We start from the raw sequence: 57671 nt of genomic DNA on the forward strand, positions 1-57671 counted from the left end.
ATGAAGCCAACAAGATCCCGCCAACGGGATTTTTCTTAGCCGGGGATCGGGGACGAACTGGCGTTTTCGTCCGGTTTTTTCATCGGAAATATTGCAAAATTCATGAATAAATTCCTTCGCCCAAACGTCCATATATATGAAAAATCGTTGAGATGGCCGCGCCATGTTGTGGTAAGATACCGGAACCAAAAGGAACGCATATCAAAACGCGAAAATGGAGGTAGTGCAATGAAAACGTGGACGTTGGCCTTGACCGTGGCAGGCGTCGCGATTGTGTTTGTTTCGTTGACCGGCTGCCAAACGCGGGCGCAGGAAGGCGCATTGCTGGGCGGTGCGCTGGGCGCCGGCACGGGCGCGATTATTGGCAGTACGACCGGCCACGCGGCCGGCGGAGCGCTGATCGGCGGCGCCGTTGGCGCATTTTCGGGCGCCATCATCGGCGATCAACTGGATCAGGCCAACAAGCGGCCTGCCGCGCCGCCTCCGTCGAATACCACCCGCGGCCATTACGAGAATCGCATTGTCCGAACCCCATCCGGAGAAACCTACGAAGAACGGGTCTGGGTGCCCGACCGCTAATCCCGCTTCGGGATTGATCACGCAGCGCCGCTGGCGGACCGTGTGCGCATGCACAACGGCGGCGGCGATGTTGATGGCGTGGTGGGGGCCCCATACCGTGGACTGGATACGAAATCCCATCGCCTTTTTCGGCTATTGGGTTCTTTTCGTGTTGCTGTTGGCAATCACTTTTTTCACAGTCGCTCTGGACATTCGTTACATCCGGTTGCAGTATCGGCTGGGACAGCGTGAATTGCTGCGCCAGACGCTGGAAGACGAGGAATTTCGGCGCGCGTTGCTGGATGCCCGGAAAGCGGGGGGAAACGGCCGCCAACGAGATTGAACGGGCAGGCAAGGAAGGGTGTTCCGTGCAATTTCCAAAAATTTCCGCAAGGGAAATACTAATCGCTGTGGCGCTGATCGTGGTCGTGATGACGATCTACGGGCGGACGGCGCAGTTCGAGTTTTTGAATTACGACGACAACCTGTACGTGACCGGATGCGTGCAGACCCGGAACGGCCTGAATTGGGACAATGTCGGGTGGGCGTTCACCACAGGCGCCGCGTCGAACTGGCACCCGTTGACGTGGCTGTCGTACATGCTGGATGTGAGCCTCTTCGGCGACAAACCGGGGCCGATGCACCTCGAAAACGCCGTCTGGCATGCCGTCAACAGCGTGTTGCTTTTCCTCCTGTTGCGAATGACCACCGGCGCCATGGGACGCAGCGCGTTTGTGGCGGCGTTGTTTGCGCTGCACCCGTTGCATGTGGAATCGGTGGCCTGGATCGCCGAGCGGAAAGACGTTCTCAGCACGTTTTTCTGGTTCTTGACGACACTGGCCTACGTCCAGTATGTTCGCCGTCCGGGTGTCGTGCGCTATCTGCTCGTGCTGCTTCCCTATGGGTTGGGTTTACTCGCCAAGCCGATGCTGGTGACGCTTCCGGCGACGTTGATGCTTTTGGATCTGTGGCCGCTCGGACGCTATGAAAGCGCCGAAAAATGGCCCCTACGCGCCGTCCGTTTGTTTGTCGAAAAACTGCCCTTGTTCATTCTTGCCGCCGCGTCGTCCGTGGCCACGATCATTGCGCAACATGGCGGCAAGAGCATGACGACGCTCGACGTGTTGCCCTTCGCCCAGCGTCTGGCGAACGCGTCCATTTCCTATGTCGTTTATCTGGTGAAAACGGCATGGCCGGCGAATCTCGCCCCGTTTTACCCCCATCCGGGTCCGGCGATATCGTACCCAACCGCTGCCTTGTGCGCCTTCTTGCTGTTGTCGGCCACGATAGCCGTCTTGGTCGTCATCCGCCGCGCGCCTTATGTGGCAGTGGGTTGGCTGTGGTATCTGGGAACGCTTTTGCCGGTGATAGGCATCATTCAGGTGGGCGCGCAGGCCATGGCCGATCGCTATACCTATGTCCCGCTGATCGGCATCTTCATGGTTATCGCATGGGGGGGCTACGATCTCGTGATCGCGTTTACCCCTCCCCGGCGCAAAATCGCCGCGCAATGGGCGATCAAAGGAATGGCGTTGTTGGTCTTGCATGTGTTCGGCATTGCCGCCGTCGTTCAGACGCGGCATTGGAGCGACAGCATTTCGCTGTTCCGGCACACACTGCGCGTCACCAAAAACAATCATCTCGCCCATAAGAATCTCGGCGTGGCGCTGGCCGATAAAAAACATTTCAAGGAAGCGATGGAAGAATATGTTAAGGCCATCCGGATCAAGCCCAACGATCCGGACCTGTATTACAACATGGCCAACGCGCTGAGCGAACTCCAGCGATCGGAAGAAGCCGTCGAATATTATCGAAAAGCCATTGAAATAAACGCGGATCATCTTAACGCCCACTACAATCTCGGCAACACGCTGGCTCACATGGGCCGTTTCGGGGAGGCCGCCGCGCAATATCGGGAAACGCTTCGCATCGAACCCAATCATACGGGCGCGCTCGTCAACATGGGCAACACGATGGCCATGAACAAACATCTCGACGAGGCGGAAAAATATTACCAACAGGCCTTGCGACTTGAACCGGGCAACCAGGAATCGCTGTCCAATCTCGGTAATGTGTATGCCGAGCAGGGGCGAACCGGCGAGGCAATCGCGCAATACCGCAGGGCCGTGCAAAACGACCCGCGCGATGTTCAGTCCTACAACAACATGGCTCAGACGCTCATCAAGGCGGGGCGGTTCACGGAGGCCGCCGAGGCGCTTGATCACGTCGTCCGACTCGATCCGGGCAATGCTGCCGCCCGAGAAATGGCGAGAAAACTGCGGGAAAGCGATCGCCCGCCCCCCGCGGCTAGCCCGTGAATTCATACATTCGCCACAAAAATCATCCCAGGATCATGGATCCTTCGGAGGCGTTTCAAACATCGAATTTTGAGTTGACTTGGGAAGTCTTTTCGGATATGCTGCAACTGAACATATTTACAGTATTCGTATGAGCCGCCGGATTCTCCATATAGACATGGATGCCTTTTTCGCGTCCGTTGAAGTAGTGCGCAATCCCGCACTGCGCGGGAAGCCGCTGATAATAGGCGGCGGCGCAAAGGATACACGCGGGGTCGTTTCGACGGCATCGTATGAGGCACGAAAATATGGGGTGCATTCGGCGATGCCGATCATGGAGGCCCGCAGACTTTGTCCGCATGGAATATTCCTTCGTGGAAATTACGCGGCCTACCAGGAAGCGTCCGAACAGGTCGGGGCTATCCTGGAGACGGTGTCGCCTTGGGTCGAGGGGGTAAGCATTGACGAGGCCTATATTGACATCACCGGATCGCAGAAATTGTTTGGAGGCGACGACGCGATCGCCGCGTATTTGAAGTCGCGGATCCGCGGGGAAACGCAGCTGCCATGCACCATCGGCATCGCGCCGAACAAACTGGCGGCAAAGGTCGCGACGGATGCGGCCAAGCCCGACGGATATCTCCGCATCGAAGAAGGACAGGAGCGGGCCTTTTTCCACCCGTTGCCCATCGGCAGACTGCCGGGTATCGGGCCGCATACCGAAAAGATGCTCGAATCGCTGGGTATCGCAACCATCGGCCAGTTGGCCGACATGCCGGTGGACCGGCTCCTGCGCGTTTTCGGCCAATCGGGACATGCGCTGCAACGGGCCGCGCAAGGCGTTTCGACATCGCCGGTTGAACCTTTTTCGGCAACGAAATCGGTTGGGCGCGAGACAACATTTGAACAGGATCTGCTCGATTGGAAGCAAATCGGGCGCATCCTGTTTTCCCTTGCAGAACGGGCCTTGTATGCCTTGCGGGAAAAGCAAATGGAAACGCGATGCGTCACGCTCAAGGTCCGTTACAGCGATTTTTCGACCTGTACCTTTGCAAAGACGCTGCCGGATCCCACGTGCATTGACGCGGACATACACGATGCCCTGCGAGGACTCATCCCAAAGGCCCAAAAAAACCAAGCGCCCGTCCGATTGATCGGCATAACGCTTTCGTCGCTCACCCATAAACAACACCAGTTGCCCCTGTTCGGCGGCGAACGCTCTCAGCGCTGGGAACGCGTTCTTGAAAGCGCGGACCACATTCGCGACCGTTACGGGCTTGAATCGCTCCGGTTCGCCCGTTCGATGGATTAGCCGGATGGCACGGAAGGCCATTCGGCTTCGACTTCCGCGATAAAAGATTTGAGTTCGTTCTTGAACTCGTCCGGATAGCGCCCCAGGAAATTTTCGTGATGGCCGTCCTTGAAAATATGCAGCCGTTTTTTGCTTGCCGCACAGCGATTGTAAAGATCCATGGTTTCGGAGAGTTTGAGAAATCCCTCGGCATCGCCGGCCATGACCAAAGTGGGCATCGTGCAGTACGGCATGTACGCCAGCGGCTGCATTTCCCGGGCGGAAGCGCCCATGCGCCAATGGAGAAGAAGACGGCCGGGAAAAATCAGGAAATGGGGAACATGGTAAAGGTCCACCCGGTTGAAGATGGCGTTGTCAATGGTGTCGTAACTCGATTCCAGAACGGCAAAAGCGAGGTCGCCGCTATCTTTGAGTGAATAACAAATGGTGGCCGCGCCCAGCGAGATGCCGTGTGCGCCGATGTGCCGGTAGCCGCGATCACGCAGGAACGCGCGGCAGGCGGCAAGGTCTTTGCGTTCGTGCCAGCCGATCGAAATGAGGTCTCCCCCGCTCTTGCCCGTTCCACGCAGGTCCGGCATGAGCACGGAAAAGCCAAGCGTGGAGAGATAGTATTCGGCGCGCGAATTGAACTGCCGCCGGTCGGCGCCGATTCCCGCAAGAAAAATGACCGCGCGATCCGGCGCATGCGCCACGTGCCACGCAGACAGCCGTATGCCGTCTTCGGTCGTAATGGCCACATTTTCGACCGGCTTGCCTGCAAGGGTTTCCGGATCCTCGAAGGTGCGGTGCCGCGGTTGGGTTACCATGTGGGCGGCGATGGCCCCGCCCCCAATCCAAATGGCAAGAAACGCCACGGCGATGATCGCGGCAGCGGCAATCGTTATCTTTTTCCACTTCGTCATGACTGAAATCCTTTGTGACAACGGTTCGCCCCGTTTTGATGGTCTTTCATGAACCGGATGCGGCGGCCTCCTCGATGATCGCGCCCATTTCCCGCACCAAGCGATCCAGCGAAAAACATTCGTATGCGCGCGCGCGGCCTTTCTCGCCCATTTCGCGGGCGCCTGCGGGATTGTCCAAAATCGCGATTATCTTTTCGGCCATGGCGGCCGGGTCGTTGGCTGGCACGAGATGGCCCGTTTCGCCGTCCACGACGGTATCGAGCGGCCCCCCCGCCGCCGTCGCCACGACCGGACAACGGGCGGCCATCGCCTCGACGATTGTGCGGCCGAACGGTTCCGGCGTCGCCGAGGGAAGCACCAAAACGTTCGATGCCGAAAAGACGGCAGGAATGTCGAAACGTATGCCGGTGAAAAGGACCTGTTGCGAAACACCCAGTTCCTCGCATCGTTTCCGCAACATGGGTTCGTAATCCGGCTTGTTGACGGCGGGACCGCCCACAATGAGAAATTTTGCTCGGGGATGACGTTCGAGAACGCGGGGAATCGTTTCGACCAGCACGTGCTGGCCTTTCCAGGGTTCGAGGCGGCCGACGGTTGTGACGACGGGAACGTCGGGCGCTATTCCAAGTTCTTCACGCAGGGATTGCCCGTCGGGCATATCATCGTATTCGGACAGGTCAATCCCGTTGAGGATCGTCCGCAAGCGCGGGCCGCAAGCGCGCATCGAGTCCGCCACGGCGTTCGAGATGGCCACGGCGCGTGTCGCAAGGCGCGCAACCATGCGCAACAACAGCCTTACCACGCGCGAATCCGGGTCCATCTCGCGCACGTGCCACACGAGGGGTCGCCCGGCCAGTTTCGCGGCCACGGGACCCACAAGATTGTACAGGGTGTTTACATGAACCACGTCGGCCTTCAACCGGCGAATGATCCATGCCACATGCAGGACCGACACGGGATAAGAAAGGAAAAACCGGGCGAGTTTGACCGGATCGAGCGCCTTGCGCGGGGGCACGAGCATCGTTTCGATCACGGGTATATTTTGTGCGCGATACCGCACGGCCATCGGATCCCCCGTCTTGAGAATGACGGCGGCGGCAAAACGGTCGCGGGGCAGGTATGTGACAATATCGAATAGGGAACGGTCGGACCCCCCGCAGATATCGGAGGTGTAATGGCAAAAGACCACACGCAGCAGTCCGCCGGAAGATAGTCCGCCAAGCGCCATTTCCTTCAGCCCTCCTCCGGAACCGGCGCCAAGGAGTTTTCGACCGCTCGATCCGCCTGGGCCGCCATCAGCGTTGAAAGCGCCAACAGCAGCCAGAACGATTGCGCCATCACGGGCCACTGGAAAAAGTTTTCAAAGGCCGAATGCAGGAGGTAGCCGAGCAGCGCCGCGGTCACACTGGTTGTGAGATTGTGGGCCGGTTCATCGAAAATTTTAAGACGGCGCGCCCGAAGCATGACCCGAAACCAGAGGAACAGAAACCACAGCAGCGCAGCAAGACCGACGGCGCCGATGCGGACCAAAATCTGCAAATAAGCGCTGTGGACGGTTGATTCAATCCAGAGCGGTTTCCGGATGACGCGCATGCTGGGCGGCGGCGGCACGTAGCCGCGGCTCTTCACGATGGCCTGTACGCTGAATTCGCAACCCCAACCCAGTCCAAACACCGGATATTCACGGAATATGTGCCATGCGGCGGTATAATAATAGATTCGTTGGAGCAGCGACCTTTCCCGGTGCGAGATTTCGATCGTGCCAAGCCGTTGAATGACGAGATGACCGAAAACCGCCGAAAACAGCGCGCCGATTACGACCGTGGCGGCTATCATGAACCAGGTCTTCCGGACGGAGAAAAAGATCCACGCCAGCGCGAAGGCAATCGCAATCCATGACGCGCGGGTGCTGGTAAAGACCGCCGCGGCCAGACACACGCACACACAACCCATTCCTATCAGTCTGACGAGATGGGATCGGCTGGACAACACCAAGCCCACGGAAATCGCGACGGACAACACCATCAAACCGCCCAGTGGAGTGGCTCCGTAAAAAGAGCCACTACGAATGCCGCCATGGAAAACCTGGTCCGAAATCAACTGATTGCCCGCAATGCCAATGCCGGTAAATCGTTGAAGCACGCCATGAAGGGCAACCAGAGTCATGCCCGCCATGAAACAGAACAGGATCGTCTTGACTTGCCGGGGGGTATGCACCCGATGCAGGGCCAGCAGATACAGGACGATATATTCGATGTACTGCCGCCAGTCCTGCAACGCCTGTTTGAACGAATTGCCCAGATAAAAGGCTGTAATCAGTCCGACAAGCGATGCGCCCACATACGCCGCAAGGCTCGCCTTGGGCAACGCCGGGGACAGACGTTCGCCCCGCACAACAAACAGGAAAGCCTCTTTCAAGACCAGCACGAGGATTATGACTTCGGGCAGATTGATCGTGATCGAGAAAAATTCACGTTGGACCACGCCAAGCGGACCGATCGCGAACGCCACGAAACACAGTCCATAAAATGGATTCCAGACCAGGGCGCCCCCGCCAAGCAACGCAAATGGAATAAAGAGCGCCATCCAAACGGGGCCATCGGCCGCCGCCAGCGCGAAAAGGGAAATGAAACCTATCCCCGTGGCCGCCAGAACGGCTAGCGCCACGCCCAAAGGCCACGACATCGGCGGAATGCGGGAAGCCGTTGGCGCCGCGCTGTCCGGCATGATCAGCGTCCGAACACCGGTTGCAGGATCATCCGGCGCACAACGGAAAAGGCCGCGAAGAACGCCAACCCCGCGCAGAAAGCGGCCGCTCCGAACAAGATCGCGCGGCGAAAGCGCGGCAACGGCCACTCGGCTCCCTCCGAAATGACCTGCAGGACCGGGTGCTTGATTTGCCCGGCCACTTGGGCATATTCATGCTTCGATTTGATGTTCTTGAAGGTGGTTGATGCGATTTCGAGTTTGCGCTCGACCCGCTCCCGTCCGGTAACGGCTTGGGCGTACTTGGCTTGGATTTCAAGCCGTTCCGATTCGAGTTCATCGAGCACCGACAAGGTTTCCTTCAATTCGGCTTCCTTGGCGGCCACCCCCGCGTTCGATGCGGCAATTTTCCCCTGAATGTCAAGAAACGTCGTGTTGATGTGTTCCATGGTCAGCAGCGGGGCGGAATCGGACGGTTTGGAAGCGTCTTCCTTCGACATGGGCAGCCCCCACTTGCCGCCGAAAACGTCCAGCAGGGGCTTGGATGGCTGCACCTGAAGTTTGATGGTCGGTTCAAAATGGCTCAGGGATTCCGTAAAGGCTTGTAATGAAGCCCGTTCCGCAAACAACTCGCATTGCAGCCGGGTCCGGGTTTCCTTCATCCGATTGATCAGGCCGACCAGATCGTTGAGGCGCAGTTTATAATATTCAACATTGTTTTCCGTCCAAAACTTTTCACTTTCGAGTTCCGCCTGTTCGAGTTCGCTTCCCAATTTTTCGACACGCTCATCCAGCGCCTCTGCCGCCGGCTGCTGCACGGCATCCTGAAAACGGGTGGCCGCTTCCGAGACAATCGCGCCCCATGCGTTGACAAGGACTTTGGCGTCTTTGGGAACGCTGCACTTGGCCGTCAGTTCCAGAATCGGCGCGTAGGTGAGTTCATAGGGCGTTTCCTTGGCGATGGTAATCTGGTAACTGAGCCGCGTCTTGAGTTTCGTGATGTCCTTGATGGGCGCGCTCAATTCGTTGGACTCATTGACGCGCTTGAGCGTGCGTTCCAGCACTTCGTCGCCCATGCAAATAAGCGACAGCGACGTCACGTCCAGCGGCGTGGCCATCATGATGGCAAGATTGTCTTCGGTCGCCTTGGTGTTGGCCCGCAAGGGCATGGGCGTCAACACCAGTTGCGCCTTCGATTTGCTTTTGTTCGTTAGTTTGCCGATTGCCGCGCCCATGGCGCCCAGGACAACCGCGCCGATTAGAATCAGCGCCATGTCCTTGCGAAGGGCCTGGAGCATGGTGTACAAATGAGCGCTATACCATTGGGAAGAACCGATTGCCGCCTCGGACATGCCTTGTCTCCGCCATTTTCCGCAGGGCTGAAACGCCCGCAGGATCACGATGAGTCTAGCACACGCGGAAAAGGGTCCGCAAAACTTGTGCGCCGCCTTGCGAATGGCGTCCCGCCCCTGCTAGTATCCCGCAAGGATCAATCCGCCATGGGCCCGGGCAATGGGGCTGATGTGCGAAAGTAGCGGAAGAGTCTGTACGGGCGCGAAGGGCGCCTGCGTGGAGGCACGACAATGCGAAAGCAGTTCGGCCGGTTGGTGATCGTGGCGGCGGCGCTGGCAATGATGCCGTGGGCGGCCTATGCCCAGTGGACATGGACGCCGCAAACAGGGCGGTTTGTGAATATAAAAAGGCTTCCCAAGGAAACCGCCGAACTCCAGATCGAATTCGCGCGCGGTTTCCTTGTCAAGGGAGACCATAGCCGGGCGTGGCGGGAAACCAACAAATTTTTTGAGTTCTACCGCAAGGATCCCCTTGCGGATCAGAACCAGTTTCTGCGCGGCGAAATCCGCATGGCGGAAGAAAAATGGGTCGAAGCCGCCAAGGAGTTCCAACTCGTCATCTCGAAATATCCCGGTACCAGCCTGTATGACAAGGTAATTGCCAAGCAGTATGAAATCGGCGACAAACTGTACGCCCTTGGCCAGGCCAAAATAAAAAAGAATTTCCTCCACTTCTTCAAAAAGCGGCCCTTCAAAAAAGCCATCGAGGTCTACTCGATGGTCATCAACAACCAGCCGTTTACGGACGCCGCCGCGGAAGCGCAATACAAGATCGGCCTGTGCCGCCATACCCGCAAGGACTACACGGAAGCCGCATTCGAATACAAGCGCGTGATCGAAGACTACTCGACCTCCGAATGGGTGGACGAGGCCTGTTACGGTTTGGCGGAATGTTATTACGAGTCCGCCCACGGACCGCAATACGATCAAGGCCCCAGCAAACTGGCCGTCGAGGCCATGGATGATTTCAAGAGGCGATATCCGGACGACGAACGCAATGCCAAACTGGACGAAAAGCGGGCCGCCATGCGTGAACGAATCGCCACACAGTATTTGGAAACGGCCAAGTATTACGAAAAGCGCAGGGAATTTGATGCCGCCCGGATTTATTATGAACTCCTGACACGCGATTTTACCGATACGCCGCTTGCCGAAAAGGCGCGGGGCTGGATGGAAAAACACCCCGCCCCCGAACCGTCGCCGGCCGAACGCGTATTGCATTCAGGACAAACCTCCGCGTCATGAAACGATTTCTTCTATCGGGCGCCTTAATGCTGACGGCGGCCGTTATCGCGGCAGGATGCGGCTACTCGGCCCGAAGTTCGCTGGACGCAAAATACCGGACGATTTACATTCCGGCCTTTCAGAACACGAGCAACGAATACGATTTACAGGCCGCGCTCACAACGGCGGTCATTCGCAAGTTTACGGCGGACGGACGCCTGCGCGTAACCGGCCCCGGCGAGGCGGATCTCATTCTCGAAGGAACAATTCGCTCGTATGCGCTGCGCGGGCTTACCTATGATCGCAACGACGAAGTCACCCAGTTCCTATGCGCGATAACGGCGCAGGTGCGTCTCAAGGAACAGGACACCGGCAAGGTTGTTTGGGAAGATTCGGACATGGCCGGCGAGACCACCCTTTACACGCGCGCACCCGGACTGGGCGCGGATCGTCTGCGGGGCAATGTGCAACATTTTCTGCCCACCGTGCGTTCCTTTGCAACCGACGCCGAAAACCGCGCCGCCACCGAAGCAATCGAACAACTGGCATCCGATATTTTCTACCGCACGGTGGAGCCGTTTTAGCACGGAGTATTCCGGTGAACGTCCAATCATTCCTAGAAGGAATCGGAAAAAGTCCGCCCCCGCCGGTAGTCCTCCTTTGTCCCGGAAAAGCCAATCCGAAATCAAATAAAATCACGTTCGAACCTTATTTGGCCGAGGAGGCGATTGCGCGACTCGTGGACGCCGTGGTGGATCCCGGCGTGCGCGACCTCGCCTATACCGTTTTCCACGGAGATGAAACCAGCGCGCAGGAAATCGTGCAGGAAGCGCGCACCGTGCCTTTTCTCGCCGAGCGCCGGGTCGTGCTCGTACGCAACGCGGACCGTTTCGGGGCGGATTCAGGCGAGGAAGCCTTGTTGGAATACCTGGAAACGCCGTGCGACATGACTTCGCTGCTGATGCTTGCGGGACAGGTGGACCGCCGCACCCGTTTCTACAAGCTTTGCGAAAAAGCCGGCCTCGTCGTTGAATGCCCCATGTTGAGTCAGCGGGAAGCCCCCGCATGGGCCATAAAGGAAGCCCAAAAGCGCGGCAAAAGACTGGCCGTCGCAGCCGCGGAACAATTGGTGCATCGGTCGGGACTTCATCTGGGCGACATCAATAATGCCCTGAACATTGTGGTCTCTTTTGTCGGCGACCGTGAAACAATCAGCGAAAGCGATGTGGTCGCGGCCTGTGCCGATGTGGCCGAGGAGGAAATCTGGACGTTGACAGACGCGATTGCCGCGTCGGAGATGCCCAAGGCCCTTGAATCGCTCCGGCGCCTGCAAGACCTGGGCAAGCAAGAAGACGAAATTCTCGGCTCGATCAACTGGCTGCTCACCAGCGCCTATGCCGTCGAATCCGGCGGAAGCCATGCCACCGTGCATTCTTTCGTGGCCGAAAAAGTTAGACCCCTCGGCAAAAAATTCGGCCTGAAAAAACTCCGTGACGCTTTTCAACTCTGCACCGACACGCATTTTATGATACGTTCGACCGGCGTGGACGGCCCCTTGGCGCTGGAACTCCTTGTCCTCAAGTTGGCGGCGCCTTTCCCCAAACCCGCCCGGACGTAAAATCATCCCGGATGGAATGGCCCGGCCGAACGTATTGCCCTTCGGGTAAAGCCTGCCGGACCCACTCGGCGCCCCGTGTTGGTTTCAGCCTTTGTCGTTTCCGCCGTCGCGCAAGGCGCGGATGGCGTCGAGTCCCGCCCAGTATTCGTCGAGCGCGTCATGGCCGGCCTTGGTCAGGCGGAACGCCGTGTGCGGAATCTTGCCCTTGAAACTCTTGATTACCTCGACGTATCCGGCCTTCTCCAAACGGTCCATGTGGGAAGACAGATTGCCTTTGGTCAATCCCAGCGTTTCAAGCAGGAAGTTGAAATCCGCCATGTCAACACCGGCCAGGATCATGACAATCCGCAGCCGGGCCGGCTCGTGTATGGTGCGGTCGAGGTCGTTCATTCGACCTCATCTCCCTTTGAACGATCCTCTTCTTCCATGCCGGCGCGAACCAGCGCCTTCAGGCGGCGCAGGGCGTAACGGCTGTAGAAATGTCCCACGAGAATGGCGATAAGGCCGCCGCCGAATATGGGCACCAGCACGTCGAACGCAAACCATTGTCCGTGGAAATGCAGCGGCGCGCCCGCGACAAGCGCAACCGCATAGGCGGCATACAACGCAGGCCAGACCCATGCCCACCACCCCAATCGCTGGGTAACGATCATGACGGCCAGAAACGGGGCCAGATACAGCGCCGACAACGGCTGGATGTACTCGACCGGCAAACGACGCATGCCGATAAGAAATGCGCCCACGAGATGATAGAGGCACAACCCCAGCGCCAGCGTCACAAACCACCACGGCCGGCGGGTTCTCTTGTCCACTTTGCCCTGGCCGTAAACGGCCCAGCCTTCCTTGCCGTAGAGCCATTGGCTGATACGCCAGATTTGTTCACCGCCCCATTTGGCCACCGAAAACCACACCAGCAGCAGATTGGTCAACGCCAGCGCCGCGATGCCGATCCAGACCAGCGTGCGGTGCTGCGTCTGAAAGGCCCGAAGCGTGAAAAACGCCAGCGCGCCGACGATACTCACGAGCACCACGATGAACACCCACTGCACGAGAAAAGGAATCGTACGGCTGCGTGCATATCGTTCGGCCCACTGCGCAATCAGGCGCGGGTCGTTGCGTATATCCGGAGACATGAGCGAACCTCCTTTGCGAAACTGGAGACAAAAGCGGTTTTAGCACTATCGCCCGCCCAAGTCAAGGTTCATTTGTCGTAAAACGTTATTGTTCCGGGAACAGGCCGAGCAGGACGCGCGCAAAGAGTTCATGGCCGCGGACATCGGGATGATTGATGGCGTTGGCCAAAAGGGTGATATAGGGAATTCCGCGCCGCCAGAGCGCACACCATTCGGCGGACGCATCAGCCACCGCGATGCCGTGCGCTTCGCCGAATTGCCTGAGACCACGGACATAGGGCCGCGGATCCTCGTCGAATTTCATCGTTTCGACTTTCATCCAATCGGGCCGGACAAGATGCGGCGTAATGAGGATCACTTCTGAACCATTCTGCTGCAACTGCCCGACAACTCCCGCGTAGTGCGCGGCGACTCCGGCCTCGTCAAGATAGGCGTCGTTGACGAATTCGATGGTAACAAGGTCGGGCTTGGGTTCGAGCACGTCCCGGACGAAATCATGTTCGCTGCCGCGCGGCGAATCGAGGTAGGCCTTGCTGCTGGCCCCGCCCCATCCGGCCGTCAGCATCGTAACCGGCGATTTCGGGAAACGCGCCTGCAACAGTTTTTGGAATTGATATTGATACCAGTCGGCCTTGTTTGCGCCAACGCCGCCGCCGCAGGTGACGCTGTCGCCGAATGCGACGACGACAACCGGTTTGCCTTCACGGAGTTTTGCAAGCGTCCGGGGAAGCAAGCGCTCGGCAACAGGAATCGAGCCGGAATAGGCGGGAGGAAGATTCGCATCCACCGGGAAAAGACTTTCTTCGGTCAGTTTGCGCGTCTCGCCCGAGATAAAGACATTCGCAATGACGGTTTCGCCCGCGTTCACTGCCGGCGGCAGGGCCAGCGCCTGGGCCGGCGCGCCCCGGACAACGCGGAGGACGCCGTCAACACCGGCCACAAGACTGTCGAGGCGGTGATGCGCATATTCGTAATCGCAGTACACCGGCTGGTTTTCGGCAATGGCGCCGCCTTCGATCCGCCCAAAAGTGGCCCAAAATTCGTCGAAACCATAATCCTCGCCGGCCACAAAAAAACGCGATGAACCGGGCGCATCTTTCATGCGGAACGATCCGGGGGTCAGCAGGCCCGTGGCGGAACATTCTTCGGCTTGCAAGGGCGGCATCTTGACGCCTTTGAGCCAGCCGGGCGCCTTTTCATTGAAGACAGGGAGGCGGTCGTATTTTTCATCGGTCACTTTTACGAGCGCCGGCGGCTCGATATCCAGATGCACGGCTTTTTCGACCACGACGCGCTTGCCGGCAAGATGGATGCTGCCCGGCCCCACTTCGATCGCCCAAGGACCCGCGATATGAAGCGGAATCGTCGCGGGCGCGGCCGCCATGCACAATTTGCCTATCCACAAGACGGATGCCAATACCATGTCCCAATCTCCCATGCGGGCACGAAGCGATTAACAATTCACTTTTCGTCCCATTCTTCGGGCCGGGGCGATCGATCGGCGAAAGCCAGGGCCTCCTGCATATAGATCTCCGCGGTCATTTCACCCAGACACGTCTCCGTGATGTACTTGTAGCGGTCGAAACTGTTCCAGTCCACTTTGCAGAGCATATAACCGAAGGCGTCGTTCGTTAGGCCGAACAACAGGTTGTGCCGCCCGTGCATTTTCCGCTTGAGGTAATAACCGACATTCGGGAGCGCCTCGCCGGGGATAGTCAGGATTTGCGCGTTGCCGATGTTGACCAGATTGACTTGCGTCGAGATAGTCCTGTCGTCGTTGGCTTTGTATCCGAGCGGTGAATGGGCAAGGATAGCCAAGAGCAGATCCGAATCTATGGGCAAACGCAACGCGAAAGCCGCGCAAAAGAGTTTCGGATTTTCGTGCGGGGTGGCCGCTTCCGCGATGCGCAACGCCTCGTCGGCCATGAGTTGTCCTATGCGGATGCACTCGTCCCATGTCTGGATGTCGCCCAGCGGTCCGCGGCAATCCGCCGTGACCATGCCGCCCTGGGCGCTGTTCATAAAGAGCCCCAAGCCGCCGCCCTTTTCCTCGATGCGGTCATACAGCGGCCCGCAGAGATCCGGCGAGAGAATGCCCTGGCTGTCGCCGATGATTTCGGGATGCGTCGCGTAATTCACCAGCGTCGCAATCGGTTTTTTCTTTCCTGCAACTTGGATGACGCTCATGCGGGGATCGTACAGTTGCGGCGCATAGTAGTTGTACGCGATTTTGCCGTGCGCTTTGTCCGTGGCAATTCTGATCGAAGCCGGTTGCAGTTTTTTGACGGCTTCGTTGACGGCTTCGGCCGTCTTGGCGCAGACGAATTCGATGTATTGGAGATCCGCGGCGCACTGGCCCTCCCTGTTGACGAACCCGTACAGATCCGGCGCGCTGTGCGTATGGGTTGCGCCAATGATGATATTTTCCGGCGGTACGTCTCTGACTTGTGCGCGCACGCGCGAGGCGAGCACACCCGGAAATCCGAGAAAATCCGTTCCCACGAACACCACGCGCGTGCCGCCCTGTTCCATCGCCAGCGCGCGAACCGTTAGTTCGCCCATTTTTTTCGTGGCGGGACTGGTTCCGCCCGCACCGCCCGTTACCGGCAACAGCGGATCGGGCGTGACCACGCGAAACGCCGCGCCGGCGCGGAACTCGGCCGAAGCAGGCGTTGGACATACCGCAAGAAAAATCAAAACGACAAGAACAAGGATGGACAGATGTGCGCTCATGGCTCTCTCCGGTCTCCGACGCAATGCCGGCGCCGTTTCAATGGAAACGGCGATGCGTTCTTCTTGTTGTTAAGACAGGGCGGCCGGGCCGCCTTGGGTTATTTGTTCAACTCATCCAGTTTGGCGCGGATGAGATCGTGGATTTCCTTGAGTCGCTTGCGGGAGTCCGCTTCGCAGCGCATGACGAGCACGGGGGAGGTGTTGGAAGCGCGCAGGAGTCCCCAACCGTCCGGAAATTCGATGCGGGCGCCGTCAATGGTATTGACGTTGTAACCCTCGTCCTGGAAGTACTTCGTCGCCTGGGCGATGACGGCGAACTTGCGCGATTCCTCGGTCTTGATGCGGATTTCTTCGGTTACGAAGGTCTTGGGCACGTCGGCGAGATGTTCGTGCAGCGTTTTCTTTCCCAGCGACAGGAATTCGAGCAGGCGCGCGCCGGAGTAAATCGCGTCGTCGAATCCGTACCAGCGATGCTTGAAGAACATGTGGCCGCTCATCTCGCCCGCAACCTGCGCATGAAACTGTTTCATGGCGGCCTTGATGAGCGAGTGGCCGGTTTTCCACATGACGGGCTTGCCGCCGCTTTTTTCGATGTCGTTGTAGAGCGTGCGCGAGCATTTAACTTCGCCGATGACGGTTGCGCCGGGCTTTTCGCGAAGGATTGATCGCGCGAACAGGACCAGCAGTTTGTCGCCCCAAAGAATTTCACCGGTGTTGTCCACGCCGCCGATGCGATCCGCGTCGCCGTCGAACGCAATGCCGCAGTCGGCTTTCACGCGCCTCACGGTGGCGATGAGTTTCTTGAGGCTGGCCGGCAACGTCGGATCCGGGTGGTGGTTCGGGAAGTTGCCATCCACATCACAGTATAGCGGAATGACTTCGCAGCCCAGTTTTTCGTACAGCGGAACGGCAATGCGCCCGCCGACGCCGTTGCCGGCGTCAACGACGACTTTCAGCCTGCGTTTGATGTCAATGATTCGCGCGACCTTGGCGATGTATTTCGGCACGATGTCCATGCGCCTAATTGTGACGGGCTTGCGCGTGGTCTTGAACCCGCCCTTCATGGCGATGGCGCCGAGTTTCTGAATTTCCTTTCCATGTATCGTCGTGTTGCCGATGGCCACCTTCATGCCGTTGTACTCTTTGGGATTGTGGCTGCCGGTAATCATGATGCCGCCGTCCACGGGCAGGTTGAACAGGCCGAAATAAAGCAGCGGCGTCGGCGTCTCGCCAAGGTCTATGACATTCACTCCGCACGAGGTAATCCCGTTGACGATCGCGCGCATAAATCCTTTCGAACTCAGCCGGCCGTCGCGCGCAATGCAAACGGTGTTGTGTTTCCTGTTGTTGCGCAACATGACGGTGAACGCCTGCGCGACGCGCTCGACGACGTCTTCCGTCAGGTCCTTTCCGGCAATGCCTCGAATGTCGTATTCGCGAAAAATCTGTGGATTTATTTGCATGGTTCTTTCTCCTCTTTTTCGATGGTTGCCGCCAATCGGCGGATCAGATCTTCCGTGAAATCCGCCGCGCGGACCACGTTGGAACCATCCACATGGGCAATCCTGTCCATTTCCTGCGGTTCACCGGCGCCCGTTACGGTAATCGTCCGATACCCGTGCGCCAAGGGGATTAGGCTATCCCAAGACGCGGCGCGTATGCAACGCGGCAGGGCGCCGTAAGCCGGGGCGGCTTCCCGCGCCGCCTGAACAAGGTCGCGGTCGCATCGGTACGAAACCAGCATGCCTTCGCGGGTCGTGTAGCCCGGCGGACCCGCACCGACCGTGTCCAAATTGATATAGCAGGTTGTGGAACGATCGAATCCATGAGTGGAAACAAACTGCCTCGCGCCGCTCATCCAGGTCTTGTTCGCGCCCGTCGCCACGAGATGAAGATCGACATGCTTCAGGGGCGTTTCACGGAAACGTTCCGCAAGGGACAGCAATGCGGCCACGCCGGACGCATTGTCGTTCGCGCCGCGGACGGGCTCCGCCATCCATTGGTTGATGGTTACAAGTACGGCCCCGGCCAGCAAAAATCCGGTGGCCGCCCAGCGTGCACTGGCTTCGTACAAACCGGACGGCGATCCCTCGTGCAGCGCCTCGACCGCGCAACTGGCGATGACTCCAATCATGCAAACGAGCAACCCGGTGTGCAGCCACGGCAACCAGCGCCGAAGCGCGGGCCTTTCGAGAGGGCCTTTGAGGCCGGTGTCGTAATGCGCCATGACGACCACGGTCCTGCGCGGATTGGGCGCGAAGAATCGCGCCACGACGTTTTGTGTCTCGAATTGGGGCATGAAACGGCTCATGACGCGGTACCCGGTGAATTCGGCGAGGTAAACGACGAACACGGCCACGCCGTAGAAAAAGGAAATCAGCGGCCACCCGATCGCCAGCAACGACACGATCGCGAATTCCGCATAGTAAGACGCAAAGACGATGAAGGGGTTGTCTATGCTGTAAAAATCGTCCATCTCGACGGTCTGCGCAATCGGTTTCAGGCGATCGTGGATGTATTCGGCGGCGGAACGTTCCATGGCGGTATTCGGCAGGCGGTGATGCAGCCGTCCAGCCAGCGCCTGCAGGTCAGCCTGTGCGCGGGCGATTCGCAACTCCGTTCCATCGTTAAGGGATTGATTTTCACACGACATATCCAGGCTACTTTATACGCGGCCGCCGTGAAACACAATACCGCGGCGAAGATTGTGTCCGATCCGACTGATCCGACTGATCCGCCCGATCCGCCCGATCCGGCCCATCGCTACTCGACCGCGCCGGTGGCGGGATTGTAGAGCCAGCGTCGGCCGGCGTACGGGTGCGAAGGAATTGCATCCATGATATGTTCCGTCACCAGTTCGTCGAGGGCGGCCGGAAATCGCAGGAACCGTTTCTGAAAACTCTCGACGGCCGTTTGCAGATTTTTCCTGATGCGCTTGACGCGTTCGTCAAGGACGGTTGTATTTTGGGCGCGGCCAAGGGCGTCAATAAAAAATTTTCCGCCCAGCGGATCGCGCGGCGCTTGGTCCAGAATGCCGCCGGTTACCAGATCCTCGATGGTTTCAGGCGCCTGCCCATGGCGTTGCCGGTACAAGGCAATAGCCCCGTCCAGTTGCGCGCAGGCAACACGCAAATCCAATTCGGCTAGTTTACGCTCCGCCAGTTCGCGCATGAAGGGGTCGCCGCTTTCAAGGGCATGCATCCACATTGAACGTTCGACGTCCAGCAAGTTGTATTCGCCCTGGAGCACTTGCGCGACTTCGAGCACGAAGGGCGGCGCGTGGCCGGTTTCGACGGCCATGCCAAGGTACTTGGCGGCTTGAACGGGCGAATCGGGCTGCTCGCGCCGGTTGATCAGATAAGTCATGGCGATTTCATAGGGCAGTTCGTATGCAAAGGGATTGTGCGCCATGCCGCGTTTCAGCAATTCGATGCCGGCATTGTCATCGGCCTTGAGCGAAATAAGGAAGATGGCCAGATAGCGGCAGGCTTGCACATTATATGGATCAAGCCGGGTGATTATGTCGGCCATGTGGTTGAGCCATGTGAAATCCTGATCCGAATGGAAGTGTTCGGCGGTGTATTGAACGCATTTCAGCCACAGGAATCCGGCGACGATGCTGTCCATGCCCGCGCAAAAATGGTTGAGTATTTTCTCATTGGGAAGATAGAGCATTTCATCGCCGCGATTTTGCGCATGGATTGCCTCAAGACGCCGCTGGATGCCCGCGGCGCCGCCGAATCCCAGCACGACGGCCAACAGACCGATGAGAATCCTCCGGGCGCGCATCGAACTAGACGTCCTTTTCCTCAAACGCCAGTACGGCAAGAATCAGCAACATCACCGTATAGGCCGCGCCGTACGCAAGCGCCCACAGACAATACAGCGACGACACCGCAACGCCGTTGGCCGCCTCGGCGCGAATGTTGAAATGGTCAAGGTTCGGAACAATGTAATAGAAAATCTGGAAGATGGGACGAAAAGCGCTTTCAGCGAGCGGCTTGGGCAGATCCACGAGAATGCCGGTCGCATGGCCGAGAAAAAAACAACTCAGCACGACGAACGCACCGAGGATGGGGGCGGCCAGCGACGACATAAGCGTGGCGAAGGCCGTCAGGAGCAGGAGTTCGGCATAGATAAGCACGGCCGCCCAGTAGAAGGAAGAATTCAGCGTCCCGCCCAATGCCAGCACGTAAAGGGTGGCAACGACCGCCATCGCCGCCGTTATGACAAGCAGGAGCGCCCCCATGCCCATGTATTTGCCCAGGATGAATTCGTATCGGCGAATCGGCCGCGAAAGAATCGTATAAAGGGTTCGCTTGTCAATTTCCTTGTAGACCAGATTGGCGCCCACAAAAATAGCGATGAGCACGCCGAACACCTGAATGGCGGCCAGCGAGAAATCCTTCATGATTTTGACGTCCTGCCCCACGCTGATCCAGCCGAGGGCTTTCGATCCGAGAATGGATGCCCCCGCCAGGAACAGCAGCACATACAAAACCTTGTCCCGGACGGCTTCGCGGAACGTGTTGCGGGCGATGGCATAGGTGCGCATGTCAATCCTCCTGCCTCTGCACGAAATAGTCCTCGAGGGATTCGCGGATGGGGTTGAATTCGACCAGATGCCCCCCCGTTTGGTGAATGCGTTTCACCAGGGCGTTCGCCGATTCCAGATCGGGCGCATGAAAATGGGAACCCGCCTCGGATATGCGAACAGGCGGTTCCGGAACATCCATGGGGCCGGTTGCTATCACCTCGACATGACGCACATGTCGTTTCAGGAGTTCGTCAAGTCGGCCCTGTGCCTTGAGGCGGCCCTTGACAAGAACACCCACACGGTCACAGATTTGTTCGACGTCGCTCAAGACGTGTGTCGAAAAAAACACGGTCTTCTTCTCCGCCTTCAAGCGAAGAATCAACTCTCGCGTCGCCCGTCGGCCGATGGGATCGAGGCCGCTCATGGGTTCATCGAGAATCAGGATACGCGGATCGCCGACAAGCGCCACGGCAAACGCCAGACGCTGCCGCATGCCCTTTGAAAACCCGCGGATTCGTTCTCGGGCGATATCGCGCAGGTCGAGCAATTCCGACAATTTGTCCCATTCCCGGAGGCGCCCGGAGGCGTCAAGGCCATTCAACTGCCCGTAGAAATCGAGCGTTTCGACCGGGGTAAGATACTCGTAATAATACGGGTTCTCGGGCAGATAACCGATAGCGCGCCGCGCGCCCGGATCGCGCGCGACGCGTCCGAGGATCTTGACCTCGCCGGCCGTCGGAAAGATCAACCCGCAAATCAACTTGATGGTCGTCGTTTTTCCCGCCCCGTTGCGTCCGATGAAGCCAAACACCTCGTTTTCACCCACATCGAGATCAAGGTGGTCGAGCGAAGGGACGGCCTTTCTGCCCAACTGGCGCGGGTAGATCTTCGTAAGACCTCTGGCTGAAATCGCATTCATTGTCCGGCTCCCTGTGCATAGCCGAAGGATCCGTTGAGCGGACATGCCGCCATCTCAGGTTTCGGTCTTCGGCTTTGAATCGGGCAACAACTCCATTCTGATGCGCGACACATGGCTCGCGCCTCCTGCAAGCACCGTCATGCGCAGGCGCTCATGTTCGATGACTTGTCCTTGCGCCGGAATGCAGCCGGCGATGTGCATCAGCCATCCACCGATGGTTTCGACCTCATCGTCCTCGATCGGGATGCCGATGGCCTTCGCGGCTTCTTCGAGCGGCATGCGCGCGTCAACGACATAGGCGTTCGGACCTAACTTGTGGATCTGGCTCTCCTCGTTGTCGTACTCGTCCTGAATTTCCCCCAGGATTTCCTCGACAATGTCCTCGATGGTGACGAGGCCGTCCGTGCCGCCGTATTCGTCGGTTACGATGGCCATATGCTGCTTGTGTTGCTTGAATTCTCGCAGGAGGTCACCCACTTTCATGGTATCGGGAATATGACGGACTTGCTTCACGAATCGCGCGATGTCCTCACAGGCGGGATCCTCGTCGCGAAGCAGCGCATAGGCGCTGACGACCCCGATAATCTGATCGATGGTTTCACGGTAGATGGCGACGCGGGTGCGCCCCGTTTCGACAAAAAGTTTGGCCAGTTCCGTTCGCGTGGCCGTGTCGGGAAGGGCTTGTATGGCAATGCGCGGCACCATGATTTCCTTGACGGTCATGTCCTGCAGATCGATCACCGAATGAATCATTTCCTGTTCTTCCGGTTCGATGGCGCCCTGCCCCACGCTTTCGTCCACCAAGTCGCGCACTTCCTCAAGCGAAGAGACCAGCGGGCGGATGGGACGCTGCTCGGCGCCTATCAGATAAAGGGAACCGCGAACCAGCCAAGTGAAGGGAATGGCCACCGGCGCCAGTATGCGATAAAAGAACTGGATGGCCGGAAGAAATGCCAGCGAAAGCCGGGTGGGCATGGTCCGGAAAACGCTTTTGGGAATTATTCCCACGAAAATCAGCATGATCGGCGCAAGGAACAGGGTCGAAATCAGATTGTTGACGATTTCGGACAGATGTACCGGAACAAGGGTTTCGACCATCCGCGACACGACGACCGTGCAAATCACGACCATGAGGTTTGCCCCGACGAGAATCGTGGCAATCAACCGATCAGGTGTTTCAATCCATTGCAATAGGCGCGCGGCGCGTTCCGAACGCTCCTGTTCGGCCAGCCGCCGCACGCTGATCGGATTCGAACTGATAAATCCGATCTCGTACCCTTCGAAAAGGGCCTGCAGCGCCAAGGCGGCCAACAACACAAGGAAGGAAATGAACAAGCTCATGCGGGTCCCTCCTCCGTTTCGGCGGCCATTTCCACGCGGACCGTATCGGCGCGTTTGCCCTCGACGCGTTCGACCGTGAAACGAACGCCGGCATGCACGAACGTGTCGCCCGCGGCAGGCACCTTTTCCATGTGGGCCATGAGAAATCCCGCAACCGTGTGGTGTTCCTCGTCTTCCAACGGAATTTCGAGCAGATCGCTCAGTTCTTCAATCGGGACGCTGCCCCTGACGCGATAGACGCCTTCGGCTACCCGTTCGCAGGACGGTTGTTCCTCGTCTCCCTCGTCGCCAAGACTGCCCACAATCTGCTCGATGGCATCGTGCAGGGTCACGATTCCGGCCGTTCCGCCGTATTCATCCACCACGATGGCCATGTGAGACCGCTGGCGCTGGACATTTCGGATGAATTGCTGGACGCTCATGGTCTGCGGCACAAAGTGGGCGGGGCGCGCAAGGCTCTTGACCGTCCGGGATGTTTCGCCCTGCAACACACTGGGCAGGAGATCCTTGGCGAAAAGGATGCCCACGATGTGATCCAAATCATCCCGGTAAACGGGGATGCGCGAAAATTCGTATTCGCGGAATTGGGCGTGGGCTTCGGCGACGGTGGCGTCTTCCGACAAGGCAATCACGTCCGGGCGCGGAATCAGGATCTCGCGAAGCGACACATCGTGGAATTCGAGAATACGGCGAATCATCTGCCGTCCTTCCTCCTTGATGGCGCTGGGCGTCTGCTCGTCCGAAAGAATAGTTTTCAATTCCTCGTCGGTGATGTACGGCGCCGCATGGAATGCGCTGAAATGCGTGATCTGGAACAAAAAATCCGTCACGCGCAACAGCGTGGCGCAGAGCGGCGCCAGCAGACGATCGGCGGCAAGAAGCGGAACGACCGCCACTCGCGCATAGGCTTCCTGCACACGAATGGCAAAGACTTTCGGGAGAACCTCGCCGAAAACGAGCAACACCGTCGTACAAATCGCTATCGTGGCGGAATAAGAAACAACGGCGCCCGTCCCGGCGGCTTCAAACCAGCCGCTCAGGCGGCTTCCGAGCATTACGCCGATAAGGGTGTTGACGAGCAAATTACCGACGAGGATGGTCGTCAGAAGCCGTCCCGGCTCGTCCAGCATCGCCACGACCCATCGCGCCGTCAGCGCCTTTTCCTGACGCATGGCGCGGAGGCGGGGTTTCTGAATCGCCAGAAAAGCCGTCTCGCAGGAAGAAAAAAGAGCGGACAGCACCAAAAGCGCGCCGAGTAAAACGAGTACATTGGCCGGGAAGAAATGCGGTAAGTTTTCCCATAACGCGCCATACGTCAATACAGCGGCCGCATCGGCCTTGGCGACGAATGACGCGGTAATCGGCAGGATCAACGCACACAGGCCGGCGGGGATCAGAACCGATCCCCTTTCATGCCGTTTCCTCCGTGAAACCATCCTCGTCATTTTCCTTGGTTCAATGCTTGATCAGCCAGGCTTCTTCGGGCGTCACGCCAAGATACCGGGCCTGTTTTTCAGCCATTGAACGGCATTGCGCGGCGCTGTCGTGACGGTATCCCAGAAGATGTAAAACACCATGACAAAACAACAGACGGACTTCAAATCGCATGGATTTCAAGTCGCCGGCACAGCGCCGTTCAATGGTTTCCAGGGATAGGATGATGTCACCGAGGTTTTTTTTCGTGCCGGGGCATCCGGGAACGGGTTTGTATGCAAAAGCCAGCACGTCGGTGGCGCCTCGCGCCTTCCGATACTTCCGGTTCAAGGCGGCCATTTCGGCGTCATCGCAAAATACGACATGCACAATCCCGCCGGTTTCATGTTTTTCGCCGGCGGCGATTCGCGCGAGAATCCGGCGCAACGCGTCGGGGCGATAAAGTTGTTTCAGGACGGAACGATTTTCCAGCGTTAGAACCATCATGTTTCGAATCATCCGCCGGGCATGGGAATAACATTGGCCGCGCTGCGATCGCCGCCCTTGTCCGGATAGGCGATGCGCGTATGGAACGATGTCATGACGCGGCTTACAAGAATCTCTTTGATCGCGTCCAGGTCGCGCAAGGTCAGATGGCATTGCTCGAGTTGGCGATCCGACCACCGGTTCATGATGATCTTGTCGGCAAAGTCGCGGATACGTTCCTCGTTGGGGCTTTTAATGGACCGCACGCCGGATTCCACCGCGTCGCAAATCATCAGGATGGCCGATTCGCGGCTTTGCGGTTTGGGTCCGGGATACCGGTAATCCTCTTCGCGCACTTCGTCGTGCCGTTGCCGTTCGCATGCTTTCTGATGGAAGAAACTGATGAGGGTCGTACCGTGATGCTCCTGGATGGCGTTGATGATGGGTTGGGGGAGGTGGTGTTCGCGGGCGATTTCGACGCCATGCGCCACATGGGCCGCGATGGCGCGCGCGCTGGCCCGCGGCGGCAGGGTGTCGTGGATGTTGGGGCCGCTTTGGTTTTCGCTGAAATATTCCGGATGGCGCAGTTTGCCCACATCATGATAATAAGCCGCAACCCGCGCCAGCAGTCCATTGGCGCCGATTGCATCCGCCGCCGCTTCGGCAAGTTGACCCAGCATCAGTGAATGGGCATAGGTGCCGGGCATTTCGATGGCGATGCGGCTGAGCAATTCGTTGTTGAGATCGCTGAATTCGAGCAACTGGATATCGGTTGTGATGCCGAAGAGACGTTCCAGCGGCGACAGCACGCCCGGCACGATGAACACGCAAGCGACACCCCCGCCCAGCACCAAAAGAACCCTGCGCAGCACGGCGCCGGGCGCCAAGGAGTCCATGCCGATGGTTACGGCGAGCACCACAAGGATGCCGACTATCGTGGCGCTGAGGGCCGCGCGGGTCATGTCGCCGCGGCGGCGAACCCGGAACGTGCCGAAAACCCCCGCTAGGGCCATCGAGGCGCCGACCACGAACAAACGCCAATCGTAACCGTATTGAATGGAGATCAGAAAGGCCGCGATAACCGACGCCATGACCGCCACGCGGGCATTGGTTAGAATGGCCGCAAGAATACCCGCGGCGGCGATGGGCGCCGAAAAACCCGATGGATCGAAGTACTGAATCACCCGGCCCAAGAAAAGCGTTCCCAGTATCAAAACACACACCACGCGCATATGCCGCTGCGCCACATCCGACTTGCGCGTTAAAAAGGCAATGACACGCGCGAGGCATGCCACGGCCAATGCGGCAAGAACCGTGTTGGCCGACGCGATGCCGATCAGTCGCGACCACGGGGCTTGGCGCGCCCGCAGTTTGGCCCAATACGCGCGGACATCCGCGCGGCTCTGGGCAGTCCAACGATCTCCGCTGCGCTGGATAACCTCACCGGTCTGAATTTCCTTGACGACGGGAGGAACCATCAACCGCGCATGTTCCCGCGCGCCTTCGGTATACACGGCATCGTAGGACAAGGTTTCGGTGATGCAGGTGCGGGCCAACTCAAAAGCCGCCTGTTGGAGACGCGTCCAGTCCACGGGACGGTCGGCCACGTTTCGCGAAGCCGCTTCCCGTGCAACGTCGGCCAGCCGGGCTCGCAACAGATCCGGCGCGGTACGAACCGTGGGCAGTTTTTTGCATGGAATCTCTTCGACCGGTTTCAAATCCCCCACCAGGACATCGCGAATCACGGAAAAGCGCTCGTCTTCCCCGGCCGGGACACGATTTTCCGGCAAAATTCCATAGGACAGGACATATTCAAGGCTGTCGCGGGCCAGTTGCGAAAGATCACGCAGATTGGCCATCACATACGTTGCGGAGGGAGGCTCCTGCAAGGAGACCACCGTTTGCCGCGGCCGGTTGCGGGTGGAGGCAAACACCCGTTTAGGCAATGTTTCCGGAGCGGGTTCAATCCAGCAGGCAAGCGCCGCGGCATCAACCGGCTTGTCCAGGCGCAGTTCCGGCTCGATGCGCTCCACAAAAGCCAGCAATGCCTTACGGACTATTTCTTCTTCAGACTGCGCCGAAGTGGAGGTCTGCAAGGCTTCACGAACCGCTTTTGCGATCTCCGCGCGCTTCGAAGCCAGAAACTGAATGCGATCGTCCAGCAACTGCAACTGCTTGGCAACGCGCTCGCGATCGACACGGTATGTGTCCAGTGTGGCTTTGGCCGCCTCGTCGCGCTTTTCCTTGGTGGCCTGCAAGTCCTCGGACTGAAACGGGATGGCGGCGCGGACTTCTTCCATGGCCACCGTCTGATTTTCAATATCGTATCCGATGCTCCGAATCGAAAATCCGGGGAGGCGGGTGACCAGCGCCGCAAAGGCCAGGCAAACGACAAACAATTGGATGGCCATGTTTTTTTGCAGCCATGGCCTGTCCGGTGAAATCTGCCACAGGCCAACACTCCAACCACCGGCCCGCCGGGCCCTCCTGCGATCCCTTTGAGGAAAGGTCATGACCGGTTACCCGTTGCCGCGTCCAGATGCGCCGTTTCGGATTCAGACCGCCCGCTGTGCAAGCCGCGCGATTCCGCCTCATAGGCGTCCACGATGCGCTGCACCAGCGGATGCCGAACGACATCGCGCTTGCTCAAGTGGATAATGGCGATGCCGGGCGTGTTGCGCAGGATGCGCGAGGCCTCCACCAAGCCGGACTTGACGCCTTTGGGCAGGTCTATTTGGGTGATGTCGCCAGTCACGACGGCACGCGAACCGGTTCCCAGCCGCGTCAGAAACATGAGCATCTGCTCCGTGGTCGTGTTTTGCGCCTCGTCCAGAATGGCGAAGGCGTGGTCGAGCGTGCGGCCGCGCATAAACGCAAGCGGCGCCACTTCGATCGTCTCGCGTTGCAGGAAGCGATATACCCGGTCGCTGTCCACCATCGAGTGCAACGCATCATATAACGGACGGAGATACGGATTGACTTTTTCTTTGAGGTCCCCGGGCAGGAATCCGAGGTTCTCGCCGGCTTCCACGGCGGGCCGGGTCAGGATAAGGCGCCCAACCTGTTTGTTCAGGAGCGCGGACACCGCCGCCGCCATCGCCAGATAGGTTTTTCCCGTTCCAGCCGGTCCAATCACCATCGTGATTTCATGGGATTCGAGCGCATCGAGATATTCCCCTTGACCGCGGGTACGGGGTTTAATGTGCATTTCGCGCCGCAGCGCCCCCGGTTCCTGCGCGAGGACGGCGCCCAAATCGGCGGCGCCGCGAGTTCGCGCCTCATCCAGGGCATACACCACGTCGCCCATGGACGGCGTATGGCCGCGACGGACCGCCTGCAGCATTTCATCGAGCACTTCGCCCACGACACGGGTATCCGGTTCGCTGCCAAGAATCACGACCTTCGCCCCACGGTCCACAATTCGTGCGCCGGTTTCGGATTGGATACGTTTGCGCAACTCACCATTGCGTCCGAAAAGCTTGATGGCTTCCTCCGGACTGCTCAACTCGATTTCGTGTGTCAGTTCCGACTCAATGTCCTTATGTTCAAGCATAGCCCCTTCGAATGGATCAAGGCTGAGGGGGCGCATCGCTTGGCGCTTTTTCAATACGATAGATTTTTTCACCCTCGCGGACCAAATCCTTGCTCCGGCGAATGGCGGCCTCGATTTCCATCGGGTCACTGCCAAGGTGTTCGATTCGCCGCCGGGTGTTCTCTATTTCCTTTTCAAGACGCTGGATTTGCTCCTTCGCGGCCTGGGTCTGTTGTTGCATCTGCTGGTGGCCGCTATATCGTTCAACGAGTCTCCGCTCGCTCATATACCATAACGTCAAGACGCTTACCAGCACGAGCGCCAGCATGAACCATACCGTGTCGCGATTGTCCATCGGATATGCCTCGACTGCCCTTCAGCATAGCAGGCTTATCGCTTTTACGCAACCGGCCGGACGGGGTCCACCCCGCCCGGCCGGGATTCGGTTTATTTGCCCAGGCGCGTGAAAGCCGCAAGACCAGGATAATAGGCCTGATCCCCAAGGAGTTCCTCGATCCGCAGCAACTGGTTGTACTTCGCGATGCGATCGCTGCGCGAAGCCGAACCGGTCTTGATCTGGCCGGCATTGGTCGCGACGGCGATGTCGGCAATCGTGGAGTCCTCGGTTTCGCCGCTCCGATGCGAGATGACCGTCGTGTAACCGGCCCGGTGCGCCAACTGGATCGTGTCGAGCGTCTCCGACAATGAACCAATCTGGTTCACCTTCACGAGAATCGAATTCGCGACGCCTTCCTTGATTCCCTTGGCGAGGTATTTCATGTTGGTGACGAAATTATCGTCGCCGACCAGTTGGATCTTGCCGCCCAGTTCGTCGGTAAGCAATTTCCAGCCCGCCCAATCGGACTCGGACATCCCGTCCTCGATGGAAATAATGGGATATTTTCCGGCCCATTCCTTCCAGAAGGCGACCATTTCGGCGGCGGATTTCTTCGGTTTGGCCTCCGCGCCAAGAACGTATGCCTTCGTTTTGGCATCGTAGAATTCGCTTGCCGCCGGATCGATCGCGATGAAAACATCCTTCCCGGCCTTGTACCCGGCCGCCTTGATGGCTTTCAGAATGACTTCGATGGCTTCGACATTGGACTTCAGGTTGGGGGCGAAACCGCCTTCATCGCCGACCGACGTGTTCAACCCCTGATCTTTGAGCACCTTTTTCAGCGCATGAAACACCTCGGCGCCCATGCGCAGGGCCTCGCGAAAACTTTTTGCGCCCGCCGGCACCGCCATGAATTCCTGTACGTCCACATTGTTGTCCGCATGCGCGCCGCCATTGAGGATGTTCATCATCGGGACCGGCAGCATATAGGCATTGGCCCCGCCGATGTAACGATACAACGGTATTTCAAGCGCATTCGCGGCCGCCTTGGCGGCTGCCAGCGAAACGCCCAGGATCGCATTGGCCCCCAATTTCGATTTGTTCGGGGTTCCGTCGAGTTGAATCATGAGCGAATCCAGGGCCCGCTGTTCAAACGCGTCCATGCCCAGGATCTCCTCGGAGATGATGTCATTGACGTTTGCGACGGCCTTTTCGACGCCCTTGCCCAGGTAACGCTTCGGATCCTTGTCGCGCAATTCGATAGCCTCGTTTTCGCCCGTCGAAGCCCCCGACGGCACTGCGGCGCGTCCCATCACGCCACTGCTCAAATACACATCCACCTCGACCGTGGGATTTCCCCGGGAATCGAGGATCTCGCGCGCCACAACTCCAGTAATTCTCGTCATATTGCCTTTTCCTTTCCTGTTGAGAGCGAAACCGCGGAGATTGCGCAAAGGGCTGCAATCCGCACTCGTTCATCCCTTCCACGGGAACAACGCGTCCCGTAAACCACGATTCAAATAATCGTCCTGCTCGTCGCCGAAAATGGCATCCCTCTTGGTGGCCGGCGAGAGATGCCCTTCCGCAAGCGCCTGTTTGTGGGCGTATTTGCGCGCCAGCATTTCATAGGCGCTGGTGGCCAGCACCGCGCCCAACGATCCCGACACCAGGAACAAAAACGGGGGCACAATCGAAAGACCGGCAAGAATCAGAAAATGAACGGCAAGGCCGGCGCTGAACAGTGGATTGTCCACCACCAGCAGGGCGGCCAGTTTCAGCGTGCCGAAGATGCCGTCCTTTTTCTGAACCAGCGCGGGCAGCAGCAACATGCCCGTCAACGCGAGAAAAACCAGACACCACAGTGCGGTCGCGCTGATGGCGTAACCGAGCCAGGGAACGCTGTCCCGCAAATGAATCGCGTAAAACCAGACGCTCGTTCCAAGGCAAATCGCCGCCGTCCAATACAGAACCCCCAATGCCGCCGCTTTCCGCCAATAAAGGCGAATGCCCTGGAAAAAATCGCCTAGGGAGCCGTCACGGGTATCTATGAGTTCCTTGGCCATGTGCGCCAATCCCGCCGTCATGACCGGCAGAAGTATCGCGCCCGATAAAACCAGCAACGGCAACGCGATGAACAGCCCGGCGCCCGGTTCGCCGGAGGCAAGGACGGACAGTCCCAGAACACCGGGAACCGCCACGGCGGAAGCCCATAACAAATTGGCCACCAACAACTTGCCTAGATGGTCGTACATGACCCAAAAGGCCATTTTCAATGCACGGCTCAACATGAATTGATTAGGATGCCTCGAAAATCCGCACGCGGCTGCGCTTGCGCTGTTCCGCCATCCATTTCGTGAATTTTTCGGCGGCGGCCTTTGCGCGCAACTGCGGCTCGATCTGCTTGCGCGCCTCATCCAGCCCCATGGCGCCCGCGTCTTCTTTCTTCTCGACTTTGAAAATCACCAATCCGAATTGCGTGGACAGAACGTCGCTGATCGCGCCTTCCGGCAAGGCAAACACGGCATCGGCCAGTTCTTTCACCAAACTTTCCCGGGTCACCCAGCCCAGCAGACCGCCGTCGGCGGCTTCCGGCCCGGCAGAATAGGTCCGGGCAAGCGCCGCGAAATCGGCGCCGCCGTCCGCTTCCTTTTTGATTTCCGCCATGCGGGCCTCAACCTGCGCGCGTTCAGCGGCGTCGGGCTTGGCTTCCAAGAAAATCCGGCGGACGCGCACCCGTTCGGGATGGACGAATTCGTCCGGATGTTCGCGGTAATACCGGTCAATGTCCGCCTCGGTCACAGAGGCCTCTTTCTCAAATCCACGGCGCTTGCTCAAGCCGTAACTCGTTGCCAGGATTTGCTTTTTGACACGCTCGCGCAGGTCCGCGATGGTTTCGCCCGCCTTGGCCATTTCCTTCTCGAATTCCTCGTCGGTCGCGAAGCGCTTCTTGATTTCCACGATACGCTCCTCGACCAATGCCTTGTCCACGTCAATGCCCGCGAGAAGGGCTTCGCGCAGGAGGATGCGGTTGTTGATCGCGTCTTCCATCGCCTGATGGAGAAGGACGCCGGCCTGCTCGTTGAACTGTTCCTCGTTGGCAACCTTCCCCCGCAGATCATTCAGGGCAGGCGCGACCAGTTCCACCAACTCGCTGTGCAGGATGACCTCCGTGCCCACCGTGGCCACGATCCCGTCAACCGTCTCTCCGTACACGACCCCGCCCGACACAACGAGCAGGGCCAATCCCACATAGCCAAGCCGCATCTTCATTTGCACGGATTCCTTTCCCGATTCCGAATTACACGTTTCCCGACCGCGTTCCAAAAGAATAGCACAAGCCGCCTCCCGGCGCAATGCGCGCCTGACGATGCAAGCGCTGTTGCGTTGCGTTTTCGGGGAGCGCCCTGATATTGTTCGGCCATGGCGCGCATGGGGTGCGCCGCGCGAGGGTTGGCCGGTAATTCCATGACGGCGGCAGGCAAAGATAACGGTTATCATCGCCACAACACCGTGGCGGTTCCCGTCGGCGGCATGACGATGGGCGGGGGCGCGCCGATCGTCGTGCAGACGATGACGAACACGGACACGGTGGATGTCGCGGCGACGGCGCGCCAGATTATCGAGTTGGCCGAGGCGGGCTCGGAACTGGTCCGGGTCACGGTCAACACGCATGAAGCGGCGTCGGGCGTGGGCGAGTTGGTTCGGCGCGTGCGGGACGCGGGGTGCATGGCCGCCATCGCAGGCGATTTTCACTACAATGGGCATGTCTTGCTCCGGGAGTTTCCCGAATGCGCCTCGGCGCTGGACAAGTACCGCATCAATCCCGGAAATGTGGGCGCGGGGCGCACCCGGGACGCGCATTTCACCACCATTTGCCGCATCGCGGCGGACCATGGCAAGCCGGTGCGCATCGGCGTGAACGCGGGTTCGCTGAACCCGGACCTCGTGGAGGCGGTCCGGCGCGAGAATATCGAACGGGATCTGGGCCGTTCGCCGGACGACATGCTCAACGAGTGCATGATTCGTTCGGCGCTGGATTCCACGGAACTGGCGTTGAAAAGCGGGCTGGGCGAGGACCGGATCGTCATTTCATGCAAAAGTTCCTCGCCGCGCCACCTGATTCGACTCTACCGCGATCTCGCCCGCGCAACGCGCCAACCGCTGCACCTTGGTCTAACGGAAGCCGGAATGGGCCTCAAGGGTCTTGTCTGGTCGGCAGCCTCGATGGCGGTGCTCCTGGAAGAAGGTATCGGCGACACGATCCGCGTATCGTTGACGCCGCGTCCGGGCGGCGACCGCCGCGAGGAGGCGTACGCAGCGTGCGAATTGCTGCAGGCGCTCGGATTGCGGTCGTTCTCGCCCACGATTACGGCATGTCCGGGGTGCGGGCGCACCGCCGGCGCGTTGTACCAGCGTCTCGCGGAACAGACGGAAGCCTATGTGCGCGCTCGACTGCCGGAATGGCGGCGGAAGCATCCGGGCGTGGAAACCATGACGATTGCCGTCATGGGCTGCATTGTCAACGGGCCCGGCGAATCCAAGGCGGCCAACGTCGGGATCAGCCTGCCGGGAAACGATGAGGAACCGCACTGCCCCGTGTTTATTGACGGCCTTCGGACGGCCACGCTGTCGGGCACGCCCGAGGAAATCGGCGCGGCGTTTCGCGGCATTATTGATACCTACGTCGCGACGCGCTATTCTCCTATCCCATGAAAATGAAGCAACGCGGCGCCGCAATCCAAAAAAGCCGGGGAAGAATCATTGAAGGATTCGCTGGATGACATCAACAGACCGATTCAATGATGAAACCGGGCCGTTCTTTCCGTGTTCGTGGGACGCGGTCGTCTGGACGGCAACCGCTTTAGCGGTGGGTATTCTCATCGCGTTGGCCGGCATTTTGGTTTTGAACGGATTCCTGCTGTTCGGAACGGCGCAATCGGCCTCCGGATTGTGTTTTCTGGGCGCCGCCGCAATATTGTGCGTCGTGTTGGCGCTGTCGCAATACGGCATAACGGGATACCGGATTACGCCCGGCGCCATCGTCGTCGTACGGCGCAGGGGGTGTATTCGCATCCCAAGCGCGGGCATTCAATCCTTGACGTTGGTTGAACGGGGCGCGTTGGATGGTACACGGCGGGTGTACGGCACGGGGTGGATATTCGGGAACACGGACATTCTGACCGGACCGCATTGGGAACGTATCCAAGTCTATATCACCCGCAAGGAGCGGCTCGTGCTGATTGAACGGGCAAATGACATTCCGGTGCTGCTTTCACCCGACAAGCCCCGCGCGTTTATCCAGACCTTTCACAGCGCCCGGGGAACGGAATAGGCTGTAGGCTGTAGGAAGAAAAGATGCGCGATCATTGGAAGCTGAAAGCGTTTGAACTTGCGGACGCAATGGCGATGGCGGTCCACAAACTTACACGCGAGTTCCCCCGCGAAGAGTTGTTCGGACTGACCGCACAAATACGCCGCGCAGCCGTATCGGTGGTTTCGAACATCGTTGAAGGCAGCGCAAGGCAGACAAAAGCCGGTTATGTGCATTTTCTCGATATCGCCTATGGGCCGGCACGGAAACTCGAGGATCCGATTTCGCTCGCCCGCAGACTGGGGTTGCGCGCGAGATGCCGGTTACATGCCCCTACAATCCCTTTGCGAGGAAACCGGAAAGGTGCTGAATGGTCTTATCCGTTCCCTGTGCGAGTAGAATATTCCTACCGCCTACAGCCTACAGCCTCAAGAGGAATTTCACATGCAGGAATTGACACCGCGCCAAATCGTCGAGGAACTGGACAAGTACATCGTGGGGCAGGACAACGCCAAGCGCAAGGTGGCCATCGCGTTGCGCAATCGCTGGCGGCGTCTGCGCCTCTCCGAAGACTTGCGGGACGAGGTCGCGCCTAAAAATATCATCATGATCGGCCCGACGGGCGTCGGCAAGACGGAAATCGCGCGCCGCCTGGCGCGCCTGGCCGACGCGCCGTTCATCAAGGTCGAGGCGTCTAAATTCACCGAGGTCGGCTATGTGGGCCGGGACTGCGAATCCATGATTCGGGAACTGCTCGAAGTCGGCGTGGGCATGGTCCGCGAAGAGATGAAGCGCGAACGGGCGGAAGAGGCCCGGCAACAGGCCGAACAACGGTTGCTCGATGTCCTCCTACCGCCCTCTCCCCCACGCCCGCGCACGTTTCATCCGATGGATCCGAACGCCGGCGACGAGGCGCCCGTGGACCCGAATGCCGCCGCCGAAGCCCGCGTGCGCGAAGTGATTCTGGGCAAGTTGCGCGCGGGCGAACTCGAATCGCGCGAAATCGAGATCGAAGTCCGCGAAACCGCGCCGACGTCCATGATGCAGGTTTTCTCGAACAGCGGCCTCGAGGAAATGGGCGTCAACGTCCAGGAAATGTTCGGACGCCTCATGCCGCCGAAGACCAAGCGGCGCAAAGTAAGCGTCGCCGAGGCGCGCCGCATCCTTGAACAGGAAGCGCTGGGCGCGCTGATCGACATGGAGACGGTCGTGGCAAAAGCCATCGAACGCACCGAAAACGCGGGGATTGTCTTTCTGGACGAAATCGACAAGATAGCCGGACGCAGTTCGCCGGGGCACGGCCCGGATGTTTCGCGCGAAGGCGTTCAGCGCGACATCCTGCCGATCGTCGAGGGATCCACCGTCGTCACCAAGCACGGCCCCGTCCGCACGGATCACATCCTGTTCATTGCGGCGGGCGCGTTCCACATGACCAAGGTGTCCGACCTGATCCCCGAACTTCAGGGCCGGTTTCCGATTCGCGTCGAACTCGACAGCCTCCATGCCGCGGAGTTCTCGCGCATTCTCCGCGAGCCGCGCAACTCGTTGATAAAACAATACCAAGCCCTGCTCGAAACCGAGGGTGTGACGGTCGAGTTCGAGGATGCCGCCATCGAAGCCATCGCGCGCATTTCACAAAACATCAACGAGGCGACCGAGAATATCGGCGCGCGACGCCTCCACACCGTCATGGAATACCTGCTCGAGGACATTTCCTTCGAGGGTCCCGAAGCCAAGGGCCGAAACTGGACCATCACCGCCGCCGAAGTCGAATCCCGCCTCGCCAAGATCACCGAATCCCGCGACCTCGGCCGGTATATTTTGTAAAGGTTGATGTATCGTTTCGTTGATCTATGAAAGGATTCATTCCTGACGTGGGCATTGCCCACAACCCAGTTTCTCTAAGTGCTCGTAATCGTAATCGTTATCGTTATCGCTCACAAACCCCGCGATTTTTGCATTCGCTAAATCATGGAACTTCAATTGGTTGCACAAATTGCCCAAGACTTTCTTGTTGCTTTTTATAGAAACCGGATTTTAATGTACTGATAAAAGATCGACGCCCCACGACATCACGTGGCGCCGCAGTGTTCCGGTTCGTCGGAATCGCCGGGACCGGGGGGCGGCAATTCCGGGAAGGGGTTGCCCCAGGTCTCGGAAAACAGGATTGAGGACAGCGGCTTGCGTTTGCGGTTTTTGGGCGGTTCGTCGGCGGGGTAGCCGACGGCCAATAGCGCCAGGATTCGGATTTTTTCGGGGGCTTGGATGATGGCCGCGACGCGTTCCGTGTTGAGCCAGCCGATCCAGCAAGTGCCGAGGCCGAGGTCGGTGGCCTTGAGCACAATGTGCTCCATGGCGATACCGAAATCTATCGTGTTGTATTCGATACCCGTAAATTTCTTGCCGAGACGGTTGGACACAATGTCCGGCTCGACGCAGCCGACTATGACGAGCGGGGCCTGGGTCATCCACTTGTTCTTGAGCAACGGACCCATGCCTTCGCGGCAGAGCCGTTCAATCTTCGCCTTGTCGGTGATGGCCACAAAACGCCATGTCTGGCTGTTGCAGGCGCTGGGCGCCCATCGCGCCGCTTCGGCAAGGGCCGCAACCGTTCCGGGCGGAATGGGCTTGTCCGAAAACCCGCGCACGGAACGCCGCGCACGGACGATTTCGTCGAAAGTCATGATTCCGGTTCTCCATCAGGCTTCAGGGATCGGGCTTCTGTTGTCTTCAGGCTTCGGCTCCGCCCTGCATTCGCGTGGACTCGAAGCATTGGATTATACTCAGGCGATATTCCGAATGGCGAATAATGAACGGTGAACTGGGATCTTATGAATTTTTTCGCGCGATCGAAGGCGTAACGCCGAACTCCGATTCGGCGCCCGTGTTGGCAGCACAGCTAAATCGGAATTCGGCGTTACGGGTATTGGCCTTAATCGTCCTGGAGCCTGTAGTCATAAGCCTGTAGCCTGAAGCCTCACTTGGGAGTTGTCATGCACTATACAGCCGAAAATCTGATCATTCATCCCTCCGCGGCCCATGAAGACGGTCTGTTGCTGTCAATCACGCCGGAAACGGCCGGATGGAACTATATCTCATTCCAGGGGCGGCGGCTTGGAAAAGGGGAAAAATGGTCATTCGACACGCGGGAAAATGAACTGGCCCTTGTCCCTTTCGGCGGACGATTGTCCGTGCGATCCAATCGCGGCGCCTGGCCGGACGTCGGGGGGCGCGAGGATGTCTTTTCGGGGGCGGCGCACGTTCTTTATCTGCCCCGCCGGACAGCATTTACAGTGACCGCGAGCACAGCCTGCGACTTTGCGGTGGCGTGGGTTCCGACAAACAGGGATGCCGATCCGTTTCTAATCGCTCCGACAGGGGTTCCGATCTCCATTCGGGGCGGCGATCATGCGTGCCGGCAAATCAACGATTTGCTGCCGCCGGGATCCCCTGTCCACCGTTTGGTGCTGGTGGAGGTTTACACGCCGGGCGGCAATTGGAGCAGTTATCCGCCGCACAAACACGATGTTCATGTTGAAGAGAATGGAAAACTGGTCGAGGCGGAACTCGAAGAGGTCTACTTTTTCAAATTCGACCGCCCCGAAGGCTACGCGTTCCAGTGGGTTTATACGGACGCGGCTTCGCCGCTTCAACGCGCCGGAAACCCCATAGACGCCGTTGTGCGTCCGGAAAACAATTGCGCGGTGCTTGTGCCCGGCGGCTACCATCCGGTGTCCAGTCCGCCCGGGTACACGACCTATTACCTGAACGTCCTCGCCGGCAGCGCACAAAGCTTGGCCAATCAGGACGATCCGCGATACGCCTGGGTGAAGCATACCTATAAAACGACCGATGAGCGCCTGCCGCTGTACAATCAATAATTGCCAAGTTCGCGCGTCCACGTGCGCCGTTCCATGTTGATCTGTCCAAATCAGGGTTCCCTGCAAAAATGCCGGTCGGCGAGGACGCCGACTCTCCTCGTTACGAGCGGATTGTGGAAAACAATTACCGGCTTGAAATTTCCGCACGGGTTCGGTAATGTTTCGGGCATCGGGCCATCGGCATTCTGGAACGGTCTCCATCCGCAGTGGCCCTTTTTGCTTTAGAACCTGTACGAAAAGATCATTCAATTACGGATACAGGCCCTGCCGCCGGATTGATTGCCGGCCGGCTGAACAACCGTTCCCGCGCAGTACAGGGAGTCCGATGTGTGCCCAAGTTTCGTCCAGGTTCCAACAACTTAGAGAGAGGCGAACCAATGGTTTTCGATTTTGACCGTATCGAACGGATGTATGCGTCGCTGCCGGGACGTGTCGCGGCGGCGCGCGCGGCGGCGGGCAAACTTCTGACATTGGCGGAAAAGATTTTGTATGCCCACCTGTACGACGGAATGCCTTCCGCGGCGTTCGTGCGCGGCGAGTCCTATGTGGACTTCGCGCCGGATCGCGTGGCGATGCAGGATGCGACGGCGCAAATGGCCCTGCTGCAATTCATGCAGGCGGGCCGCCCCAAAGTGGCTGCGCCGACGACGGTCCACTGCGATCACTTGATTGTCGCGCAGTCGGGCGCGGCGCCGGATCTCGCCAAGGCGCTCGACATGAACCGCGAAGTGTACGAGTTCTTGGCGTCTGCGTCGAACAAATACGGCATCGGTTTCTGGAAACCCGGCGCCGGCATTATCCACCAAGTCATTCTTGAAAACTATGCGTTCCCCGGCGGATTGATTATCGGCACGGATTCGCACACGCCCAACGCGGGCGGATTGGGCATGATCGGCGTGGGCGTCGGCGGTGCGGACGCGGTGGACGTTATGGCGGGCATGGCGTGGGAACTCAAGTTTCCCAAGGTCATCGGGGTCAAACTGACCGGCGCCTTGAGCGGCTGGACCGCCCCGAAGGACGTGATCCTGAAACTGGCCGGCATCCTGACGGTCAAGGGCGGCACGGGCGCGATTGTCGAGTATTTCGGCGAAGGCGCCGAGCGTCTTTCATGCACCGGCAAGGCAACCATCTGCAACATGGGCGCGGAAATCGGCGCCACGGCATCGGTCTTCGCGTACGACGCGCAGATGGCCGAATACCTGCGGGCAACGGGCCGCGCCGAAGTGGCCGCGTTGGCGGACGGCGTGGCGGAGCACTTGCGCGCGGATGACGAGGTTTATGCGAATCCCGGAAAACATTACGACCGGGTCATTGAGATTGATTTGACCACGCTTGAGCCGCACGTCAACGGCCCGTTCACGCCCGATGCGGCATGGCCGATATCGAAACTGGCCGCCGCGGTTCGGGAAAAGGGATATCCCGACAACGTGGGCGCGGGCCTAATCGGCTCCTGCACAAACGCTTCCTACGAGGATTTGGATCGCGCGGCGTCGCTGGCGCGGCAGGCTGTTGCAAAAAAACTGAAACCAAAGGCAGATTTCATCGTCACGCCCGGTTCCGAGCAAGTCCGTTATACGATGGATCGCGATGGGCAACTGGCGGCGTTCAAGGCGATAGGCGGCGTGGTGCTTGCCAATGCCTGCGGCCCCTGCATCGGCCAATGGCGGCGCGCCGGCGCGGAAAAACAGGAACCCAATTCGATCGTCACCTCGTTCAATCGCAATTTCGCGAAACGCAACGACGGCAACCCAAACACGCACGCATTCGTCGCCTCCCCGGAAATGGTGACGGCTTTGGCGCTGGCCGGGCGGCTTTCGTTCAACCCGCTGACGGACACGCTGACCAACGAGGACGGCGTCGAGGTCCGGCTCGATCCGCCCGAAGGCGTGGCGCTGCCACCAAAGGGTTTTGCGGTGGAAGACCCCGGCTATCAGGCCCCGGCCAAGGATGGAAGCCAAGTTGAAGTCGTCGTGTCGCCCGCGTCGGAACGGCTGCAATTGCTTGACCCGTTCCCCGCGTGGGAGGGCCGCGATTTGACCGGGCTCAAACTGCTTATCAAAATCCAGGGCAAATGCACGACGGACCATATCTCGATGGCCGGGCCATGGCTGCGCTTTCGCGGGCATCTCGACCGCATCTCGGACAACTGCTTCATCGGCGCGATCAATGCCTTCAACGGCGAAACAAACAAGGTCAAAAATCAACTGACCGGCGAATACGGGCCGGTTCCCGCGACGCAACGCGCCTACAAGGCCGCGGGCATTGGATCAGTGGTCGTAGGCGATGAAAACTACGGCGAGGGCAGTTCGCGCGAACATGCGGCGATGGAACCGCGTTTTCTGGGCGTGCGCGCCATTCTGGTGAAGTCGTTCGCGCGCATTCATGAGACGAATCTCAAAAAACAGGGTATGCTCGCGCTGACCTTCGCCGACAAGGACGATTACGGGCGCATTCGGGAAGACGACACGATTGATATTCTCGGTCTGACCTCGTTTGCCCCGGGCAAGCCGCTGACGATTGTCCTGCATCATGCGGACGGAACCACGGAGAGCATTCAGGCGAATCATTCATACAACGAAGGGCAGATTGCGTGGTTCAAGGCCGGCGCGGCGTTGAACCTGTTGCGGTAGTTTGAAGGGCGGCGCATTGAAACACACGCCAAGAAACACGAGGTAATCCGATGCCAAAAAACATCTATGAAAAAATCTGGGACGCACATGTCGTTGCCGAGGAACCCGGTCAGGACGCCATTCTCTACATTGACCGGCATTACATCCACGAAGTGACGTCGGCACAGGCTTTCGAGGGATTGCGGCTCGCGGGACGCAAGGTTCGCCGCCCGGAATTGTCGTTTGCGACGATGGATCACAACATTCCCACGACCGATCGCTCGAAACCGTTGACCGATCCGCTCGCAAAACAACAGATTGAAACCCTGTTGAAAAACTGCCGTGATTTCGGGATCCGCTGTTTCGACATGAACGATCCCCGCAACGGCATCGTACACGTGATCGGTCCGGAACTGGGTCTGACGCAACCGGGCATGACGATCGTCTGCGGCGATTCGCATACGGCGACGCACGGTGCGCTGGGCGCACTGGCCTTCGGAATCGGCACGAGCGAAGTCGAGCACGTCCTCGCCACGCAGACGCTCTTGCAGAAGAAATCGAAAACCATGGAAGTCCGCGTATCGGGCGCATTGCCGAACGGCGTCACGGCCAAGGATCTCATCCTGGCGATAATCGGGCGCATCGGCACGGCGGGCGGCACGGGATTCGTTATCGAATACACGGGCGAAGCCATTCGCCGTTTGACCATGGAAGAGCGGCTGACCGTGTGCAACATGACCATCGAGGCCGGCGCCCGCGCGGGGCTGGTATCGCCGGATAACGTCACGTTCGAATATCTCAAGGGACGTCCGTATCTTCCAAAAGACCGGACGCACGAGGACCTTGTCGCGGAGTGGTCGGCATGGGCATCGGATCCCGGATGCACCCACGACCGGCTCGTCGAACTGGATGCGTCCATGATCGAACCGCAGGTAACGTGGGGCACGTCGCCGGGCATGGTCACGGGCATTACGGGCCGGACGCCGGTGTTGTCCGAACTGGCCGATTCCAATGCGCGTCTCGCCGCACGCAAAGCGCTCGAATATATGGGACTTGACGAAGGGACGCCGATGTCGGATATTCGGCCCAACAAGGTGTTCATCGGATCCTGTACCAACGGCCGCATCGAGGATTTGCGCGCCGCCGCCGCCGTGGCGCAGGGCTACAAGGTCCATGCGGACATCGTCCAGGCGCTTGTCGTTCCGGGATCGTATGCCGTGAAGAAACAGGCCGAGGCCGAGGGACTTGACCGCGTATTTCGTGAAGCGGGCTTCGAGTGGCGCGAGCCGGGTTGTTCGATGTGCTTGGCCATGAACGCCGACGTGCTCGAACCGGGCGATCGGTGTGCAGCCACGTCGAACCGGAATTTCGAGGGACGGCAAGGCAAAGGCAGCCGCACGCATCTTGTCAGTCCCGCCATGGCGGCGGCCGCGGCCATTGCCGGGCATTTTGTTGACGTGCGCCAATGGGAATACCGGGCCTGAAAAGGCTCCTCGGCCGGCATTATTTCAGCGCCGGTTCGATGTATGGGCAAAGGGCATCGGCAATAATGTCGGCTTTTTGGGCTATGCCATTCGGACGGAGATGGCAGTTGTCGCTGAAATAATAAAGGCCGCCGGTTATGTATTCTTCTATAGGAATATAGAGCAGTTTCTTGCGCCGACAGAAATCCTTCAGCGCGGAATTGAGCAGCGTGACAATGTGCCGATAGGTCTTGGCGGTCATGCGGCCTTTGCCGGCACAGAAGCCCCGCATCCGGTAATCAAGATATTCGCGCTCGGCCCGCGAAAGGGACGGCCAGTCGGGCGAGGCAATTCCACAGACAACGGTGCGGACTCCCGCCTGCCCGGCGGCGCGGCGGATAGCGTCCATATTGGCGACCGTCAAGGCGGACAGATCGCGGCAAATGGACTCGTCGGACGGAAACAACCAACGGTTCAGGAAAGTCCCCGCAAACGGCGAGTAACCCATCAATCGCTGCCATTTCGTTTGATTGTATCTCCAGTAGACCAACAGTTCGTGGCAAATGTCGTTTACGCCCTCGTAAACGACCAAGAGATCGGGTTCAAACCGGAGATATTCCGCAAGTTTGAGCAGATGGCGGACAGTTGTCATGCCTGACACGCCGCAGTTGACAACCTCGATGGCCTTACCGGGGAATGACGCGCGAAGCCGGTCTTCAAGCAGTTTGGGATAGGTCGCGTTTTCCTCGCCTTCCTCGGTGGTTGAACCGCCGATGCAGACAATGCGAAAGACACCGGCTGGTTTCGGCACAACAATATCCGCGCCGCGATATCCAAAATTGTTTGTGTTGACGTGATGGGTCCCCATTCCGGTGTAGGCGTCGCGCAAATGTTTCTTGTAGCGGAAAAAGGGGATTTCCCACGGGGAAGATTCGGGCAGATGGCGGGCGAAACAATCGAGCAGGAGCGTTTCGATGTTCAGAAATCCATAAAGTTTGTTGTCCGTTGGACAGGCGTAAAAGAAGATGCGCATCGGGAGATCGAGTCCGCCTTCTGATAAATGGTAATCGCCATAATGCGTTTCGCGGGATTTTTTCGCCTGCCGGAAAAAATCCCCGATGTTGTCGTGTCCTTCACGACGCCAGTGGCCGTAACGCCGCACGATGGTGTCGTCCCGATCGAATACGCAGACAAGATCGTTATGCAGGACAGCGAAATAATCGCGATCGGATTCCGAAAGAGAAGGAAAAACCACGCGGCGTTTTTCCATGGCGGACAGGTCTTCGTTCAAACGGGGTGTCGCCCAATCGGGCCCGGACAACGGCCGCACATCGAACCCGTCGGCCGAAAGGCCGGCCGTCTGCCGCGCCGGATGCGTTTCGGGAACGGAAAATCCGGAATCTGGGGGCGGCGGTTTCAATCCGCGATCGACAAGGATATGTTCATTGTGATTGACCGTCCACCACCAATAGACGGACGCGCCGGCCTCAAGCGCCAGCCACATAACGGCCAGCCACACAAAGCCCATAAATATAAACGCAGCCGTTTTCGCAATCCGATTCATCGGCGCGCGATTCCTCCGACAGGCGGTTTACAGCGTACAGGCGCGGAACCGGCTTCCGCAAACCGCCCGGATGCCGTCGCTCGACAGATTGAATGCACGGTTCCGGAAGTTGATCGTCTTTCATTTGTTGGGCTATACCCTGTTCGTAAAGATTCATAAACGGCAAAGCTAATGACTGCGGCGACTCAAACGAGACAGAGAGCCGGTTTGACGGCGCGAATGGCCCAGGCGGCATTTATCGGGATTTTTTTCGCGCCCGTGGCCGGCGCATTGGCCGGAACGCTGGCGGAAGCCGCGCGTTATTGGAACGCCGAACCCAACGGAACATGGTTGGTGCCCGTACTGATGGGTCTCAGCGGCGGATTTCTGCGAGGCAGCGTTACGGGGCTGCTACTGGGCATCTTCAATGGATGGGCGCTGGGCGGCATGTCCCTCGGACGCGGCACGGGCGTCTTGTTTGCGGCGGTGCTGTTTGCGTCATTGTTGGGCGCGGCCCTGCTATCCATTCCCGGTCATGCGAGTGAACCGGGCGCCGGCAATATGTCCGTCATCTCCGCTTTCCTTGGATGGATTGGCGGAGAATCCGTCATCATGGCGGTCTTGCTCTATGACCGGTTCGCTGCAAGGAGAAAAACATCATGATCTGCGAAGCCACGGCCTATGCGCGGGCAGGATTGGTCGGCAACCCATCGGATGGATATTTCGGAAAAACCATTAGTTTTGCCATGCGCGATTTTTCCGCGAAAGTGACGTTGTACGAGAGTCCGGAATTGGAGATCGTTCCCAGTTTTCAAGATCGTTTCAAGTACGCTTCGATGCGCGAAATGCGCGAGGACGTCAAGGTCCAGGGATATTACGGCGGCATCCGTCTCATGAAGGCGACCGTCTGTAAATTTCTGGATTATTGCGAAAAAAACCGCATCCGGCTGCACGACCGGAACTTCTCGATACGCTACCGCTCGACGATTCCGCAGCGGGTGGGCTTGGCCGGATCGAGCGCGCTGGTCACGGCGACACTGCGCTGTCTGATGGAATTCTACGAGGTGGATATCCCGAAGGAAATCCAGCCGAACCTGACGCTGAGCGTCGAACAAGACGAACTCGGCATCGCCGCCGGCCTTCAGGATCGCGTGATTCAAGTCTACGAAGGCCTCGTATTCATGAATTTCGACCGCGAACTGCTGGAAGGCCGCGGATACGGCGAATACGAGGAACTGGACCCGGCGTCGTTGCCGAATCTGTTCATCGCGTACCGCACGGATCTGGCCGAGGGCAGCGAGGTGTTTCACAACAACATCCGCGACCGGTGGCTGGCGGGCGATCCGGCAGTCGTCGAGGCCATGCACGATTTCGCCTCGTATGCGCAGGCGGTCCGTGACCTGCTCGTGGCGGGACGGGGCAATGAGATCGGGCCTTGGATGGACAGGAACTTCGATCGGCGCCGCTCGATTTTCCAACTGGATCCTAAGAACGTGGACATGGTGATGCGTGCGCGATCCGTCGGCGCATCCTGCAAATTCGCGGGTTCCGGCGGCGCGGTCGTCGGATGCTACGAGGACGACGCCATGTACAAGAAACTCGAAGAGGTGTATGCGGAAACCGGCACGGTGATCTTCAAACCGGAGATTGCGTTGTAGGTTAGGAGATAGGAGATAGGAGTTAGGAGATAGGAGTTAGGAGTTAGGAGTTAGGATCTGAGAGGGTGAACGATATCCAGGAGTTAATGCAGTGAACGATATCCTGTCGCTTGTCAGTTTGGCAGCAGGTGTTCGTTTTGACTGGCCCGCAAGACCAGCCGGAATATTGTCAACTTTTTACAACAACAACGCCAAAGCAACTCGCTACACTAACGATCAATGGAAGATATGATGAGAGAACCCGCGAAAAGGTTTACGGATCTGATAGTTTGGCAGAAAGTCCATGCCTTTGTGTTGCAGGTATACTCGGCAACACAAACGTTTCCGAAGGAGGAGCTGTACGGGCTTACATCACAGTTTCGTCGTGCAGCGGTCTCGATAACCGCCAATATTGCAGAAGGATTTCGCAAACAGTCCAAAAGCGACAAAGCCCGGTTCTTGAACATTTCCGAAGGGTCATTGGAGGAATGCCGCTATTATCTGATACTCGCCCACGATCTGGGACTTATGAATAATGACACTCTCTGGGAGCTAAGTGAAGAAGTTGGCCGCCTCCTCAACGGCTACCGCTCGGGAATTCTAACTCCTAACTCCTAACTCCTAACTCCTAACTCCTAACGAAGGAGGTTGACGAAATGGATGCAAAACCGGCACTCGCGATTCATGGCGGCGAGAAGGTGCGGACGGAGCCGATGAAGACGAGCGGTCCACGGTTCGACGAGCAGGAACTCAAGGAACTCAAGGAGGCGCTCGACCAGCAGACGTTGTTCTACTGGTTCGGGGAAAAGGTCAAGACCTTCCGACGACAGTTCGCAGCGATGTACGGGGTCAAACATTGCCACATGGTCACGAGCGGCACGGCGGCGCTGCATGTCGCGACGGCCAGCGTGGGCGTCGGGCCCGGCGACGAAGTCATCACGACGCCGATCACGGATCAGGGGACAATCATTGCGATCCTCGCGCAGGGCGGCGTGCCAATCTTCGCTGACTTGGATCCGCATAATTACGCCGTCACGGCGAAGTCGATTGAGAAGTGCATCACGAAGAAGACGAAGGCGGTCATCGTCGTCCATCTGGCCGGTTCACCCGCCGATATGGATCCTATCCTCCGATTGGCGAAACGGCGCAAAATCAAGGTCATCGAAGATTGCGCCCAGAGTTATCTTTGTTGGTACAAGGGCCGTCTGGCCGGAACGATGGGCGACATCGGCTGCTTTTCGCTGAACGATTTCAAGCATATCAGCGCGGGCGACGCCGGCATGGTGCTGACGAACGACGACGAACTGGCCGGACGCGCCCAGTTGTTTCTCGACAAGGGGTATGCCCGCGACGGTTCCGGGCGGCGTCCGCCCTTTCTCGCGCCGAATTACCGTCCGAGCGAATTGCACGCCGCCGTCGCCATCGCCCAGTTGCGGAAACTTCCGGGCATCGTGGCCCAACGCAACCGGCTGGGCGACCGCTTGACTGCCTCCATCAAAGATGTTCCGGGAATCTTTCCGCACAAGGTGCTGCCCGGATGCAAGGGTTCCTACTGGTTCTATCTGGGCCGCATGGACCCGAAGCGCCTCAAGGTCTCGCGCGACGATTTCGTAAAGGCCGTAGCCGCGGAGGGCGTACCCGTGAGCGGCGGCTACATCGGCAAGATGGTCTATGAATACCCGGTCCTCATGGAACACCGGGCCTTTGAAAACTGCTCGTATCCGTGGGACGGCGTCTACGGCCGCAAGGTCAAGTACGGTCCCGGTCTTTGCCCTGTCGCCGAAGCCATCGAGGCAACCTCATGGCGCGCGCCAATCAACGAGAACATGTCCGAAAAGGACGTGGACGATATTGCCGCGGCCATCCGAAAAGTCGCCTGCTGGCATGAACGAAACGGTTGAAAAATGAGGTGGCGCGCCGTAAGGGTCTTGCGCGCCACACTCGGGCAGAGGGTGAAGCGCCATGAAAGCGCTCCATGGAGGGAAAGATTTATTTCAACGAAATGAGTCCGCTTTTCAGATGATTTTGAGTCATGCCAATTCTTGCCATCATTTAGAGCAACTGCTATGCCACTCCGGATGATAAAGGCGCTTGAGAGTGCATATCCTTGCTGATACATGACTTGACAATCTTCATGATCGGCCGCAACACATGCGTTTATTACATTCCGGTAGTTTTTCGTAAACACGGACTACATCGGAGTAAGATGACCGGAGGAAATCGTCCTGTTTGCAGAGGTGAAAGGCGAGATGAAGGTGGATTCGACGTCACAAAATGAAAAACAACGGATCGAAGAACTTTTTGGCAGGCACATCAACCGATCCCAGATTCGGTATCTTAAGGCCGCGCATCTGGATGTGCTGGAATCGAATCGGACTGGTGTCGGATTCTCGGATGCCGCGACCGGCAAGCGCATGTTCGACTGTTTCACGTCGGCGGGATCGTTCAACGTCTCGCGGCACAATCCGGCCGTCATGCAGGCCCTTGAAGAGGCCGTTTCGACCTTGGACATGGGCACGCACCACCTGTCGAGCGCTCCGAAAATCGCGTTGGCGCGACGGCTCTCGGAACTCGCGCCGGATGATTTGAACGGCGTGTTGTTTGCGGCGGGCGGCGGCGACGCGATCGACTGCGCAATCAAACTGGCGCGCGGCGCGACCGGCCGCGGGCAAATCATTGCGACCATCAAGGCGTATCATGGCCATACGGGGTTTGCGTTGTCCGCCAACGGCAAGGAGTATTACCGCCGCTATTTCGAGCCGCTGATGCCGGGTTTTACATTCGTTCCCTTCAACGACCTCGAAGCCGCCGCGCGTGTCATTTCGCATAAGACCGCCGCCTTCATCCTTGAGCCGGTGCAAGGCGAGGCGGGCATCTTTCCCGCGGAAGACAGTTACCTTCGCGGGCTGCGCCGGCTGTGTGACGAGAACGGCGCGTTGCTCATCTTCGACGAGATCCAGACCGCATTCGGGCGGACGGGCAAACTGTTCGCCTGCGAGCATTCGCGCGTGACGCCCGACATCATGACGGTGGCCAAGTCGCTGAGCGGGGCGTTGTATCCCAATGCCGCCGTGTTGTACCGCGACATTCCGCGCCTGACGGATTTCGTCGGCGCGCATCCGGACTTTCACGAGACGTACAGCGGCGGATCGGACATCGCGTGCCATGTGTCGCTGCGCGTCCTCGATTATCTCGTCGAGCACAGGTTGTGGGAAAATGCGGAACGCATGGGCGCCCGGCTGCGCGGCGCGCTCGAAGAACTGATGCAACAGCAGCCCAAGGTGATCAAGGCCGTTCGCGGCCTCGGCCTGATGATCGGCATCGAATATCAGCACGAGTTCATGGGCCCCATGATGGCCGACGCGCTTGCGCGGCACGGCGTCTTCGCGGTTTATTCGGGCAATGCGCCGCAAGTCATGCGTTTCATGCCGCCCATTACCATCAACGACGAGGAGATGGACGCCGTCATCGCGGCGATTCGCGCCGCCGTGCGGGACATGCGCAGAATGCTGCCGTTTGCGCGCGCCGCCGCACGCATTCCCGGCATGCTCAATCTCCTGAACAACGAACGCGTTCAAATCGGCCTGTTCGGATTTCTGCGCCGTTTCGAGCGCGCCGCCATTCCCGAAACGCCTGCCGGGGTTCTTTCCAAAGAAACGGAAAGTGTCCGTAATTCCGGAGAATTGAGCAAGGCGTCCCCGGAATTCCCGGGATTGGACGCGTATAGTTCGGCGGGGACCTTCAATCTTGGACGCCGGCCGCCCGAACTGGCCGCCGAACTCGTACAGGCGATGCGAGAGACCGACATCGGCAACTTCCCCATGATCTCGAAAGAGAAAGCCTTCCTCGCGCGCGACCTCGCGGCGTTCTGCGGCGGCGCGCTCGAATGCTGCGTGTTCGGCGTTATGCGCGGCGAACCCATGGAGGCGGCCTGCAAGATCGCGCGCGGCCATACGGGGCGTCCTCGACTGGTCGCCGCCGGCAACGGCTGGCACGGGCACACCGGTTTCGCCCTTTCGCTATCGGACATCCCCGGCAAATCGCGGTACGAGCCGCTCATGCCCGATGTGCACATCGTTCCCTTTGGCGACACCGACGCCGCGCTGAACGCAATAGACTATCGCACGGCCGCGTTCGTCATCGAACCGGTCCAGGTCGAGAATCATTGCCGGGTCGCCTCCGCCGAATATCTTCACGCCGTGGCCAAGGCCTGCCGCGACCACGGCACACTGCTGGTTGTGGACGAAACCCAGACCGGATTCGGGCGCACGGGCCGAAAATTCGCGTTCGAGGCGTCCGGCATTCAACCCGACATGGTGTTGCTTGGCGAGGCGTTGGGCGGCGGAATGTTTCCCATTACGGCCACCGTGTTCACGCAGGAGGTCAACCGCTTTCTCAACGCCCACCCGCTGATTCATTTATCCACTTTCGGGGGTGCGGATGTCGGATGCCGCGTGGCGCGAAAGGCCGTCGCGCTCTACGAACGCGAGCAACCGTGGCGCAACGCGGCGGCCATGGGCGAACGCCTCCGACAAGCCTTGCTTCCCCTTGTAAACAAGGAAAACGGCCCCATTCAGGACTTGGCCGGCCTCGGACTCGTGTGGTCGCTCGACCTCGGCACGGTCGCGCGCGCGAACCGTTTCTGCCAGGCGGCATCAAGCGCCGGACTCCTTGTCGTGCCGGGCAAGATCGCCCGCCATACCGTCCCGTTGCGCCCAAGCCTGCTCATCACGGTTGCGGAACTTGACTCCATGATCGAGATTCTGCGAAAGGTGGCCGCGCAATTTGGCGACAAGGAATGACGTGCGGAAGAAAAAATCGCGAAATCCGCCAAGCGGAATGGAACATAGGGAACGAATAGGACTCATGATAAATGGGGTCTGTCTATTTTTCATCGGTCTTATCCGTCCCATGCGTTCTGTCGCGCAAGGCGGTCCAAAACAGTGGCCGGCATGAAAGCCCTCTATTTTGAGAATACGTTATGGAAGGTGGCGGCGCTCAAGGTCGCTGAACGGTTCAATCGCCATGCGGCGCTTGGACCGCTGTCGCCGTTGCGCTACGCGGACATTCCCGAACCGCCATTGCCGAACGAGCGATGGCTGAAAGTCTACAACCGCGCGTGTGGTCTCTGCGGCACGGACATCCACCTCATGTTCATGGACATCGCGCCCGGCAGTTACAGCGCCGCGCTGCCGGGCATTGCGCGCAAGTTTCTCGGACATGAACTCGTCGGCGAGGTCGTGGAAGCCGGTTCAGACGCGGGCTATTTTTCGGCGGGCGACCGCGTGGCGATGCGCATTGACTGGCCGTCATGCAATCAGATGGAGATCAGCCCTCCGTGCGCGGCCTGTGCCGCCGGGCAATACATGCAGTGCGAAAACCTTGGACTCGGATCGTTGCCCATTCAGGACACGGGCGGCGGGTTCTCGCCCTGCATGATCATGCATCGCTCGCAGCCGTATCGCATTCCCGATGCCTTGGACGATGACGCGGCGTTATTGCTCGAACCGCTGGCATGCGCCGCGCACGGCGTCTTGAAGGCGCTGCCTGCGTCCGGGCAGCGCGTCCTTGTTATTGGCGGCGGCACGCTTGGATTGATGACGGCTGCCGCTTCGCGCGCGCTTGCGCCGGACGCGCCCGTCTGGTGCTTGACGCGCTATGCGTTCCAGGCGGACGTTGCCCGTAAACTCGGCGCGGAAATCATCGAAGACGGCGCGGGCGTGTATGAACGCATCGCACGGGCCGGCAACGCGCGGCACGTGCGCGGCATGATGGGCAACGAAATCCTGCTTGGCGGGTTCGATGTCGTCTACGATACCGTCGGCAGCGATTCAAGCCTGCACAACGCGTTGCGCTGGACAAAGGCCGGCGGCCGCCTTGTCCTGATCGGCATCAACTTCAAACCGGGCCGCATGGATTACTCTCCCCTCTGGGCGCGTGAAATAACGGCAACCGGCATCAACTGCCACGGCATCGAGTCCGACGGCCGCCACTCGTTCGACATCGCCGCCGAATTGTTGCAACGCAAGTGCGTCTATCCCGACGATATCATCACGCACCGCTTTCCGGTATCGCGTTATCGCGACGCCGTCAAGGCCTTCCTGAACAAACGCGAATCCAAAGCCATCAAAATCGTGCTCATGCACGAACCTCTTCAGCGCCGGGCCACTTCGGGAATCGGCGCGGCCAAGCCCTTGAGGATGCCCCACGAATAGGGCCAGATGACGAACCATCGCGCGACCCAGCGGGGCAGGGCCTTGCCGATCCCACGGAAAGAAATCACCAAGTAGATCAAGGTACCCAGCAACGGCGCCGCCACAAGCCACGCCCCCCCGCGGTATCCCAGCACCAACGCGGCCATGCCGAGCAGGACCATGCCCGCCAGCACCGGAATCGCGAGGGTATACCACCATAAACCGTCATGCCAACCGGCCGCCCGCATCATCACGACAATGTCCTTGCCCATCATAACGGATTTGCGCCACAGTCCCTTCAGGCTGGTTTCATAGTGGTGCTGCGCGGCAACGCCCTCCTCGAACCAGATGCGGTATCCAGCCTTGCGCAGGGCCTTTGAAATATAAACGTCTTCGGCGGCGCTGTGCCCGCGCAATGGGAGCCAGCCCCCGATATCCCGCAGCACACGGGCGCGGAAATAACTGTTTCCCCCGATGACGCCATCGGTCTCGCCGGTGCTGCGTGTTTCGACAAGGAACCACATGTGATGAAGCCAACTCGCGAAATTGTGCGGCCCGATGGCGGGATGGCGTCCGGTGCCCGCGGCCACGCCACGATACGTGTCAAGCACTTTCTTCGCCAGTTCGACCCACTGCGGCGCCAGCACGCAATCCGCGTCGGTAAAGGCAAGATAATCCGTCGTGCAGGCATTGAGAACGGCGTTGCGGGCCTCGTAGAGTCCCGTGGCGCGGCTCGCCACCACACGCACGTTGTACGGCATGGCCGCCTCGACGGTCGGATCGGATTCGTCATCCACCGCGAGAATCACCTCGTCCGGCGCGACCGTTTGATTCCTTATGCTTTCCAGGCATTCGCCAATCATGTGCTGCGCATTGCGCGCGCATATCGCCAACGTCAACGTCGCCATGGCCGGCTGGTCTCCTTTCCCCTATCGTTCATACTCCACGGCGGCGGGAAAACGCAAGCGCAACCCGATTCTTTCCCCGCAAAGCAAATTAAAAAGTGGTTGCGTTTTACATCTCTCGCCGCATCCCCGCTCCTTGCACATGTAAATCACGGGACTTTATGCGCGGACGCCTTCTTGGTATAGTCTCGCGAAAGACCCGGGAACATGTTATGACGACGCTTCGCATCGAACCCTACGAGATTCCCGCCGCCGCCATCGGACCCGAGAATCCTCTCCCCTGCTTTCGCGGGGCCGATGAGGATTCCCATTTTTCGCTGGACGACGCCCTCACGGAAGAAGATCGCCGTTTTATAGGCTGGCGCACGGCCTTTCGCGTGCTGCCCCACCGAATGCAGGACGGCTATACCCGCGAGAAGACGCCGCGCACGTTCGATTCGATCGTGCTGGAAAACGACGTCCTACGCGCGACGTTTCTGCCGCAACTCGGCGGACGGCTCGTTTCCCTTTTTCACAAACGGGAAAACCGGGAACTCTTGGACCGCAATCCAGTGTTTCAACCCGCGAACCTCGCCCTGCGCAACGCATGGTTCAGCGGCGGCATCGAATGGAACACGACCCTGGTGGGGCATTATTACCTGACGTGTTCACCGGTGTATGCCGCGCGCGTGGAGGGACTCGACGGAGCGCCCGTGCTGCGGTTGTACGAGTGGGATCGCGTCAAATGTTTCCCGTGGCAGATTGATTTTCATCTCCCGCAGGAATCGCCCTGTCTTTATGCCCGTGTGCGGTTGCTAAACCCGCATGATCATGAACTGGCCATGTATTGGTGGACCAACATGGCCGTGCCGGAACGCCCCGGCGGGCGCGTGATCTTTCCCGCCGACACGGCCATCACCCCTTGCGAGGACGGCAAATTCGGCATCGTGCGCCTGCCGTCGGTACGCGGCGAGGACGCGACCTATGCCGCGCGGGTTCCCTTCGCCCAGGAGATGTTCTCGCGCATTCCGGACGGGCAACGACGGTGGGTCGCGCACATTGACGAAGACGGTTCCGGCTTTTTTGAGACGAGCACGGACCGCCTGCGCGGACGCAAGTTTTTCTGTTGGGGCATGAACCCGGGCGGCCGCCGCTGGCAAGCCTTTTTGAGCCGTCCGGGGCAGGCCTATCTTGAAATTCAGGCGGGCTTGGCCCGGACGCAGTTGGAATGCCTGCCCATGCCGGCCCATGCGGAATGGACATGGCTCGAAGCCTTTGGAACCATCCGAACCGATCCCGGGCCGGTGCATGGCGCTGATTACCCGGCGGCGTGGAAGGCGGTTGATACCGTCATCGAACAGATGCTGCCGCGGGCATCCGTGAATGCTTTTTACGAGGCGACGGAAAGCGTGGCGCATCGGCCGCCCACGGCGATTTTACATCATGGTTCGGGCTGGGGTGCGCTCGAACGAAAACGCCTTGCCGGACAGGGCATGGCCGATCCCATTCCGACCGAATGGTTTTTTCCCGAAGAGGACCTGCAATCGGAGCAAGAACCGTGGATGGATCTGCTGGAAAAGGGCGCGTTGCCCGAAACGCCGCCGGAGTCGGATCCGGGGGCATACATGGTCCAGCCGGAATGGCGGACGCTGCTCGAAAAAGCCGTCGAGGCCGGGCGAGGGAACCATTGGCTGGCGTGGTATCACCTTGGGGTCATGCGCATGGAAGACGGCGACATCGCGGGCGCCGAGGAAGCATGGACGCGATCCCTTTCCCGTGCGCCGTCGGGCTGGGCGTACCGGAATCTTGCGGTTGTCCATGAACGCCGGGACAATGCGCACGGGCAGCGTGAAATGCTGAACCGAGCATGGGAAACGGGACCGCGCGTGGCGGCCATCGCCATTGAATACGCCCATGTGCTCCTGCGCGCCAAGGATTACGAGGCGCTTGCCGTCCTGATGGAAACAGCGCCGCCGGAGATCCGCACGCACGAGCGGATGCGGCTTGTGGCGGCCCAAGCCGCGCTGGATTGCGGCGATTTGGACGCGGTTGCACCGGTTTTCGATTACGACTTCGCGACGGTTCGCGAAGGCGAAGTCACCTTGACGGATTTGTGGTTCCAATACCACGAAAAGCGCATCGCCCTTCTGGAGGGAATACCCGTGGACGACGCGCTCCGCCGCCGGATTAAGCGCGAATGCCCGCCCCCGTGGCGCATAGATTTCCGCATGATCCGGGATGTGGACTAGGCGTGTCCGGTTATCCCTTTATGCCCGTCAGGACGATGCCTTTGACGAAATAGCGCTGGGCGGAAAAGAAGAGGATCAGGACGGGCGTCAAAGAGACGAGGCTGGCGGCCATGACGTAATGGGGAAACATGCCCTGGGCGCTTTTGAACATGTAGATGCCGAGGGAAATGGGATATCGCACGTAATCGGACAGATAAATCAGCGGCCCCATGAAATCGTTCCAGATTCCGATGAAACCGAGGATGGTGACGGTCACCAGGGCCGGCTTGGCAAGCGGCAGCATGATCGTGAGCAGGATGCGCGGCTGCGAGCACCCGTCAATCTTCGCGGCGTCTTCAAGGGCGACGGGGATGGTCTTGAAGAACTGGCGCAGCAGAAAAATGTTGAACACGCCGCCGCCGAAATACGCCGGCACAATCAGCGGCAGCCATGTATTGACCCAGCCGAGTTTGTTGAACAAGAGGAATATCGGGATCATCGTTACCTGACCCGGAAGCATCATGGTGCTCAATAGGACGATGAAGAAAAAGTCGCGGAAGGGCCAGCGCAAACGGGCGAAACTATAGCCTACGATCGAAGCGCTGGCCACTTGGCCGAACAGGCTCAAGGTCGTGATGCAGATCGTGTTGATGAAGAACCGGTGGAACGGAAGCACCCGGAAAATATCCGCGAAATTGGACCATTGCGGCGGACGCGGAATCCAGATCCGCGGCACTTTATAGACATCGAGAAAACTTTTCAGGCTGTCGCCGAGCGTAATCAGGAATGGAACGATGAAAATGCACGAGAGGACGATCAACGCCAGGATCCCCATGGCGCGTTCGATGCGTCGTATGGCGCGGACGCTTCCCTTCAATCCGGCCCACTCGCGGCTCATGGCCCCTTCTCCCCTTCGTAGTAGACCCATAACGCGCTGGACTTCACAACGGCCAGGGTCATCACCAGGATGATGGTGAACAGGATCCACGCAAGGGCGCAGGCATAGCCCATGTCGTATTCGACGAACGCCTTTTGGTAGAGGTACAAGACGTAGAAGAGCAGCGACTTGTCCACCCCGCCGGTGCCGTCGGTCATGACGAAGGCCTGCATGAAGACTTGCAGCGAACCGATAAGGCCCATGATGAAATTGAAGTAGATCGTGGGCGTGAGCATGGGCAGCGTGATGTTCCAGAATTTCCGCAGCCGGCGTGCGCCGTCGAGTTCGGCCACCTCGTAGAGTTGATCCGGCACCCCTTGCAGCCCGGCGAGAAAAATCAGCATGCCCGCGCCGCCCGCGCCCCACAGGCTCATGATGATCAACGACGGCTTCGCCCATGCCGGATCCGTCAGCCAGCCGGGTTCGGGCAACTGGAGGAAGGCGAGCAGGCCCGTGGCCACAAGCAGGTTGTTGATTGTGCGAATCGCGCCGTTCAGCGGACCGAACACGGGATTGAAAATGTAGATCCACAGGATGGAGGTGGCCACGCCGCCGACGATGCTTGGTATGTAGAAAACGGTGCGGAACAGGGTAATGCCGCGTATTTTCTGGTTCAGCAGCAGCGCAAGGCCCAACGACACGCTCATGCCCAGCGGAACGGCGAATAGGGCATAGATGAACGTGTTCTTGAGCGCGATCCAGACGTTTGCGTCGCCCGTCAGCGCTTGGGCGTAGTTGTCGAAGCCGACGAATTCGCGGTGCGCCACGGGATCGTAGGGATCCCATTCGCTGAAACTCAGCAACATGCTGAAACAAATCGGAAACAGCGTAAACATGCAGAAGCCGATCATCCACGGCGAGGCGAAAAGAATCCCCCATGCCGCCTCGCCGCGCCCCATCCGGCTACGCACGATATCGCGAAAATCATCCACCTTGTGCCGAAACGCCCGGCGGACGCGCCTGCTGAGGACGAGACCGGCAATCAATAACGCCAGCATCCCCGCAGGCACGAGAAGAAACACCAGCAGGTCGAGCATGCCCGCACGTCCGGTATGCGGTTTGCCTTCCTTGGCGGCGTTCCAACGCGCCAGTTCCTTTTCCAGAACCGCGTTGATATTCTTGTCGAGTTGCGCGGCGGCCTCGTGGGGAAGGATCTTGGCGCGTGAACGGTCGCGCGTGCTGTATTCGGTGTTGAGCAGATTGAACACTTCGGCCATGCCCTGGTCCAGTTCGACGAATTTCGCCGTGGGAGGCGTAATCTTGCCGTACCCGGTCGCCGCGAGTGCAATATCCATGCGGACATCGCTGTCCGGGCGGATGAAGTATTTCTCGACGTCCGCGCGGCGCACGGGGATGCCGCGGCCCATTTTTCCGACGAGTTCCTGGCTCGTGTCGCCGAGCAGGAACTTGATGAAACGCCATGCCTTTTCCTTGTGCGGCGTGCGCGCGTTGATGCTGATGCCGTCCCACGATACCCGCGTGAAGCGGTGGCCGCGCGGCCCTCTGGGAAGGTGCGCGATGTCCCATCGCATGCCGTCCTTGACGCTTTCGAGCGTGACGATCATGTAGGTGCCCGCCAGCGTCATGCCCACGCGCCCCGTCAGCAATTGGACCTCGGACAGCAGTCCTTCCATCTCGCCCGTCCACGCGATGGAATGATCCTTGTATTTCATGTCGTGGATAAATTGAATGCTCTCGCGTCCCTCCGGCGTATTGAACCGGCCTCGCGTTCCCTGCCGGTTCAGCACCTCGCCCCCGAAACACCAGAGAATCGGTTCGAATCCAAGAAAGCCGAATCCAAAATTCGTGCCGAATTGATCCATGCGGCCGTCCCCGTCGAGATCCTTGGTCAACCGCTTCGCGATGGACCGGAAATCGTCCCACGTCCAATCGTCCGAAGGATAGGGAACGCCCGCCGCGTCGAAGATGTCTTTGTTGTAGAAAATCAAAATGACAAGGCCGTCCCATGGCACGCCGCCCTGGAAACCCCGGTAATTGAAACTGTCGAGCGAGGTCGGCAGGAACTCGTCGAGCCGGAGTTCCGCGCGATCGCGCTCGATGTATGGAGCGAGATCCTCGAGATAGCCGCGCACTGCGTAGGCGGGATAGTTCTCGTCGTCCATCAGGATGATGTCCGCGGCGGTATTGCTGACGAGTAGCAGCGGGAGTTTCCGCCCATAATCGCCGGTGATGTACTCGAGTTTGATCTTGACGTCCGGGTTGGCTTCCTCGAATTTCGCCGATACCTGACGGAAAAATTCGAGATCCATGAAATTGCCCCAGAAACTGAAGCGAAGAACGGTCGGCGTGGTCTGGGCGGAAGCGGAACCGGCGTCAACCATGAAGACGGCGATTACGACGCAGGACAACAAGACCGGCAGACGCATCCCGCGGCAAGCGTGAAAAAAGGCGCCCATGCCGCGCAGGGCGCGTCCCGCGAGCCTCATGGGCGATGTGTAACCGGTAATCCGCAATTCACAACCCTCCGCCGGTTACAGGCTGACGCGACGTGGCCGCAATGCCTCAATCAAGAGTACGATTGCCTTGTCCTCAACTACTGTGCGCCACGAACAGAAGTTGCGAG

General features: G+C 59.0%; 47 protein-coding genes and 2 pseudogenes. 21 read left to right on the top strand and 28 right to left on the bottom strand.

All coding sequences use genetic code 11. From position 1 onward, the window contains the following. The first annotated feature begins 228 nt into the window (after positions 1 to 228). The 4 genes from P5540_13000 to dinB all read left to right on the top strand — a co-directional run bounded on the left by P5540_13000 (position 229) and on the right by dinB (position 4167). Complete coding sequence (locus tag P5540_13000) at positions 229 to 579, top strand: glycine zipper domain-containing protein (protein ID HRT65733.1); 351 nt, start codon at positions 229 to 231, stop codon at positions 577 to 579. 73 nt (positions 580 to 652) lie between these two features. After that, complete coding sequence (locus tag P5540_13005; GenBank protein HRT65734.1) at positions 653 to 901, top strand: hypothetical protein; 249 nt, start codon at positions 653 to 655, stop codon at positions 899 to 901. Positions 902 to 926: 25 nt separating this feature from the next. Then, positions 927 to 2876, top strand: a complete 1950-nt coding sequence (locus tag P5540_13010) for a tetratricopeptide repeat protein (protein HRT65735.1) — start codon at positions 927 to 929, stop codon at positions 2874 to 2876. A gap of 130 nt (positions 2877 to 3006) precedes the next feature. Beyond that, on the top strand, positions 3007 to 4167 hold the full coding sequence (dinB, locus tag P5540_13015) for a DNA polymerase IV (protein HRT65736.1): 1161 nt from the start codon (positions 3007 to 3009) through the stop codon (positions 4165 to 4167). On the opposite strand, the gene P5540_13020 is transcribed toward dinB, so the two are convergent. Genes P5540_13020 through P5540_13035 form a run of 4 tightly spaced genes read right to left on the bottom strand, consistent with a single transcriptional unit; the run spans position 4164 to position 9127 of the window. Beyond that, positions 4164 to 5069 (bottom strand): alpha/beta hydrolase, encoded by a 906-nt coding sequence (locus P5540_13020; GenBank protein ID HRT65737.1) that lies wholly within the window; start codon positions 5067 to 5069, stop codon positions 4164 to 4166. The genes dinB and P5540_13020 overlap by 4 nt on opposite strands. 46 nt (positions 5070 to 5115) lie before the next feature. Further along, the gene (locus tag P5540_13025; GenBank protein HRT65738.1) at positions 5116 to 6297 is read right to left on the bottom strand and encodes a glycosyltransferase; all 1182 of its coding nucleotides are present in this window, start codon (positions 6295 to 6297) and stop codon (positions 5116 to 5118) included. Between the two features lie 5 nt (positions 6298 to 6302). Next, positions 6303 to 7796, bottom strand: coding sequence for an O-antigen ligase family protein (locus P5540_13030; protein ID HRT65739.1), 1494 nt, complete (start codon positions 7794 to 7796; stop codon positions 6303 to 6305). Positions 7797 to 7798: 2 nt separating this feature from the next. Continuing rightward, on the bottom strand, positions 7799 to 9127 hold the full coding sequence (locus P5540_13035) for a hypothetical protein (GenBank protein HRT65740.1): 1329 nt from the start codon (positions 9125 to 9127) through the stop codon (positions 7799 to 7801). Between the two features lie 231 nt (positions 9128 to 9358). On the opposite strand from P5540_13035, the gene bamD reads away from it, so the two are divergent. Genes bamD through holA form a run of 3 tightly spaced genes read left to right on the top strand, consistent with a single transcriptional unit; the run spans position 9359 to position 11969 of the window. Then, positions 9359 to 10372: an outer membrane protein assembly factor BamD gene (bamD, locus tag P5540_13040; GenBank protein ID HRT65741.1), complete on the top strand. Its 1014-nt coding sequence runs from the start codon at positions 9359 to 9361 to the stop codon at positions 10370 to 10372. After that, positions 10369 to 10935 (top strand): LptE family protein, encoded by a 567-nt coding sequence (locus tag P5540_13045; GenBank protein HRT65742.1) that lies wholly within the window; start codon positions 10369 to 10371, stop codon positions 10933 to 10935. The genes bamD and P5540_13045 overlap by 4 nt, the downstream gene beginning before the upstream one ends. A 14-nt stretch (positions 10936 to 10949) precedes the next feature. Continuing rightward, positions 10950 to 11969, top strand: coding sequence for a DNA polymerase III subunit delta (gene holA / locus P5540_13050; GenBank protein HRT65743.1), 1020 nt, complete (start codon positions 10950 to 10952; stop codon positions 11967 to 11969). An 84-nt stretch (positions 11970 to 12053) separates the two neighbouring features. Here the strand turns inward: holA and P5540_13055 are convergent, their stop codons facing one another. The 18 genes from P5540_13055 to P5540_13140 form a co-directional block, all read right to left on the bottom strand. Beyond that, positions 12054 to 12359 carry a transcriptional regulator gene (locus tag P5540_13055; protein HRT65744.1) on the bottom strand — a complete coding sequence of 102 codons (306 nt, stop codon included), beginning with the start codon at positions 12357 to 12359 and terminating at the stop codon, positions 12054 to 12056. Then, positions 12356 to 13102: a hypothetical protein gene (locus P5540_13060; protein HRT65745.1), complete on the bottom strand. Its 747-nt coding sequence runs from the start codon at positions 13100 to 13102 to the stop codon at positions 12356 to 12358. Before P5540_13060 ends, P5540_13055 begins: the two co-directional genes overlap by 4 nt. 85 nt (positions 13103 to 13187) lie before the next feature. Beyond that, positions 13188 to 14525, bottom strand: coding sequence for an SGNH/GDSL hydrolase family protein (locus P5540_13065; protein HRT65746.1), 1338 nt, complete (start codon positions 14523 to 14525; stop codon positions 13188 to 13190). A gap of 38 nt (positions 14526 to 14563) precedes the next feature. Beyond that, positions 14564 to 15835, bottom strand: a complete 1272-nt coding sequence (locus P5540_13070; protein HRT65747.1) for a hypothetical protein — start codon at positions 15833 to 15835, stop codon at positions 14564 to 14566. Between the two features lie 98 nt (positions 15836 to 15933). After that, a complete protein-coding gene (locus P5540_13075) occupies positions 15934 to 17298 on the bottom strand; it encodes a phosphomannomutase/phosphoglucomutase (GenBank protein ID HRT65748.1) in 1365 nt (454 codons plus the stop codon). Further along, positions 17289 to 18488 (bottom strand): M28 family peptidase, encoded by a 1200-nt coding sequence (locus P5540_13080; protein ID HRT65749.1) that lies wholly within the window; start codon positions 18486 to 18488, stop codon positions 17289 to 17291. Before P5540_13080 ends, P5540_13075 begins: the two co-directional genes overlap by 10 nt. A gap of 110 nt (positions 18489 to 18598) precedes the next feature. After that, a complete protein-coding gene (locus tag P5540_13085) occupies positions 18599 to 19624 on the bottom strand; it encodes a hypothetical protein (GenBank protein ID HRT65750.1) in 1026 nt (341 codons plus the stop codon). Positions 19625 to 19628: 4 nt separating this feature from the next. Then, positions 19629 to 20390 carry an ABC transporter permease gene (locus P5540_13090; GenBank protein HRT65751.1) on the bottom strand — a complete coding sequence of 254 codons (762 nt, stop codon included), beginning with the start codon at positions 20388 to 20390 and terminating at the stop codon, positions 19629 to 19631. A gap of 1 nt (position 20391) precedes the next feature. Continuing rightward, a complete protein-coding gene (locus P5540_13095) occupies positions 20392 to 21291 on the bottom strand; it encodes an ABC transporter ATP-binding protein (protein HRT65752.1) in 900 nt (299 codons plus the stop codon). Positions 21292 to 21345: 54 nt separating this feature from the next. Beyond that, a complete protein-coding gene (locus tag P5540_13100) occupies positions 21346 to 22632 on the bottom strand; it encodes a hemolysin family protein (protein HRT65753.1) in 1287 nt (428 codons plus the stop codon). Further along, a complete protein-coding gene (locus P5540_13105) occupies positions 22629 to 24068 on the bottom strand; it encodes a hemolysin family protein (protein HRT65754.1) in 1440 nt (479 codons plus the stop codon). Before P5540_13105 ends, P5540_13100 begins: the two co-directional genes overlap by 4 nt. Positions 24069 to 24087: 19 nt before the next feature. Beyond that, positions 24088 to 24552 carry an rRNA maturation RNase YbeY gene (gene ybeY, locus P5540_13110; protein HRT65755.1) on the bottom strand — a complete coding sequence of 155 codons (465 nt, stop codon included), beginning with the start codon at positions 24550 to 24552 and terminating at the stop codon, positions 24088 to 24090. 8 nt (positions 24553 to 24560) lie between these two features. Further along, complete coding sequence (locus tag P5540_13115) at positions 24561 to 26942, bottom strand: HDIG domain-containing protein (GenBank protein ID HRT65756.1); 2382 nt, start codon at positions 26940 to 26942, stop codon at positions 24561 to 24563. Positions 26943 to 27040: 98 nt separating this feature from the next. Beyond that, positions 27041 to 28084 (bottom strand): PhoH family protein, encoded by a 1044-nt coding sequence (locus tag P5540_13120; protein ID HRT65757.1) that lies wholly within the window; start codon positions 28082 to 28084, stop codon positions 27041 to 27043. 16 nt (positions 28085 to 28100) lie between these two features. After that, positions 28101 to 28418, bottom strand: coding sequence for a septum formation initiator family protein (locus tag P5540_13125; GenBank protein HRT65758.1), 318 nt, complete (start codon positions 28416 to 28418; stop codon positions 28101 to 28103). A 92-nt stretch (positions 28419 to 28510) separates the two neighbouring features. Beyond that, positions 28511 to 29806: a phosphopyruvate hydratase gene (gene eno, locus P5540_13130; GenBank protein HRT65759.1), complete on the bottom strand. Its 1296-nt coding sequence runs from the start codon at positions 29804 to 29806 to the stop codon at positions 28511 to 28513. 69 nt (positions 29807 to 29875) lie between these two features. After that, positions 29876 to 30688: a hypothetical protein gene (locus P5540_13135; GenBank protein ID HRT65760.1), complete on the bottom strand. Its 813-nt coding sequence runs from the start codon at positions 30686 to 30688 to the stop codon at positions 29876 to 29878. A gap of 7 nt (positions 30689 to 30695) precedes the next feature. Continuing rightward, a complete protein-coding gene (locus P5540_13140; GenBank protein ID HRT65761.1) occupies positions 30696 to 31670 on the bottom strand; it encodes a peptidyl-prolyl cis-trans isomerase in 975 nt (324 codons plus the stop codon). 195 nt (positions 31671 to 31865) lie between these two features. On the opposite strand from P5540_13140, the gene ispG reads away from it, so the two are divergent. The 4 genes and pseudogenes from ispG to hslU all read left to right on the top strand — a co-directional run bounded on the left by ispG (position 31866) and on the right by hslU (position 35538). Next, positions 31866 to 33113, top strand: a complete 1248-nt coding sequence (gene ispG, locus P5540_13145) for a flavodoxin-dependent (E)-4-hydroxy-3-methylbut-2-enyl-diphosphate synthase (protein HRT65762.1) — start codon at positions 31866 to 31868, stop codon at positions 33111 to 33113. Between the two features lie 64 nt (positions 33114 to 33177). Next, positions 33178 to 33732, top strand: coding sequence for a PH domain-containing protein (locus P5540_13150; GenBank protein ID HRT65763.1), 555 nt, complete (start codon positions 33178 to 33180; stop codon positions 33730 to 33732). 74 nt (positions 33733 to 33806) lie between these two features. Next, positions 33807 to 33959, top strand: a pseudogene (locus P5540_13155) (four helix bundle protein). 196 nt (positions 33960 to 34155) lie between these two features. Next, positions 34156 to 35538, top strand: coding sequence for an ATP-dependent protease ATPase subunit HslU (gene hslU, locus P5540_13160; protein HRT65764.1), 1383 nt, complete (start codon positions 34156 to 34158; stop codon positions 35536 to 35538). 245 nt (positions 35539 to 35783) lie between these two features. Here hslU and P5540_13165 read toward each other — a convergent pair whose 3' ends face one another. Continuing rightward, positions 35784 to 36395 (bottom strand): nitroreductase family protein, encoded by a 612-nt coding sequence (locus tag P5540_13165; GenBank protein ID HRT65765.1) that lies wholly within the window; start codon positions 36393 to 36395, stop codon positions 35784 to 35786. Between the two features lie 309 nt (positions 36396 to 36704). Here P5540_13165 and iolB point away from each other — a divergent pair, with 309 nt between their 5' ends. The 3 genes from iolB to leuC all read left to right on the top strand — a co-directional run bounded on the left by iolB (position 36705) and on the right by leuC (position 41685). Further along, a complete protein-coding gene (iolB, locus tag P5540_13170) occupies positions 36705 to 37592 on the top strand; it encodes a 5-deoxy-glucuronate isomerase (GenBank protein ID HRT65766.1) in 888 nt (295 codons plus the stop codon). A gap of 377 nt (positions 37593 to 37969) precedes the next feature. Next, positions 37970 to 40222: an aconitate hydratase gene (locus P5540_13175; GenBank protein ID HRT65767.1), complete on the top strand. Its 2253-nt coding sequence runs from the start codon at positions 37970 to 37972 to the stop codon at positions 40220 to 40222. A gap of 50 nt (positions 40223 to 40272) precedes the next feature. Next, positions 40273 to 41685 carry a 3-isopropylmalate dehydratase large subunit gene (gene leuC, locus P5540_13180; protein HRT65768.1) on the top strand — a complete coding sequence of 471 codons (1413 nt, stop codon included), beginning with the start codon at positions 40273 to 40275 and terminating at the stop codon, positions 41683 to 41685. 19 nt (positions 41686 to 41704) lie between these two features. Here the strand turns inward: leuC and P5540_13185 are convergent, their stop codons facing one another. Next, positions 41705 to 43228: a GDSL-type esterase/lipase family protein gene (locus tag P5540_13185; GenBank protein HRT65769.1), complete on the bottom strand. Its 1524-nt coding sequence runs from the start codon at positions 43226 to 43228 to the stop codon at positions 41705 to 41707. A 207-nt stretch (positions 43229 to 43435) separates the two neighbouring features. Between P5540_13185 and P5540_13190 the strand changes: the two genes are divergently transcribed. From P5540_13190 to P5540_13215, 6 genes are all read left to right on the top strand, one after another. Continuing rightward, positions 43436 to 43870: a hypothetical protein gene (locus P5540_13190; GenBank protein HRT65770.1), complete on the top strand. Its 435-nt coding sequence runs from the start codon at positions 43436 to 43438 to the stop codon at positions 43868 to 43870. Continuing rightward, on the top strand, positions 43867 to 44865 hold the full coding sequence (locus P5540_13195; protein HRT65771.1) for a GHMP kinase: 999 nt from the start codon (positions 43867 to 43869) through the stop codon (positions 44863 to 44865). Before P5540_13190 ends, P5540_13195 begins: the two co-directional genes overlap by 4 nt. Before the next feature lie 231 nt (positions 44866 to 45096). Next, positions 45097 to 45462 (top strand): four helix bundle protein, encoded by a 366-nt coding sequence (locus tag P5540_13200; protein ID HRT65772.1) that lies wholly within the window; start codon positions 45097 to 45099, stop codon positions 45460 to 45462. Positions 45463 to 45500: 38 nt separating this feature from the next. Beyond that, the gene (locus tag P5540_13205; GenBank protein HRT65773.1) at positions 45501 to 46745 is read left to right on the top strand and encodes a DegT/DnrJ/EryC1/StrS family aminotransferase; all 1245 of its coding nucleotides are present in this window, start codon (positions 45501 to 45503) and stop codon (positions 46743 to 46745) included. Positions 46746 to 47099: 354 nt separating this feature from the next. After that, a complete protein-coding gene (locus tag P5540_13210; protein ID HRT65774.1) occupies positions 47100 to 49646 on the top strand; it encodes an aminotransferase class III-fold pyridoxal phosphate-dependent enzyme in 2547 nt (848 codons plus the stop codon). A 150-nt stretch (positions 49647 to 49796) separates the two neighbouring features. After that, positions 49797 to 51059 carry an alcohol dehydrogenase catalytic domain-containing protein gene (locus P5540_13215; GenBank protein ID HRT65775.1) on the top strand — a complete coding sequence of 421 codons (1263 nt, stop codon included), beginning with the start codon at positions 49797 to 49799 and terminating at the stop codon, positions 51057 to 51059. Here the strand turns inward: P5540_13215 and P5540_13220 are convergent. Further along, complete coding sequence (locus P5540_13220) at positions 50999 to 51946, bottom strand: glycosyltransferase family 2 protein (protein ID HRT65776.1); 948 nt, start codon at positions 51944 to 51946, stop codon at positions 50999 to 51001. The two genes, P5540_13215 and P5540_13220, sit on opposite strands and share 61 nt — an antisense overlap. A gap of 209 nt (positions 51947 to 52155) precedes the next feature. Here P5540_13220 and P5540_13225 point away from each other — a divergent pair, with 209 nt between their 5' ends. Further along, positions 52156 to 54171: a DUF5107 domain-containing protein gene (locus tag P5540_13225; GenBank protein ID HRT65777.1), complete on the top strand. Its 2016-nt coding sequence runs from the start codon at positions 52156 to 52158 to the stop codon at positions 54169 to 54171. A gap of 10 nt (positions 54172 to 54181) precedes the next feature. On the opposite strand, the gene P5540_13230 is transcribed toward P5540_13225, so the two are convergent. The 3 genes and pseudogenes from P5540_13230 to P5540_13240 form a co-directional block, all read right to left on the bottom strand. Continuing rightward, on the bottom strand, positions 54182 to 55048 hold the full coding sequence (locus P5540_13230) for a carbohydrate ABC transporter permease (protein HRT65778.1): 867 nt from the start codon (positions 55046 to 55048) through the stop codon (positions 54182 to 54184). Next, positions 55045 to 55986 (bottom strand): sugar ABC transporter permease, encoded by a 942-nt coding sequence (locus tag P5540_13235; protein HRT65779.1) that lies wholly within the window; start codon positions 55984 to 55986, stop codon positions 55045 to 55047. Before P5540_13235 ends, P5540_13230 begins: the two co-directional genes overlap by 4 nt. A gap of 456 nt (positions 55987 to 56442) precedes the next feature. Next, positions 56443 to 57357, bottom strand: a pseudogene (locus P5540_13240) (sugar ABC transporter substrate-binding protein). Between the last annotated feature and the right edge of the window lie 314 nt (positions 57358 to 57671).

It is taken from the genome of Candidatus Hydrogenedentota bacterium (assembly GCA_035450225.1).
Lineage (GTDB): Bacteria > Hydrogenedentota > Hydrogenedentia > Hydrogenedentales > SLHB01 > DSVR01.

What these genes read in the sequence shown, in the direction of transcription:
- P5540_13000 (HRT65733.1), top strand. Translation starts at nt 229, where the DNA reads ATGAAAACGTGGACGTTGGCCTTGACCGTGGCAGGCGTCGCGATTGTG.
- P5540_13005 (HRT65734.1), top strand. Translation starts at nt 653, where the DNA reads ATGGCGTGGTGGGGGCCCCATACCGTGGACTGGATACGAAATCCCATC.
- dinB (HRT65736.1), top strand. Translation starts at nt 3,007, where the DNA reads ATGAGCCGCCGGATTCTCCATATAGACATGGATGCCTTTTTCGCGTCC.
- P5540_13020 (HRT65737.1), bottom strand. Translation starts at nt 5,069, where the DNA reads ATGACGAAGTGGAAAAAGATAACGATTGCCGCTGCCGCGATCATCGCC.
- P5540_13025 (HRT65738.1), bottom strand. Translation starts at nt 6,297, where the DNA reads ATGGCGCTTGGCGGACTATCTTCCGGCGGACTGCTGCGTGTGGTCTTT.
- P5540_13030 (HRT65739.1), bottom strand. Translation starts at nt 7,796, where the DNA reads ATGCCGGACAGCGCGGCGCCAACGGCTTCCCGCATTCCGCCGATGTCG.
- P5540_13035 (HRT65740.1), bottom strand. Translation starts at nt 9,127, where the DNA reads ATGTCCGAGGCGGCAATCGGTTCTTCCCAATGGTATAGCGCTCATTTG.
- bamD (HRT65741.1), top strand. Translation starts at nt 9,359, where the DNA reads ATGCGAAAGCAGTTCGGCCGGTTGGTGATCGTGGCGGCGGCGCTGGCA.
- P5540_13045 (HRT65742.1), top strand. Translation starts at nt 10,369, where the DNA reads ATGAAACGATTTCTTCTATCGGGCGCCTTAATGCTGACGGCGGCCGTT.
- P5540_13055 (HRT65744.1), bottom strand. Translation starts at nt 12,359, where the DNA reads ATGAACGACCTCGACCGCACCATACACGAGCCGGCCCGGCTGCGGATT.
- P5540_13060 (HRT65745.1), bottom strand. Translation starts at nt 13,102, where the DNA reads ATGTCTCCGGATATACGCAACGACCCGCGCCTGATTGCGCAGTGGGCC.
- P5540_13065 (HRT65746.1), bottom strand. Translation starts at nt 14,525, where the DNA reads ATGGTATTGGCATCCGTCTTGTGGATAGGCAAATTGTGCATGGCGGCC.
- P5540_13070 (HRT65747.1), bottom strand. Translation starts at nt 15,835, where the DNA reads ATGAGCGCACATCTGTCCATCCTTGTTCTTGTCGTTTTGATTTTTCTT.
- P5540_13075 (HRT65748.1), bottom strand. Translation starts at nt 17,298, where the DNA reads ATGCAAATAAATCCACAGATTTTTCGCGAATACGACATTCGAGGCATT.
- P5540_13080 (HRT65749.1), bottom strand. Translation starts at nt 18,488, where the DNA reads ATGTCGTGTGAAAATCAATCCCTTAACGATGGAACGGAGTTGCGAATC.
- P5540_13085 (HRT65750.1), bottom strand. Translation starts at nt 19,624, where the DNA reads ATGCGCGCCCGGAGGATTCTCATCGGTCTGTTGGCCGTCGTGCTGGGA.
- P5540_13090 (HRT65751.1), bottom strand. Translation starts at nt 20,390, where the DNA reads ATGCGCACCTATGCCATCGCCCGCAACACGTTCCGCGAAGCCGTCCGG.
- P5540_13095 (HRT65752.1), bottom strand. Translation starts at nt 21,291, where the DNA reads ATGAATGCGATTTCAGCCAGAGGTCTTACGAAGATCTACCCGCGCCAG.
- P5540_13100 (HRT65753.1), bottom strand. Translation starts at nt 22,632, where the DNA reads ATGAGCTTGTTCATTTCCTTCCTTGTGTTGTTGGCCGCCTTGGCGCTG.
- P5540_13105 (HRT65754.1), bottom strand. Translation starts at nt 24,068, where the DNA reads ATGGTTTCACGGAGGAAACGGCATGAAAGGGGATCGGTTCTGATCCCC.
- ybeY (HRT65755.1), bottom strand. Translation starts at nt 24,552, where the DNA reads ATGATGGTTCTAACGCTGGAAAATCGTTCCGTCCTGAAACAACTTTAT.
- P5540_13115 (HRT65756.1), bottom strand. Translation starts at nt 26,942, where the DNA reads ATGGCCATCCAATTGTTTGTCGTTTGCCTGGCCTTTGCGGCGCTGGTC.
- P5540_13120 (HRT65757.1), bottom strand. Translation starts at nt 28,084, where the DNA reads ATGCTTGAACATAAGGACATTGAGTCGGAACTGACACACGAAATCGAG.
- P5540_13125 (HRT65758.1), bottom strand. Translation starts at nt 28,418, where the DNA reads ATGGACAATCGCGACACGGTATGGTTCATGCTGGCGCTCGTGCTGGTA.
- eno (HRT65759.1), bottom strand. Translation starts at nt 29,806, where the DNA reads ATGACGAGAATTACTGGAGTTGTGGCGCGCGAGATCCTCGATTCCCGG.
- P5540_13135 (HRT65760.1), bottom strand. Translation starts at nt 30,688, where the DNA reads ATGTTGAGCCGTGCATTGAAAATGGCCTTTTGGGTCATGTACGACCAT.
- P5540_13140 (HRT65761.1), bottom strand. Translation starts at nt 31,670, where the DNA reads ATGAAGATGCGGCTTGGCTATGTGGGATTGGCCCTGCTCGTTGTGTCG.
- ispG (HRT65762.1), top strand. Translation starts at nt 31,866, where the DNA reads ATGACGGCGGCAGGCAAAGATAACGGTTATCATCGCCACAACACCGTG.
- P5540_13150 (HRT65763.1), top strand. Translation starts at nt 33,178, where the DNA reads ATGACATCAACAGACCGATTCAATGATGAAACCGGGCCGTTCTTTCCG.
- hslU (HRT65764.1), top strand. Translation starts at nt 34,156, where the DNA reads ATGCAGGAATTGACACCGCGCCAAATCGTCGAGGAACTGGACAAGTAC.
- P5540_13165 (HRT65765.1), bottom strand. Translation starts at nt 36,395, where the DNA reads ATGACTTTCGACGAAATCGTCCGTGCGCGGCGTTCCGTGCGCGGGTTT.
- iolB (HRT65766.1), top strand. Translation starts at nt 36,705, where the DNA reads ATGCACTATACAGCCGAAAATCTGATCATTCATCCCTCCGCGGCCCAT.
- P5540_13175 (HRT65767.1), top strand. Translation starts at nt 37,970, where the DNA reads ATGGTTTTCGATTTTGACCGTATCGAACGGATGTATGCGTCGCTGCCG.
- leuC (HRT65768.1), top strand. Translation starts at nt 40,273, where the DNA reads ATGCCAAAAAACATCTATGAAAAAATCTGGGACGCACATGTCGTTGCC.
- P5540_13185 (HRT65769.1), bottom strand. Translation starts at nt 43,228, where the DNA reads ATGAATCGGATTGCGAAAACGGCTGCGTTTATATTTATGGGCTTTGTG.
- P5540_13195 (HRT65771.1), top strand. Translation starts at nt 43,867, where the DNA reads ATGATCTGCGAAGCCACGGCCTATGCGCGGGCAGGATTGGTCGGCAAC.
- P5540_13200 (HRT65772.1), top strand. Translation starts at nt 45,097, where the DNA reads ATGAGAGAACCCGCGAAAAGGTTTACGGATCTGATAGTTTGGCAGAAA.
- P5540_13205 (HRT65773.1), top strand. Translation starts at nt 45,501, where the DNA reads ATGGATGCAAAACCGGCACTCGCGATTCATGGCGGCGAGAAGGTGCGG.
- P5540_13215 (HRT65775.1), top strand. Translation starts at nt 49,797, where the DNA reads ATGAAAGCCCTCTATTTTGAGAATACGTTATGGAAGGTGGCGGCGCTC.
- P5540_13220 (HRT65776.1), bottom strand. Translation starts at nt 51,946, where the DNA reads ATGGCGACGTTGACGTTGGCGATATGCGCGCGCAATGCGCAGCACATG.
- P5540_13225 (HRT65777.1), top strand. Translation starts at nt 52,156, where the DNA reads ATGACGACGCTTCGCATCGAACCCTACGAGATTCCCGCCGCCGCCATC.
- P5540_13230 (HRT65778.1), bottom strand. Translation starts at nt 55,048, where the DNA reads ATGAGCCGCGAGTGGGCCGGATTGAAGGGAAGCGTCCGCGCCATACGA.
- P5540_13235 (HRT65779.1), bottom strand. Translation starts at nt 55,986, where the DNA reads ATGGGGCGCGGCGAGGCGGCATGGGGGATTCTTTTCGCCTCGCCGTGG.